Annotated in this window: 50 protein-coding genes; 27 read left to right on the top strand and 23 right to left on the bottom strand. The window is 61.6% G+C overall.

Annotated features, from left to right (window positions below):
• Positions 1-257: 257 nt before the first annotated feature.
• The 5 genes from BM317_RS17020 (at position 258) to mqo (ending at position 6881) form a co-directional block, all read left to right on the top strand.
• The gene (locus tag BM317_RS17020) at positions 258-1778 is read left to right on the top strand and encodes an acetaldehyde dehydrogenase ExaC (RefSeq protein WP_092475329.1); all 1521 of its coding nucleotides are present in this window, start codon (positions 258-260) and stop codon (positions 1776-1778) included.
• A 257-nt stretch (positions 1779-2035) separates the two neighbouring features.
• Complete coding sequence (gene pqqA / locus BM317_RS17015) at positions 2036-2107, top strand: pyrroloquinoline quinone precursor peptide PqqA (protein WP_003243383.1); 72 nt, start codon at positions 2036-2038, stop codon at positions 2105-2107.
• A gap of 132 nt (positions 2108-2239) precedes the next feature.
• Positions 2240-3397, top strand: coding sequence for an alcohol dehydrogenase-like regulatory protein ErcA (gene ercA / locus BM317_RS17010; RefSeq protein ID WP_092475326.1), 1158 nt, complete (start codon positions 2240-2242; stop codon positions 3395-3397).
• A complete protein-coding gene (locus tag BM317_RS17005) occupies positions 3381-4751 on the top strand; it encodes a hybrid sensor histidine kinase/response regulator (RefSeq protein WP_092475323.1) in 1371 nt (456 codons plus the stop codon). Before ercA ends, BM317_RS17005 begins: the two co-directional genes overlap by 17 nt.
• Positions 4752-5237: 486 nt before the next feature.
• Positions 5238-6881, top strand: a complete 1644-nt coding sequence (mqo, locus tag BM317_RS16995) for a malate dehydrogenase (quinone) (protein ID WP_060742587.1) — start codon at positions 5238-5240, stop codon at positions 6879-6881.
• A 114-nt stretch (positions 6882-6995) separates the two neighbouring features.
• On the opposite strand, the gene BM317_RS16990 is transcribed toward mqo, so the two are convergent.
• Positions 6996-7463, bottom strand: coding sequence for an Rrf2 family transcriptional regulator (locus BM317_RS16990; protein ID WP_092164849.1), 468 nt, complete (start codon positions 7461-7463; stop codon positions 6996-6998).
• Positions 7464-7610: 147 nt separating this feature from the next.
• On the opposite strand from BM317_RS16990, the gene BM317_RS16985 reads away from it, so the two are divergent.
• Positions 7611-8504 carry an NAD(P)/FAD-dependent oxidoreductase gene (locus tag BM317_RS16985; RefSeq protein WP_092164847.1) on the top strand — a complete coding sequence of 298 codons (894 nt, stop codon included), beginning with the start codon at positions 7611-7613 and terminating at the stop codon, positions 8502-8504.
• A gap of 86 nt (positions 8505-8590) precedes the next feature.
• Here BM317_RS16985 and BM317_RS16980 read toward each other — a convergent pair whose 3' ends face one another.
• Both BM317_RS16980 and BM317_RS16975 read right to left on the bottom strand, forming a co-directional pair.
• The gene (locus BM317_RS16980; RefSeq protein ID WP_092475317.1) at positions 8591-9442 is read right to left on the bottom strand and encodes a CAP domain-containing protein; all 852 of its coding nucleotides are present in this window, start codon (positions 9440-9442) and stop codon (positions 8591-8593) included.
• A 194-nt stretch (positions 9443-9636) separates the two neighbouring features.
• Entirely contained in the window at positions 9637-10410 is a 774-nt protein-coding gene (locus tag BM317_RS16975; protein ID WP_092164845.1) for an L-iditol 2-dehydrogenase, read from the bottom strand.
• Between the two features lie 254 nt (positions 10411-10664).
• Between BM317_RS16975 and BM317_RS16970 the strand changes: the two genes are divergently transcribed.
• Positions 10665-11585, top strand: coding sequence for a helix-turn-helix domain-containing protein (locus tag BM317_RS16970; RefSeq protein ID WP_092475314.1), 921 nt, complete (start codon positions 10665-10667; stop codon positions 11583-11585).
• Between the two features lie 283 nt (positions 11586-11868).
• On the opposite strand, the gene BM317_RS16965 is transcribed toward BM317_RS16970, so the two are convergent.
• Positions 11869-13644 (bottom strand): sigma-54-dependent Fis family transcriptional regulator, encoded by a 1776-nt coding sequence (locus BM317_RS16965; protein ID WP_092475311.1) that lies wholly within the window; start codon positions 13642-13644, stop codon positions 11869-11871.
• Positions 13645-13929: 285 nt separating this feature from the next.
• Here BM317_RS16965 and BM317_RS16960 point away from each other — a divergent pair, with 285 nt between their 5' ends.
• The 6 genes from BM317_RS16960 to BM317_RS16935 all read left to right on the top strand — a co-directional run bounded on the left by BM317_RS16960 (position 13930) and on the right by BM317_RS16935 (position 23004).
• Entirely contained in the window at positions 13930-15402 is a 1473-nt protein-coding gene (locus BM317_RS16960) for a benzaldehyde dehydrogenase (protein ID WP_092164840.1), read from the top strand.
• Positions 15403-15473: 71 nt separating this feature from the next.
• A complete protein-coding gene (locus BM317_RS16955; protein ID WP_060742578.1) occupies positions 15474-16241 on the top strand; it encodes a coniferyl-alcohol dehydrogenase in 768 nt (255 codons plus the stop codon).
• Between the two features lie 90 nt (positions 16242-16331).
• Entirely contained in the window at positions 16332-17981 is a 1650-nt protein-coding gene (locus BM317_RS16950; protein WP_092475309.1) for a DUF1302 domain-containing protein, read from the top strand.
• A 15-nt stretch (positions 17982-17996) separates the two neighbouring features.
• Positions 17997-19358, top strand: coding sequence for a DUF1329 domain-containing protein (locus BM317_RS16945; protein WP_092475307.1), 1362 nt, complete (start codon positions 17997-17999; stop codon positions 19356-19358).
• A gap of 69 nt (positions 19359-19427) precedes the next feature.
• Positions 19428-20531, top strand: coding sequence for a WD40/YVTN/BNR-like repeat-containing protein (locus tag BM317_RS16940; protein WP_092475305.1), 1104 nt, complete (start codon positions 19428-19430; stop codon positions 20529-20531).
• A 52-nt stretch (positions 20532-20583) separates the two neighbouring features.
• Positions 20584-23004, top strand: a complete 2421-nt coding sequence (locus BM317_RS16935) for an efflux RND transporter permease subunit (RefSeq protein ID WP_092475304.1) — start codon at positions 20584-20586, stop codon at positions 23002-23004.
• Between the two features lie 57 nt (positions 23005-23061).
• Here the strand turns inward: BM317_RS16935 and mhpT are convergent, their stop codons facing one another.
• Positions 23062-24285 carry a 3-(3-hydroxy-phenyl)propionate transporter MhpT gene (gene mhpT, locus BM317_RS16930; protein ID WP_092164835.1) on the bottom strand — a complete coding sequence of 408 codons (1224 nt, stop codon included), beginning with the start codon at positions 24283-24285 and terminating at the stop codon, positions 23062-23064.
• A 312-nt stretch (positions 24286-24597) separates the two neighbouring features.
• On the opposite strand from mhpT, the gene BM317_RS16925 reads away from it, so the two are divergent.
• Complete coding sequence (locus tag BM317_RS16925; protein WP_092164834.1) at positions 24598-25905, top strand: OprD family porin; 1308 nt, start codon at positions 24598-24600, stop codon at positions 25903-25905.
• Between the two features lie 226 nt (positions 25906-26131).
• Here the strand turns inward: BM317_RS16925 and BM317_RS16920 are convergent, their stop codons facing one another.
• Positions 26132-26617 carry a MarR family winged helix-turn-helix transcriptional regulator gene (locus BM317_RS16920; protein WP_092164833.1) on the bottom strand — a complete coding sequence of 162 codons (486 nt, stop codon included), beginning with the start codon at positions 26615-26617 and terminating at the stop codon, positions 26132-26134.
• A 213-nt stretch (positions 26618-26830) separates the two neighbouring features.
• Between BM317_RS16920 and BM317_RS16915 the strand changes: the two genes are divergently transcribed.
• From BM317_RS16915 to BM317_RS16905, 3 genes are all read left to right on the top strand, one after another.
• On the top strand, positions 26831-27661 hold the full coding sequence (locus BM317_RS16915) for a p-hydroxycinnamoyl CoA hydratase/lyase (RefSeq protein WP_003202420.1): 831 nt from the start codon (positions 26831-26833) through the stop codon (positions 27659-27661).
• A 105-nt stretch (positions 27662-27766) separates the two neighbouring features.
• The gene (locus BM317_RS16910; protein ID WP_092475303.1) at positions 27767-29215 is read left to right on the top strand and encodes an aldehyde dehydrogenase; all 1449 of its coding nucleotides are present in this window, start codon (positions 27767-27769) and stop codon (positions 29213-29215) included.
• A gap of 141 nt (positions 29216-29356) precedes the next feature.
• The gene (locus BM317_RS16905) at positions 29357-31234 is read left to right on the top strand and encodes a feruloyl-CoA synthase (RefSeq protein WP_092475413.1); all 1878 of its coding nucleotides are present in this window, start codon (positions 29357-29359) and stop codon (positions 31232-31234) included.
• Positions 31235-31366: 132 nt separating this feature from the next.
• Here the strand turns inward: BM317_RS16905 and BM317_RS16900 are convergent, their stop codons facing one another.
• A complete protein-coding gene (locus tag BM317_RS16900) occupies positions 31367-31684 on the bottom strand; it encodes an ElaB/YgaM/YqjD family protein (RefSeq protein ID WP_092164831.1) in 318 nt (105 codons plus the stop codon).
• A 162-nt stretch (positions 31685-31846) separates the two neighbouring features.
• Here BM317_RS16900 and BM317_RS16895 point away from each other — a divergent pair, with 162 nt between their 5' ends.
• A complete protein-coding gene (locus BM317_RS16895) occupies positions 31847-32101 on the top strand; it encodes a hypothetical protein (RefSeq protein ID WP_003181187.1) in 255 nt (84 codons plus the stop codon).
• A gap of 3 nt (positions 32102-32104) precedes the next feature.
• Here BM317_RS16895 and BM317_RS16890 read toward each other — a convergent pair whose 3' ends face one another.
• A complete protein-coding gene (locus BM317_RS16890) occupies positions 32105-33013 on the bottom strand; it encodes a LysR family transcriptional regulator (RefSeq protein WP_092475410.1) in 909 nt (302 codons plus the stop codon).
• An 85-nt stretch (positions 33014-33098) separates the two neighbouring features.
• On the opposite strand from BM317_RS16890, the gene BM317_RS16885 reads away from it, so the two are divergent.
• Entirely contained in the window at positions 33099-34022 is a 924-nt protein-coding gene (locus tag BM317_RS16885) for a carbon-nitrogen hydrolase family protein (RefSeq protein WP_092475407.1), read from the top strand.
• Position 34023: 1 nt separating this feature from the next.
• Here the strand turns inward: BM317_RS16885 and BM317_RS16880 are convergent, their stop codons facing one another.
• Complete coding sequence (locus BM317_RS16880; protein WP_092475302.1) at positions 34024-34494, bottom strand: LEA/WHy family protein; 471 nt, start codon at positions 34492-34494, stop codon at positions 34024-34026.
• A gap of 303 nt (positions 34495-34797) precedes the next feature.
• On the opposite strand from BM317_RS16880, the gene BM317_RS16875 reads away from it, so the two are divergent.
• The 4 genes from BM317_RS16875 (at position 34798) to BM317_RS16860 (ending at position 37781) form a co-directional block, all read left to right on the top strand.
• Entirely contained in the window at positions 34798-35514 is a 717-nt protein-coding gene (locus BM317_RS16875) for a helix-turn-helix transcriptional regulator (RefSeq protein WP_092475300.1), read from the top strand.
• 51 nt (positions 35515-35565) lie between these two features.
• The gene (locus BM317_RS16870; RefSeq protein WP_092164820.1) at positions 35566-35907 is read left to right on the top strand and encodes a nuclear transport factor 2 family protein; all 342 of its coding nucleotides are present in this window, start codon (positions 35566-35568) and stop codon (positions 35905-35907) included.
• 200 nt (positions 35908-36107) lie between these two features.
• A complete protein-coding gene (gene zapE / locus BM317_RS16865) occupies positions 36108-37229 on the top strand; it encodes a cell division protein ZapE (protein WP_092475298.1) in 1122 nt (373 codons plus the stop codon).
• Positions 37230-37286: 57 nt separating this feature from the next.
• Positions 37287-37781, top strand: coding sequence for a GNAT family N-acetyltransferase (locus tag BM317_RS16860; protein WP_092164816.1), 495 nt, complete (start codon positions 37287-37289; stop codon positions 37779-37781).
• 24 nt (positions 37782-37805) lie between these two features.
• Here the strand turns inward: BM317_RS16860 and BM317_RS16855 are convergent, their stop codons facing one another.
• Together BM317_RS16855 and BM317_RS30735 are read right to left on the bottom strand one after the other, a co-directional pair.
• Positions 37806-39545 carry a phosphoethanolamine transferase CptA gene (locus tag BM317_RS16855; RefSeq protein WP_092164814.1) on the bottom strand — a complete coding sequence of 580 codons (1740 nt, stop codon included), beginning with the start codon at positions 39543-39545 and terminating at the stop codon, positions 37806-37808.
• Positions 39546-39918: 373 nt separating this feature from the next.
• Positions 39919-40092 carry a DUF6026 family protein gene (locus tag BM317_RS30735; protein ID WP_013693491.1) on the bottom strand — a complete coding sequence of 58 codons (174 nt, stop codon included), beginning with the start codon at positions 40090-40092 and terminating at the stop codon, positions 39919-39921.
• A 250-nt stretch (positions 40093-40342) separates the two neighbouring features.
• Between BM317_RS30735 and gnd the strand changes: the two genes are divergently transcribed.
• From gnd to BM317_RS16840, 3 genes are read left to right on the top strand one after another with little or no spacing between them, the layout of a single operon-like run.
• Complete coding sequence (gene gnd / locus BM317_RS16850) at positions 40343-41347, top strand: phosphogluconate dehydrogenase (NAD(+)-dependent, decarboxylating) (RefSeq protein WP_256574159.1); 1005 nt, start codon at positions 40343-40345, stop codon at positions 41345-41347.
• Positions 41344-42864 (top strand): glucose-6-phosphate dehydrogenase, encoded by a 1521-nt coding sequence (gene zwf, locus BM317_RS16845; protein ID WP_092475295.1) that lies wholly within the window; start codon positions 41344-41346, stop codon positions 42862-42864. The genes gnd and zwf overlap by 4 nt, the downstream gene beginning before the upstream one ends.
• The gene (locus BM317_RS16840) at positions 42861-43679 is read left to right on the top strand and encodes an HAD family hydrolase (protein WP_092475292.1); all 819 of its coding nucleotides are present in this window, start codon (positions 42861-42863) and stop codon (positions 43677-43679) included. The genes zwf and BM317_RS16840 overlap by 4 nt, the downstream gene beginning before the upstream one ends.
• A 162-nt stretch (positions 43680-43841) precedes the next feature.
• Here the strand turns inward: BM317_RS16840 and nhaB are convergent, their stop codons facing one another.
• From nhaB to BM317_RS16825, 3 genes are all read right to left on the bottom strand, one after another.
• On the bottom strand, positions 43842-45344 hold the full coding sequence (nhaB, locus tag BM317_RS16835; RefSeq protein ID WP_092164807.1) for a sodium/proton antiporter NhaB: 1503 nt from the start codon (positions 45342-45344) through the stop codon (positions 43842-43844).
• 95 nt (positions 45345-45439) lie between these two features.
• Positions 45440-46729, bottom strand: coding sequence for a hypothetical protein (locus BM317_RS16830; RefSeq protein WP_092475289.1), 1290 nt, complete (start codon positions 46727-46729; stop codon positions 45440-45442).
• A 184-nt stretch (positions 46730-46913) separates the two neighbouring features.
• Positions 46914-47180, bottom strand: a complete 267-nt coding sequence (locus BM317_RS16825; RefSeq protein ID WP_013693488.1) for a hypothetical protein — start codon at positions 47178-47180, stop codon at positions 46914-46916.
• Positions 47181-47521: 341 nt separating this feature from the next.
• Between BM317_RS16825 and BM317_RS16820 the strand changes: the two genes are divergently transcribed.
• Complete coding sequence (locus BM317_RS16820; RefSeq protein WP_092475288.1) at positions 47522-48847, top strand: sigma-54 dependent transcriptional regulator; 1326 nt, start codon at positions 47522-47524, stop codon at positions 48845-48847.
• A 101-nt stretch (positions 48848-48948) separates the two neighbouring features.
• On the opposite strand, the gene BM317_RS16815 is transcribed toward BM317_RS16820, so the two are convergent.
• The 9 genes from BM317_RS16815 to BM317_RS16775 all read right to left on the bottom strand — a co-directional run bounded on the left by BM317_RS16815 (position 48949) and on the right by BM317_RS16775 (position 56931).
• On the bottom strand, positions 48949-50229 hold the full coding sequence (locus BM317_RS16815; RefSeq protein WP_092164803.1) for a transporter: 1281 nt from the start codon (positions 50227-50229) through the stop codon (positions 48949-48951).
• A gap of 46 nt (positions 50230-50275) precedes the next feature.
• On the bottom strand, positions 50276-51022 hold the full coding sequence (locus BM317_RS16810) for a hypothetical protein (RefSeq protein ID WP_092164802.1): 747 nt from the start codon (positions 51020-51022) through the stop codon (positions 50276-50278).
• Between the two features lie 58 nt (positions 51023-51080).
• Positions 51081-51761 carry a C39 family peptidase gene (locus tag BM317_RS16805; protein WP_092164801.1) on the bottom strand — a complete coding sequence of 227 codons (681 nt, stop codon included), beginning with the start codon at positions 51759-51761 and terminating at the stop codon, positions 51081-51083.
• A gap of 174 nt (positions 51762-51935) precedes the next feature.
• The gene (locus BM317_RS16800) at positions 51936-52919 is read right to left on the bottom strand and encodes a heme utilization protein (protein WP_092164800.1); all 984 of its coding nucleotides are present in this window, start codon (positions 52917-52919) and stop codon (positions 51936-51938) included.
• 59 nt (positions 52920-52978) lie between these two features.
• Positions 52979-53572, bottom strand: a complete 594-nt coding sequence (locus tag BM317_RS16795; protein ID WP_092164799.1) for an adhesin — start codon at positions 53570-53572, stop codon at positions 52979-52981.
• 1 nt (position 53573) lies between these two features.
• Complete coding sequence (locus BM317_RS16790) at positions 53574-54020, bottom strand: hypothetical protein (RefSeq protein ID WP_060742551.1); 447 nt, start codon at positions 54018-54020, stop codon at positions 53574-53576.
• Positions 54021-54340: 320 nt separating this feature from the next.
• The gene (locus BM317_RS16785; protein ID WP_092165019.1) at positions 54341-54865 is read right to left on the bottom strand and encodes an AAA family ATPase; all 525 of its coding nucleotides are present in this window, start codon (positions 54863-54865) and stop codon (positions 54341-54343) included.
• On the bottom strand, positions 54862-55425 hold the full coding sequence (gene pnuC / locus BM317_RS16780) for a nicotinamide riboside transporter PnuC (protein WP_092475282.1): 564 nt from the start codon (positions 55423-55425) through the stop codon (positions 54862-54864). Before pnuC ends, BM317_RS16785 begins: the two co-directional genes overlap by 4 nt.
• A 474-nt stretch (positions 55426-55899) precedes the next feature.
• A complete protein-coding gene (locus tag BM317_RS16775) occupies positions 55900-56931 on the bottom strand; it encodes an IS110 family RNA-guided transposase (RefSeq protein WP_092475404.1) in 1032 nt (343 codons plus the stop codon).
• Between the last annotated feature and the right edge of the window lie 78 nt (positions 56932-57009).

The following is a 57009-nucleotide window of genomic DNA, read 5'->3' as shown; positions in this document are numbered from 1 at the left end:
GGCGAGGGGATTCATCCCCGCTCGAGTGCGCAGCGCTCGCAGAAAATTTGGGGCTGCTTCGCAGCCCAGCGGGGATGAATCCCCTCGCCACAATGGACCGCGCCCATAGTTGGTCCTCGCATCCCAGAAATTCAAAATCTACGACCAAATAACGAGAGCCCCCCCTGCCAACGACGCATTCGTCCGGCCTGCGGGGCTCTCTACCATCGGCCTATCGCTTGTCCCGTGACAGGCATCGACCAGGCAGAGGCCCCATCATGATCTACGCACAACCCGGAACCCCAGGCGCCGTCGTTTCCTTCAAGCCGCGCTATGGCAATTTCATCGGCGGCGAATTCGTCGCGCCGGTCAACGGCGAGTACTTCACCAACACGTCCCCGGTCAATGGCGAAGTCATTGCCGAATTCCCACGCTCCAGCGCCGCCGACATCGACAAGGCCCTGGATGCCGCCCATGCCGCCGCCGACGCCTGGGGCAAGACCTCGGTGCAGGACCGCTCCCTGGTGCTGTTGAAAATCGCCGACCGCATCGAGCAGTACCTGGAAGTCCTCGCCGTTGCAGAAACCTGGGACAACGGCAAGGCCGTGCGCGAAACCCTCAATGCCGACGTGCCGCTGTCGGCTGACCATTTCCGTTATTTCGCTGGTTGCATCCGCGCCCAAGAGGGCGGGGCCGCCGAGATCAACGAACTGACCACGGCTTATCACTTCCACGAACCCCTGGGCGTGGTCGGGCAGATCATCCCGTGGAACTTCCCGCTGCTGATGGCCGCCTGGAAACTCGCCCCGGCCCTGGCCGCCGGTAACTGCATCGTGCTCAAGCCGGCCGAGCAGACGCCGCTGTCGATCACCGTGTTTATCGAACTGATCGCCGACCTGCTGCCACCTGGCGTGCTGAATATTGTCCATGGTTTTGGCCGTGAAGCCGGCGAAGCCCTGGCCACCAGCAAGCGCATCGCCAAGATCGCCTTCACCGGCTCCACCCCGGTGGGCTCGCACATCATGAAATGCGCCGCCGAGAACATTATCCCGTCCACCGTGGAGCTGGGCGGCAAGTCGCCGAACATCTTCTTCGAAGACATCATGCAGGCCGAGCCGGCCTTCATCGAAAAGGCCGCCGAAGGCCTGGTACTGGCGTTCTTCAACCAGGGCGAGGTCTGCACCTGCCCGTCCCGTGCGCTTGTGCAAGAGTCGATCTATGCGCCGTTCATGGCCGAGGTGATGAAGAAAATCGCCAAGATCAAGCGCGGCAACCCGCTGGATACCGAGACCATGGTCGGTGCCCAGGCTTCCCAGCAGCAATACGACAAGATCCTTTCCTACCTGGAGATCGCCCGGGAAGAGGGCGCCGAGTTGCTGACCGGTGGTGCGGCCGAGCACCTGGAAGGTGACTTGTCGAGCGGCTATTACATCCAGCCGACCCTGCTCAAGGGCCACAACAAAATGCGTGTGTTCCAGGAAGAGATCTTCGGCCCGGTGGTGGGTGTGACCACCTTCAAGGACGAAGCCGAAGCCCTGGCGATCGCCAACGACACCGAGTTCGGCCTCGGTGCCGGCCTGTGGACCCGCGACATCAACCGCGCCTACCGCATGGGCCGGGCGATCAAGGCCGGTCGCGTGTGGACCAACTGCTACCACCTGTACCCGGCCCATGCCGCGTTCGGTGGCTACAAGAAGTCCGGCGTGGGGCGTGAAACCCACAAGATGATGCTCGATCACTATCAGCAGACCAAGAACCTGCTGGTGAGCTACGACATCAATCCGTTGGGGTTCTTCTAACCTACGGGGGATCGTTCCCACGCAGAGTTGATCGTTCCCACGCTCTGCGTGGGAATGCAGCCCGGGACGCTCCGCGTCCCAAAAAGCCGAACGCGGAGCGTCCGTTGAGGCATTCCCACGCAGAGCGCGGGAACGATCGAATGGCCTGTGCTACCAACGCACCCCACCCACCGCTTCGAAAGTAGCATTCGAGCCCCAGGCGTGGCGTGCATTAATGACCTTGCCGGAATCGCCCGGTACAAGAAGAGGAAAGACCCATGTGGACTAAACCCGCGTACACCGACCTGCGTATCGGCTTTGAAGTGACGATGTACTTCGCCAACCGATGAGTGCTGGCCCGGCCTGGAACATTCAGGCCGGGCTACCCATTGGTCTGATTGCATTCACAGCGGGATGCTTTAGGCTCAAGGTATCCCCTGACAATAACAACAGGCTTACCAATGAGCCACGTAACTGAAAAGATGAGCCTCAGCCCGCTGCGCAAGTTCGTTTCTCCTGAAATCATGTTCGGTGCCGGTTGTCGGCACAATGTCGGCAACTACGCCAAGACCTTCGGGGCACGCAAAGTGCTGATCGTCACCGATCCCGGGGTCATCGCCGCCGGTTGGGTGGCGGACGTCGAGGCCAGTCTCCAGGCCCAAGGTATCGATTACTGCCTCTACAGCGCGGTCTCGCCCAATCCACGGGTCGAGGAAGTGATGCTCGGTGCCGACCTGTACCGGGAAAACCATTGCGATGTCATCGTCGCGGTGGGCGGTGGTAGCCCGATGGATTGCGGCAAAGGCATCGGCATTGTCGTTGCCCACGGCCGCAATATCCTCGAGTTCGAAGGCGTCGACACCCTGAACGTGCCCAGCCCGCCGCTGATCCTGATACCCACCACGGCGGGGACGTCGGCTGACGTGTCGCAATTCGTGATCATCTCCAACCAGCAAGAACGCATGAAATTCTCCATCGTCAGCAAGGCGGCGGTACCGGACGTGTCGCTGATCGACCCGGAAACCACCCTGAGCATGGATCCGTTCCTGTCCGCCTGTACCGGCATCGATGCGCTGGTGCATGCCATCGAGGCGTTCGTGTCCACCGGTCACGGCCCGTTGACCGACCCCCATGCCCTGGAAGCCATGCGCCTGATCAATGGCAACCTGGTGCAGATGATCGCCAATCCGGCGGACATCGCTCTGCGGGAAAAAATCATGCTGGGCAGCATGCAGGCCGGGCTGGCGTTCTCCAATGCGATCCTCGGGGCTGTGCACGCGATGTCCCACAGCCTGGGCGGGTTCCTCGATTTGCCCCATGGCCTGTGCAACGCGGTATTGGTGGAGCACGTGGTGGCGTTCAACTACAACTCGGCACCGGAGCGTTTCAAGGTGATTGCCGAGACCCTGGGCATCGATTGCCGGGGGCTCAATCACCGGGAGATCCGCACCCGCCTGGTGGAGCACCTGATTGCCCTCAAGCACACCATCGGTTTCCACGAAACCCTGGGCCTGCACGGCGTGAGCACCTCGGATATCCCGTTCCTGTCGCAACATGCGATGCACGACCCGTGCATCCTCACCAATCCTCGGGAGTCGAGCCAGCGGGATGTCGAGGTCGTCTATGGCGAAGCCCTCTGACGAGCTCCAAAAAGCCTTGGAGGGACTGCTGGGGCTGGGTAATCACTCGACGCGCAAGAGTCATTATCCGGAACTGACGGCGCGCCTCGATGAGCTGGAACAGGCCCGGCAACACCTGCAACAGCTCAACGACCAACTGGAGCAGCGGGTGGCCGAGCGCACCGATGCGCTGTTGGAAGCCAACCACAACCTGCAGCAGCAGATTGCCCAGCGCGAACGGGTAGAACAGCAGTTGCGCGATGCCCGGGACGTCGCCCAGGCCGCCAACCGCAGCAAGGACAAATACCTGGCCGCCGCCAGCCATGACCTGTTGCAGCCACTGAACGCGGCTCGCTTGCTGATCTCTACGTTGCGTGAACGCGAACTGCCTGCCGCCGAGCACGTGCTGGTCGAACGCACCCACCAGGCGCTCGAAGGCGCCGAAGACCTGCTCACCGACCTGCTGGACATTTCCCGGCTGGATCAGGCCGCCGTCAAGCCCGACCTGGCGCCATATCGGCTGGATGAGTTGCTGGGGCCGCTGGTGTCGGAGTTTCAATCGGTGGCCGGTGCCGCCGGGTTGGAGCTGCGAGTGCGGTTTGGCGACGAAGCGGTGCTGACCGACCTGCGATTGATCAGCCGTATCCTGCGCAATCTGCTGAGCAATGCCTGCCGCTACACCGACCAAGGCGGCATTCTCCTGGCGGCCCGACGCCGGGGAGGGCGCTTGAGCCTGGAAGTCTGGGACACGGGGCGGGGGATCGCCGCCGATTGCCTGGAGTCGATTTTCCTCGAATTCAATCAACTGGACGTCGGCCGGGCGGCGGATCGCAAAGGCGTGGGCCTGGGGTTGGCGATTGTCGAACGCATCGCCCATATCCTCGGCTACCGGGTGCAGGTGCGTTCGCGGCCGGGACGGGGCTCGGTGTTCAGTATCGAGGTGCCGCTGTCCAGCGAAAAACCATTGCCCGTGTCGCTGGCCCCGGTACAGGCGGTCGCCGGCAACCCGCTGCCGGGGCGGCGCTTGTTGGTGATCGACAATGAGCTGAGCATCCTGCAAAGCATGGCCGCGCTGTTGGGGCAATGGGGCTGCGACGTGTTGACCGCCACCGACGAGGCGGGTGCCCTTGACGTGCTGCAGGGGCGGGCGCCGGAGCTGATTCTGGCGGATTTCCACCTGGATCATGGGGTCGTGGGCTGTGAAGTGGTCAAGCACCTGCGCGAGCATTTTCGCCAGGCGATCCCGGCGGTGATCATCACCGCCGACCGCAGCGACCAGTGCCGCCGCGCCTTGCGCAAACTGGATGCACCGCTGCTGAACAAACCGGTCAAGCCTGGCAAGTTGCGGGCGGTGTTGAGTCAGATGCTCGGATAGGTTTGTGTTGTAGATACTCTGTAGGAGCTGTCGAGTGCAGCGAGGCTGCGATCCTTTAATTCATCCGCTTAGGACTCAAGCGGCCAGGGCAAGATCGCAGTCTCGTTACACTCGACAGCTCCTACACGAATTCGTCGCGAGGGCCATTAAAATGCTGTCATTTGGTCGGCGTTTTTGCCAAGAATGTAAAAATGCGCTTCGATCTGTTTATTTCCTTATGTAAACTCCCCCCGCTGCGACAATCGGGCGCGGCTATGCCAGCTCGATAATCACCATTTCGCAGCGTCCCTCACCCAGCTGAAGCCAAGACCTACAAGAAGTCAGCGCCGGAGAGACATAAACGAGAGGCCGACGAACTGCTCGGCCCTGTAGGTCCATCCTCCAGTCCGTCTCGATCCCATCCCCCTGGCTTTGCTGGCCGTGGATGTGGTCTATCATTGATCAGGACCGGAGGGCGGAATGGCGTTCCATCCTAGGGATACACACATGTTGAAGAAAACACACACGGCGCTACTGGGCCTGGCGATGGCGATGGGTCTTGCGACCACGCACGCCGCCGAGCCAAAAAAAGTGGATGTCTTGCTCATCGGTGGGGGCATCATGAGCTCGACACTCGGCGTCTGGCTCAATGAGCTGGAGCCGGGCTGGACCATGGAAATGGTCGAGCGCCTGGACGGTGTTGCCGAAGAGAGCTCCAACGGCTGGAACAATGCCGGTACCGGTCACTCTGCTTTGGCTGAACTGAACTACACGCCGGAAGACAAGAACGGCAAGGTCGATATCTCCAAGGCCATCGAAATCAACGAAGCCTTCCAGATCTCCCGCCAGTTCTGGTCCTGGCAGGTCAAGAACGGTGTGCTGAAGAACCCGCGTTCGTTCATCAACTCCACGCCGCACATGAGCTTTTTGTGGGGCGACGAGAACATCGCGTTCCTGAAGAAGCGCTACGAAGCCCTCCAGGCCAGCCCGTTGTTCGCCGGCATGCAGTATTCCGAAGATCGCGAGCAGATCAGCAAGTGGGTTCCGCTGATGATGCAAGGGCGTGACCCGAGCCAGAAAGTCGCGGCCACCTGGAGTCCCCTGGGTACTGACGTGAACTTCGGCGAAATCACTCGTCAATTCGCGGCTTACCTGCAAACCAAGCCGAACTTCTCCCTCAAGCTGTCCAGCGAAGTGGAAGAGATCACCCGCAACGAAGACGGCACCTGGCGCGTTTCGTACAAGAACCTGAAAGACGGTACCGAAACCGAGACCGACGCCAAGTTCGTGTTCATCGGCGCCGGTGGCGGGGCGTTGCACCTGCTGCAGAAGTCCGACATCCCGGAAGCCCGTGAATACGCAGGTTTCCCGGTGGGTGGTTCGTTCCTGGTCACCGAAAACCCGACCGTTGCCCAGCTGCACCTGGCGAAGGCGTACGGCAAGGCTTCGGTGGGCGCACCGCCGATGTCGGTTCCACACCTGGACACCCGTGTGCTCGATGGCAAGCGCGTGATCCTGTTTGGCCCGTTCGCAACGTTCTCCACCAAGTTCCTGAAGAACGGCTCGTACTTCGACCTCCTGACCAGCACCACCACCCACAACATGTGGCCGATGACCAAGGTCGGTATCGAACAGTATCCACTGGTCGAATACCTGGCCGGCCAGCTGATGCTGTCGGATGAAGATCGCTTCAACGCCCTGAAAGAGTACTTCCCGGAAGCCAAGCAAGAAGACTGGCGCCTGTGGCAGGCCGGTCAGCGCGTGCAGATCATCAAGCGTGACGAAGAGAAGGGCGGCGTCCTGAAACTCGGCACCGAAGTGGTTGCCTCCCAGGACGGCAGCATCGCCGGCCTGCTGGGTGCTTCGCCTGGCGCCTCGACCGCTGCACCGATCATGCTGACCGTGCTTGAGAAGGTCTTCAAGGACAAGGTTGCCAGCCCGGCCTGGCAGGAAAAACTGCACCAGATCGTGCCGAGCTACGGCACCAAGCTCAACGATAGCCCTGAGCGCGTAGCCCAGGAATGGGCCTACACCAGCGAGGTCCTGCAACTGGACCCGCCACCGGCCATCGGCAAGCCAGGCGCCCCAGCGGCACCGGCCAAGCCGGCGGAAGCCCGTGAAGCCAACCCAGCGGCTGACATGGCGCTGTAAGCCGGACGCTGTCTGGTGAGGTAAAAAAACGCCGCTCATTGAGCGGCGTTTTTTTGGGGCTCGGTTAACCCTGTGGGAGCGACCTTGCTCGCGATGGCGGTACACCCGCCAACATCAATGCCCCATCCGCGAAAGGTCAGCCCCGTCCTCTGCGCAAATCTGTCGAAACCGCAGATCAAAATCCTCCGCCAACTGCGCCAGGGTAATCGCCCCCAAACGCTTGAGCAGCAACGCCTGGGCCTCATCGAACGCATCCGTCAACGCCGCATTCACCGCTTGTTCGACCAAGCATTGCGGATGATCGGTGGACAGGCCGATGGCGAAGATCGACGTGCTGCCCAAGGCCTGATGGATATCCAGCAAGGTCATCTCCGACAGCGGCTTGCTCAAGGTCCAGCCGCCGCGATGGCCTTTTTCCGACGTGACATAGCCCTTTTCCTTGAGCAAGGCCATGGTCCGACGCACCACCACCGGGTTGGTGCCCAGCATCTGCGCAATGGTATCGGAGGTGGCGGATTGCTGGTGGCGGCCCATGTGGATCAGCACATGCAGCATGCGGGACAGGCGGGTGTCGGTTCTCATGATCGTTGCGGTATTCCATGGCGGAGGCGGGTGTGAGTATCGCCTGTAATTGTAAAAGTTACGAGATCGTTGACAGGCGCTTTTCAGGGAACTTACGATGTGTCGTGACTTCGCCGCACCCGTCGAAACCTTTCTTGGAGAATGATCATGCGCTATGACGTCATCATCGCAGGCGGCAGCTACGCCGGTATGTCCGCAGCCCTGCAACTGGCCCGTGCCCGGCGCAAGGTATTGGTGATCGATGCCGGTCAGCGTCGCAATCGCTTCGCTGCCAGCTCCCATGGCTTTCTCGGTCAGGATGGCCGGGCTCCCGGGGACATCGCCGAGGATGCGCGCCGCCAACTGATGGCCTATCCGACCGTTGAATGGGTATCGGGCACGGTGATCAATGCCGGCAAGGTGGCGGACGGCTTTACCCTGGCAACGAGCGACGGGCAGTGCTTCGATGCCCGCCGGCTGCTGTTGGCCACCGGTGTGATCGATGATTTGCCCGACGTGGAAGGGCTGGCGCAGCGCTGGGGCAAGAGCGTGTTTCATTGTCCGTATTGCCATGGCTATGAGCTGGAGCAAGGGCCGATCGGCGTGCTGGCGACCTCGGAAATGTCCTTGCACCATGCGTTGATGCTTCCGGACTGGGGGCCGACCACGTTCTTCACGCGCGGCGTGTTCGAGCCCGACCCTGAGCAGCGTGCCAGCCTGGAGCGACGCGGAGTCACGATGGTGCCCGAGCCCATCGAGCGCATCGAAGGCGACCGGGCCGACGTGGTGTTGGCCAATGGTCGAGTGGTGAGCATCGATGGTCTGTTTGTCCTGCCTCGCACCCGCGTCGCCAGTCCGTTGGCCGAGTCCCTGGGATGTGAATTCGAGGACGGGCCGATGGGGGCCTTCATCCAGAGCGACATGACCCGGGAAACCAGCGTGCCAGGGGTGTTCGCCTGTGGCGACGCGGCCATGCCCTTCGGCTCGGTGGCGCTGTCGGTGGGAGACGGGGTGAGGGCGGGCTCAGGCGTGCATCGGTCGTTGATCTTCGGGGGGCATTGAATCGCGAGCAGGCTCGTTCCCCTATTGAGGCACTGAGCCCTGTGGGAGCGAGCTTGCTCGCGATGGCGCCGGTGCCGGTGCCGGTACTACTGGGTGCCAAACATCGCCGTCCAATAAATCCCCGCATCGCTTTTCGGATCGGTCGCATACCCGGCGCCCAATTCGCGGAACTGCGGGTTCATCAGGTTGGCGCAGTGCCCCGGGCTGGCCAGCCAGCCGTCCACGACCTTGAGGGCCGTGTCCTGCCCGGCGGCGATGTTCTCGCCGATCAATTGGCCCAGATAGCCAGCCAGTTCGGCGCGGTCGCCCGGCGTGCGGTTGTCGCGGTCCTTGTGGTCGAAGAAATTGTTGTTGGCCATGGCCCGGGTGTGAGTGACGGCGGCCAGGGCCAAGGTGGCGTTCCAAGCCAGCGGCGTGGTGGCGGCGAAGGCTTCGGTGCCGCAGCGACGCGGCTGGGCGCGGGCACTGTTGATCAGTTTCAGCAGTTTCTGGCCTTCGGTTTGCCAATCACCCAGGCGCGCCGACAACAACGGGCGCGCCAGCACGATGCGCCATTCGCGATCCAGGCGGCTGACGCCGATATCAACGAACTGCGGGTCGAGCACCACCTGGCAGAAGCTTTCCTGCACGGCTTTCATGGCCGATTGCGCATCGCGCGGCCCGGACAGGCTGATGGCTTGCACGTTGACCATGGGATAGGCCGCCCGCGCCAGCGCCTGCTGCAGGTCGCCAATGCCATTGGCCGACAGGATCAGCCGGGAGTCCATGGCCAGCGGCGGCAGCTCCAGCGAGGCCTGGCCGGCACAGCTTTGGGATTGGCTGCGGTAAAGGTTGATGGACTCGACCAGTTGCGTCTCTTCGGTGGCCGTGGCGCTGGTGGTGAACACCAGGCCCAGCGACAGCACGACAAGACCCATGACGGATGAAATGGCACGCATGTAAATCTCCCTTGAGCGGACGGCGCCTATGATGCGCAATTTTTGCCCCGCTGGGGCAACGGTATTCACGCTCTCTTGAAATCCCTTGGAACGGCACCGTTGGGTACCGTTCGGGACAATCCTCAAGTACTGGGATCAATTTTCAAGCGAATAAGTCCATTTCCGTCGTTTCAAGGCCATAAAAACCCGGATTATTAGCTCATCCAGTTACCGCCATCGACGTTGTACGTCTGCGCCACCACGTATTCACTCTCCGCCGAGGCCAGGAAAATCGCCATTCCGGTGAGGTCTTCCGCGGTGCCCATCCGGCCATAGGGCACCTGTTGTCCGACCTGGCGCTTCTTTTCCCCTTGCGGCAGGTTTTCGTGGCGGGCGAACAGCGCGTCCACGCCATCCCAATGCTCGCCATCCACCACGCCGGGGGCAATGGCGTTGACGTTGATCCGATGCTTGATCAGATCCAGCCCGGCGGACTGGGTCAGGCTGATCACCGCTGCCTTGGTGGCGCAATAGACCGCCACCAGGGCCTCGCCCCGCCGGCCCGCCTGGCTGGCCATGTTGATGATCCGCCCGCCGTGGCCCTGGCGGATCATCTGCCGTGCCGCCGCCTGCAGTGTGAACAGTGTGCCGGCGACATTGATGGAAAATAGCCGTTCGTAGCTCTGGCGGGTGATGTCCACGATGGGCGCCAGGTCGAACAGCGCGGCGTTGTTGATCAGGATATCCAGCTTGCCGGCCCGGGCTACCACGGCCGCGATGGCCTGGTCGATGGAAGCTTGGTCGGTTACGTCCATTTTGACCGCGTAGGCGCTGTCGCCCAGTTCGGCGGCGGTGGCCTGGGCCCGTTTCAGGTCGATGTCGGCGATCGCCACCGTGGCGCCTTCGTTGATATAGGCCTGGGCAAACGCCCTGCCGATACCCCGGGCGGCGCCGGTCACCAGGGCATTTTTTCCTTCCAGTCGTTTCATGGGGCTTGGTCCTTGCTGCAATGGCTTCAGAGGGTAATCAGCGTCGCACTCACCAAATGGCGATGGCAGGCCGATTACAGCAGTGCCGCTGAAAACCGACAAACCCGCGCAGGATGGTGAGGTGGTACTTTTTTAACTTGTGCCGGTGTCGCCAGCGTGGGTTAAAAAAGTATCGGTGGGCGGTCGGGCCGAGGCTGGCGGAGCGCCGCGCACTCGGCGTAAGGTGCCCGATATAACGATAAAAGAGGCGCGACATGCCTGATCACCGAACGCCCCTGTTCGAGCAGCGACCGGCCGAACTGGAAGTCATCCTGCCCGAGCCCGAACACAGTTTTCGCTGGTACGAGCATGACTACCCGTACCCGCTGGCGCGCTGGAACCATCACCCTGAATTCGAAATCCACCTGATCCGCCAGGGCAGCGGCAAACTGTTGGCGGGGGATTACATTGGCCCGTTTGGCCCGGGCCATGTGGCAATGATCGGTCCGGACTTGCCCCACGATTGGATGGGTGACCTTGCGCCGGGGGAGTACTTGGCCGGGCGCGACGTGGTGTTGCAATTCGACGGCGCCACGTTGCTGGCCTTGCGTCGCACCTTGCCTGAACTGGGGGACCTGCAGGGGCTGTTCGAGCGCGCCCGCCGTGGCCTGGCCTTCGGTGGCAACACGGCGCAGCAGGCCGCGCACCTGCTGGAAGCCATCGGCCCGGCCCATGGGCTGGCGCGATTGACGCTGTTCCTGGAGCTGCTCCACACCCTCAATCAAGCTCCCGGTGACGAGGCCCTGAGCCTGGCGAGCCCTTGCTATGCGCCGACCCTGGATGCGCGCAGTTCCGAGCGCATCCACAAAGCGTTCGAGTACCTGCAAGCCGAACTCACCGGCGACCTGCGCCTGTCGGTGATCGCCCGCCAATTGGCCATGAGCGAGCCGGGCTTCTCGCGGTTCTTCAAGCGCATCACCGGGCACGGTTTCATCGATTTGATGCGCAAGCTGCGGGTCCAGCGCGCCTGCCGTTTGCTGTTGCAAAGTGAGATGCCGGTGACCGACATCTGTTTTGAAGTGGGCTATAACAACCTGTCCAACTTCAACCGGCACTTCCGCATCGAGATGAACCAGACCCCCAGCGAGTATCGGCGGGCCGCTTTTGCCCTGCTTGACGGAGCCGCCACCCGGTAACCCCTGTGGGAGCCGAGCTTGCTCAGCTCCCACAGGGGGATTGGCGGTGGACGCGGGTGCAAGGAACACCACGGATCCATTGTGGGAGCGAGCTTGCTCGCGATGACGTCAACACAGCCAATATCAATGCCAACTGACCCATCGCCATCGCGAGCAAGCTCGCTCCCACAGGTAATGTTGTTTATTTAAGGCCGGCGACACACCCGTGGCGAGGGAGCTTGCTCCCGCTGGGTCGCGAAGCGGCCCCAAGACCTGCCTTTGCAGCATCTCCCAGGTTCGGTGTTCAGCCCGGGACACCTTTTTGATGCTTCTTCAATCGATACGCGAACTGCGCCCGGCTCAGCCCCAACGAGCGTGCGGCGGCTGCGAGGTTGCCGCTGCTCAGTTGCAGGGCTTCGTTGATCAGGCGTGATTCCAGGCCGTCAATGGAGAAGTCCGCGTCCAGTTGGCTGAGGGACTGGAGCAGCGCCGGTTTTTCCACGGCATCGTTGGCGGCCAGGCCCATCGGCGAGAGGCTGCCGAGGTGGTCCACCGAGTAGGCGTCCACCGGCAATTGCTCATTGCGAAACAGATGGACCAGGTCAATGGCCTGGCCTTCTTCGCTGGCGATCAGGCCCCGTTCGATGAGGTTCTGCAATTCCCGCACGTTGCCCGGAAAGTCATAGCGCAACAGTACCTTCAAGGCGCGCATGGTCAGGCCCATCGGCGTACGGCCGTATTCCTGGCAAAAGCGCGTGAGAAAGGCGTTGATCAGCAACGGTATGTCATCGCGGCGCTCGCGCAAGGGCGGCAGGGCGATGGGGTAGACGTTGAGCCGGTAGAACAGGTCTTCACGGAACGCGCCGTCCGCCACGGCCTTGCGCAGGTCGATGTTGGTGGCCGCCACGACGCGCACATCGACCTTGATGCCATGGCCGCCGCCGACCCGTTCGATTTCCCGCTCCTGCAAGGCACGCAGCAACTTGCTTTGCCCGGCCAGGCTCAGGCAGGTGATCTCATCCAGGAACAACGTGCCACCGTGGGCGCGCTCGAAACGACCGGGGCGTGAATGGGTGGCGCCGGTGTAGGCTCCGCGCTCGACGCCGAACAGTTCAGCCTCGATCAGGTTGTCGGGGATGGCCGCGCAGTTGAGGGCAATGAACGGGCCCTCACGGCGGCGACTCAGTTGGTGCAACTGACGGGCGAACATCTCCTTGCCCACGCCGGATTCGCCGCTGACCAACACGGTGGCAGGGGTCAAGGCCACCCGTTGTAAAGCCTGGGTCGCGGCGTTGAAGGCGGCGCTGGCACCGATCAGTGGCTGTTCGCTGTCCGGCAACGGGACGGTTCCGGCCACGCTGTCGGACTGAGTGTCGGCGCGGGCGACTACGGTCGGCGGCGAGGCGTTGAGGTAATTCAGGTCCTGCTCGATATCACCCCATTGTTCAGCGGTCTTGCCGACGACTCGGCAGCGTTCGTGGCCCATGCCCCGGCATTCCACTTCGCGAAAGACCACCAGTTGCCCGAACAGCCCGCTGACGAAACCGATGGCGTAGCCCAGTTCGGTCCAGCACACCGGATCCTGCCCGGTGCCATAGGCGGCGACATGCTCGTCGGCCTCGCAGGAGTGATGCCAGAGAAATTCCCCCTCATAGAACCCCGAGTCGGCGTCGAACTTGAAATGCAGCGGTTCGACCTTGGTCATGCCTTCGAGGGTATGCAGATGCGTGCCGGCGCGAAACACCGCCGCGGCATCGGCGTGGGGCCAGCGTTCACGAATCAGCCGGGCGTCGCGGGCGCCGGAGGAATAACCGGTGCGGGTGAGCATGCCTCGGGCCTGCTCCAGCCCCTGGCGTTCGATGATTTCCCGGCGCAATGCACCGAAGGAGGAACTGTGCAGCAGCAACATGCGCTGGTCGTTGAGCCAGATACGGCCATCGTCGGGGGAGAAAAACAGGCAGGCGGTGAGTTCTGCCGGGGTGGGCGAACTGCTGTCGCTCAACTCGTTGCTATCCCCCCGTGGATGGAAATGCTCGGTGGCGATTCGATGATCCGGCAACTGGCAGTGGGGATTATTCATTGTTATGCCCCTGATGACGGGGTGATCGAAATGATCACCTGGCCAGATAGTTATTAAGCATAACTTTATCAAATGAACAAGCGGCAGATGGCCAACGGCCAGATCGACGCAGGCGCCCGGTGCGTCATGCCTGGCGAAGAACCTTGAGCCAGAGCCTTGCGCCAGGTTTATCAAGGCTTGCGGGCAAAACCGGCACAGCGCTTGCTCAAGCACTTGCACGGCGTTTGCGTCGATACCTTCCAGGTGCGGCAAACGATGACAACAACAAAGAGCCGGGAGTGTTAAATGTCTGCACCCAAAAGCCACCTGCTGTCCCAGGTGATCGAATCGGAATGTGTCTTCAACGGTGACTGGGTGCCTGCCTCGGGCCCGCTGCAATCGATCATCGAGCCGGCCACCGGTGAGCGGTTGATGCGCTGTGCCATGGCCGACACCGCCGACATTGCCAAGGCCAGTCGCGAGGCTGCCCTGGCGCAGCCGGCGTGGGCGGCGCTGGGCCCGCGGCAACGGGCGGCGATCTTCCGCAAGGCCGCCGACGTGGCCGAGCAGTCCTTCGACGAGCTGGCGTTGTACGTGGCCCGGGAGACTGGTGCCGCGCTATTCAAGGGCCAGCACGAAATGCGCGAAGCCATCGTGCTGTTGCATCAGGCCGCCGGTCTGCTGTCCCAGGCCCATGGGGTGGTCCTGCCCAGCGAGGCAGGGCGCCTGTCCTATGCGCGGCGCCAGCCCCATGGCGTGGTCGGGGTGATTTCCCCCTTCAATTTTCCCCTGGTGCTGTCCATGCGCTCCGTCGCGCCGGCCCTGGCGGCGGGCAACGCAGTGGTGCTCAAGCCGGATCCGCAGACTCCGGTGAGTGGCGGTTTTCTTATTGCCCGGTTGTTCGAAGTGGCAGGCCTGCCCAAGGGCTTGCTGCAAGTGCTGCCCGGCGCGGCGGATGCCGGGGAGGCGCTGTGCCGCGATCCTAATGTGCGCATGATCGCCTTCACCGGCTCCACCGGCGCCGGTCGCAAGGTCGCTGAGGTGGCCGGGCGCAACCTGAAGAAGGTCGCCCTGGAGTTGGGCGGCAAGAACCCACTGATCATTCTCGAAGACGCCGATCTCGACCTCGCGGCCCGGAACGCGGCCTGGGGCGCCTGGCTGCACCAAGGGCAGATCTGCATGGCCACCGGGTTGATTCTCGCCCATGAGTCCATCGCCGCCGAGCTGACCCGCAAACTGGTGGAAAAGGCTCAGGCCATGACCCTCGGCAATGCCGCTCGGGAAGAAGCCGCCATGGGGCCACTGATCAATCAGCGGCAGTTGCAACGGGTGCACGACATTGTCAGCGACACCGTGCTCGCCGGGGCCCGACTGGAGGCCGGCGGCGATCACGATCGGCTGTTCTACCAGGCCACGGTGCTCAGCGGCGTGAAGCCGGGCATGCGCGCCTTCGACGAGGAGGTCTTCGGGCCCGTGGCAACAGTGGTCAGCTTCGCCACCGATGACGAAGCCATCGAATTGGCCAATCGCACCGAATACGGTTTGGCGGCGGCGATCATTTCCCCGTCCGTGGGCCGGGCCATGGCCATCGGTGAGCGGTTGCAGTGCGGCATGTTGCACATCAATGACCAGACCGTCGCCGATGAGTGCGTCAACCCGTTCGGCGGGCGCGGCGCCTCGGGCAATGGCGGCAGCGTCGGCGGCCCGGCGGACTGGGACGAATACACCCAGTGGCAGTGGGTGACGGTCAAGGATACGGCGCCGATCTACCCGTTCTGACAGGTCGCTCTTTAGTGGGCCCGATGAGCTGAGGGCCCTGCGAGTACACAAAAATAATAAGAGGACTCAACATGAAACTCGACAACAAGATTGTGCTGGTGACCGGTGTCTCGTCGGGTATCGGTGCGGCCACGGCGAGCCTGCTGCGTGCTCACGGCGCCCAGGTGATCGGCGTGGACCTCAAGGCGCCGCACATGACCCTGGATGGTTTTGTGCAGGGCGACTTGAGCAGCGCCGAGAACATCGAACGGTTGCTGCCACAGCTGCCCGCACGGCTCGACAGCCTGTGCAACATTGCCGGCGTGCCGGGCACTGCCAACCCGCGGCTGCTGGCGCGGGTCAACTACCTTGGGCTGCGGCACTTGAGCCGTGCGCTGCTGCCGCGCATCAGCGCGGGTGGCAGCATCGTCAACATCGCCTCGATCCTCGGTGCCGAGTGGCCGTTACGCCTGGAACAGCACAAGGCGCTGGCGCGCATCGAAGACTTTGCCGCCGCGCAAGCCTGGCTGGCCGATCACCCGGTGCCGGACCAGACCTGCTACCAGTACTTCAAGGAAGCCTTGATCGTCTGGAACTACCTGCAGGCCCAACCCTGGTTCCTCGAGCATTCGGTGCGCATGAACAGTGTCGCACCGGGCCCGGTTTTCACGCCCATCCTCGATGACTTCGTGAGCATGCTCGGCGAGGCCCGGACCCAGGCCGATGCCCATCGCATGAAACGTCCCGCTTATGCCGATGAGGTGGCGGCGGTGATCGCTTTCCTGTGTGCCGACGAGTCGCGCTGGATCAACGGCGTCAACCTGCCGGTCGATGGTGGATTGGCCTCCACCTACATCTGAATGCGCACCCGCGCAAAGCGGCGTGAGCCGTGACCTGAGCGTGTTGGCTGGCAAAGCCATGCCCAAAAATAACAATAATGAGAAGCGTCCATGGATAACCTCAAAGATAGCTTTCGTTTCAAGCATTGCGCCCTGTTCCTGGCGTTGTGCAGTACCGGCGTGATGGTCGATCGGGTCGAGGCCATGCAAATGGACTTGGGTGACTCCGATTGGAAACTGCGCTGGGACAACACCATCAAATACAGCCAGGCCTGGCGCCTGCACGGGCAGGAAAGCCGCTTGGTCAACGCCCCAACCGCCAACGGCCTGTACCCCTCGATCCAGAGCCAGGGCGATAAGAACTTCAGCAGCGGCCTGGTCTCCAATCGCCTGGACCTGTTCTCCGAGATGGACCTGAGCCGGCAAAACTACGGGCTGCGCGTGAGCGGCGCGGCCTGGTACGACGATATCTACAACCAGGACACCGACAGCAGCGAGCAACCGCATTTTCTCAGCGAAACCCGCAAGCTCCACGGTCGTGACGCGGAAATTCTCGATGCCTTCGTGTTCTTGCGCGGTGACCTCGGTGAAGACTCCCAGGGCGTGGCGCGCCTGGGCCGACACAGCCTGATCTATGGGGAAAGCCTGTTCTACGGCGGCAACGGCATTGCCAATGCCCAAGGCCCGACCGACGTCGTCAAGTTGCTCAGCGTGCCGGGGACTCAGTTCAAGGAGATCCTGCGTCCGGTCAATCAAATCTCCGGGCAGTTGCAGATCAACCCGCAGTTGTCGGTGGGGGCTTACTATCAGTTCGAGTGGGAACGTTCCAATCTGCCCGGTGCCGGCAGTTACCTGAGCGATGCCGATGCCATCGGTTACGGCAGTGGTCCGTTGCGCGAAGTGTTCGGCAACGACACGGTCAATGGCGGCGATCTGAAGCCGCGCAATTCGGGGCAGGGCGGCATGCAGATCCGCTTCAAACCCAGCGGCACCGAGCTGGAGCTGGGTTTCTACGCGGCCCAGTACCACGACAAGGCGCCGATCGGGTTGTACGCGTATCTCGACGGTCCGGCGGCAGCGGCCACGGGGTTGCCGATCCTGGGTTCCTATCGGCAGGTCTACGCCGAAGACATCAAGACCGCCGGCGTCAGTTTCTCCACCGCTTACGGCCCGTTCAACTTCGCCGGTGAAACGTCGGTGCGCTGGAACGCACCGCTGGTGAGCAACCTGCAAGTGGTGACCCCCGGCATGGAGGCCGATGGTGGCGACAGTGAGTTGTTCGCCAGGGGCAAGACCGCCCACGCCAACCTGTCGGCGATTTACCTGTTATCGCCCACCGCGTTCTGGGACGGCGGCTCGGCCCTGGCCGAACTGGCCTGGAACCGCACCCTGAGCGTGACCAAGAACGCTGCCGCGCTGGATTCCAACACCACCCGCGATGCCACGGCGCTGCGGGTATTGATCGAGCCGGCGTACTTCCAGATCGTCGACGGAATCGACCTGACCGTGCCGATCGGCATGGGGGTGGTGCTCGATGGGCGTTCATCGGCGGTCAATAAATCCGGCTTCGGCAACACTCATTCCGGTGACTGGAGTGTCGGGCTCAAAGCCACCTATCTGCAACGCTGGGACGTCGGCCTCAACTACGTGAACTTCTTCGGCGCACCGAAAGCCGGCCTGCGCGAAGACGGCAATTTCAGTTACGGACAGTCGTTGGCCGACCGCGACTTCGTCTCGCTCTACGTGAAAACCTCATTCTAATAAGGTGGATTCGCCATGCAGAACACAGCATTCCTGAACACGTGCGTCCTGACCCTGGCCCTCGCCGGCATGGGGCTGGCGCAAGCGGCGGTGTCGCCTGAACAGGCCGCACGCTTGAAAACCGATTTGACCCCCCTGGGCGGCGAGCGTGCCGGCAATGCCGATGGCAGCATCCCGGCTTGGCAGGGCGGTTATACCCAGGTTGCGCCCGGCTACAAACCGGGAGACAAGCGCCCCGACCCATTCGCCAGCGAGAAACCGCTGTATTCGATCAAAGCCGCGAACATGGAACAGTACGCCAGCGAATTGGCCGAAGGCACCAAGCTGCTGCTCAAGAAATATCCGGACTATCGCCTGGACGTATACCCGACCCATCGCTCGGCCGCCGCGCCGCAATGGGTGTATGACAACACCAGTAAGAATGCCACCCGCGCCACGCTGGACGTGGACAGTGAGAAGGTCTCCAACGCCTACGGCGGCATCCCGTTCCCGATTCCGGAAAACGGTGCGCAAGTGCTGTGGAATTATCGGTTGTCGTGGCAGGGCGGCGACACCATCAGCTCGCCTTTCGATACCTGGCTGATGACCGCCGGTGGCAAGAAAGTCCAGGCGACCCGGGCTCAATACACCTATCAGTTTCCCTACTATGTCGAAGGCGGCAGCCTGGAAAACTATTCGGGCAAGTACCTGCTGGGCAAGCTGTTTACTGAATTGCCATCGTCCAAGGCCGGCGAAGGCCTGATGACCCATTGGGACCTGGACCCGGCCAATCGGGCGGCCTGGCAGTATCTGGTCGGCCAGCGCCGGGTTCGTCGGGCGCCGAACATTGCCTATGACACGCCGGACTTCGTGACCTCCGGCGTCGGCCTGTTCGACGAGGCGTTCATGCTGTTCGGGCCGACCGATCGCTATGACCTCAAGCTGGTGGGCAAGAAAGAACTGATCGTTGGCTACAACAATAATCGTGCCGCGCTGGCCAAGAGCGACGACCTGGTCAAGGCGAACTTCCTCAACCCGGACCTGGTGCGTTGGGAGAAGCATCGGGTCTGGGTGGTCGAGGCCACGCTCAAGGCGGGCAAGCGCCATGTCGTGCCGCGTCGGACCTATTACGTCGACGAAGACTCCTGGCAAATCCTGATGGCCGACGGTTACGACGCCCAGGGCAAGCTCGGCCGGCAGATGTATTCGTTGACGCTGCTGGCACCGGACCTGCCGGCCCTCACCGCACAGGTCATGTGGGGCAGCTACAACCTCGACACCGGGGCCTACTTCCTCAACTCATCGAGCAACGACCTGGCGATTCAGTACCAGAAGGTCGCGAAGCCTTCGGCGTCCTACTTCACACCGGATGCCATGGCCAACGAAAACATGCGCTGAACCTGTGGCGGCCGTGGCGAAGAGGAGGTTCGTCGCGGTCGCTTACGATTTTCCAGGCGGAATAACGATATGAACGTTGAAAAAATCTTTGCGCGTCGCGGTCCGCTATGGGGTGTTTGCGCCCTGGTGGGGTGCCTGTTGGCGAGTGTGCCCTGGGTCGCACAGGCGACGACATTGGCGGTGCTGCAGCAACCGGCACTGCCGACGACCAAGGCCCCGCGCGCGGTATTGCTTGGGCTGGCCCGGGCCGGCGAGCGCCTGGTGGCGGTGGGCGAGCGCGGGATCGTGCTGCTCTCGGATGATGCTGGCGTGAGCTGGCGCCAGGCCAGGGTACCGGTCAGCGTCAGCCTGACGGCGGTGCAATTCGTCGATGCCGAGCAGGGCTGGGCGGTCGGTCATCTGGGGGTGGTGTTGCACACCCAGGACGGCGGGGAAACCTGGCAAAAACAACTTGACGGTGAGCGCGCCATCGCCCTGGCGGTGCAAGTCGCCGAGCGTGATGCCAATCAACCCGACGGTGCCAGCCAGTTGGCGCAGGCACGGCACATGCTCGATGACGGACCGGATAAACCGTTTCTCGACCTGTACTTCAGTGACCGCCTGCACGGCTACGTCGTGGGCGCCTACAACCAGATCTACCGTACCGATGACGGCGGGCGAAGCTGGCAACCGTGGATGCGGCATGTGGACAACCCCCAGGGCTTGAACCTGTATGGCATCCGCGTCTTGGGCAAGGATTTGCTGCTGGTGGGGGAGCGCGGTCTGCTGTTGCGTTCGACCGATGCCGGGCAGTCATTCCATGCCTTGAAGTCTCCTTATGAAGGCAGTTTTTTCGGCCTGCTCGGCACTCGCGATGGGGCCTTGATTGTCTATGGCTTGCGCGGAAACGCCTGGTGGTCCGATGACCGTGGTGGCAGTTGGCGACGCCTCGACACGGGTATCGAATCAACGCTGGCGAGCGCCCTTGAACTGCGCGATGGCGGCCTGTTGTTGGCCAGCCAGAGTGGTGAGCTTCTCTTCAGTCATGACCAGGGCCGCAGCTTTGACAAGCGTCAGAGCCGCAGTGGCGGGACGGTCGCTGCCGTGCAGCAAGCGGTCGACGGCAGCCTGGCCAGCGTCGGTTTGACCGGCGTGGCCGCTGACCAGGATCCGCGGACCTCCGGTAAACCTTGAAACTTCACGGTGTAGCGCTATCGGGCCACGGCTCGTGCAACAGGAGTCAAACTTGAAAGACGACAGAACCCAAACCGTGATCGGCCGCCAGGAAGACTTCGACCGGGCGTCGGGCAACTTCGCCGAGCGGGCGATCTTCAACCATCGACCGCTGGTGATCCTGCTCTGCCTGCTGGTGACCTTGGTACTTGGTTGGCAAGCCACGCGCATCGGCATCAATGCCAGTTATGAGAAAACCATTCCCACCGGGCATCCCTACGTTGCCAACTTCCTCGAGAACCGCAGTGAGTTGAGCGGCCTGGGCAACTCGCTGCGCATCGCCGTGGAGGTCAAGCAGGGGAGCATTTTCACCAAGGATTACCTCGATACCCTGGCCAAGCTCAACGACGAACTCTACCTGTTGCCGGGGGTCGACCGCCCCTACATGAAATCGTTATGGACCCCGACCACACGCTGGACCGCCGTGACCGAAGAAGGGCTCGACGGCGGCACGGTGATCCCCGACGACTACGATGGCTCGACCACCAGCATCGAGCAGGTGCGGACCAATGTGGCGCGCTCCGGGGAGGTCGGTCAATTGGTCGCTGGCAACTTCAAGTCCAGTGTGATCTTCGTGCCGTTGCTGGAAATCAATCCGCAGACGGGCAAGGCGCTGGACTATGGCGAGTTTTCCCGGCAATTGGAGGCATTGCGGGACAAGTACCAGACCGATGACCTGCGGATTCACATCACCGGCTTCACCAAGATCGTCGGCGACCTGATCGAGGGGATGACCCAAGTCCTGCTGTTCTTCGTGGTGGCGGTACTGGTGACGGTACTGGTGCTGTTTGGCTACACCCGCTGCGCGCGCAGCACCCTGGTGGTGGTGACCTGTTCACTGGCGGCGGTGCTGTGGCAACTGGGGCTGCTGGCCCTGCTCGGTTATGAGCTGGATCCCTACTCGGCACTGGTGCCGTTTCTGGTGTTCGCCATTGGCATGAGCCATGGCGCGCAGAAGATGAACGGCATCATGCAGGACATTGGCCGTGGCACCCACCGGGTGGTCGCCGCGCGCTACACCTTCCGCCGACTGTTCGCCGCCGGCATCACCGCTTTGCTCTGTGACGCGGTGGGCTTCGCGGTGTTGCTGCTGATCGACATTCGAGTGATCCAGGACCTGGCGATCACCGCCAGCCTCGGGGTGGCGGTGCTGATCTTCACCAACCTGATCCTGCTGCCGATCCTGCTCAGCTATATCGGCGTCAGCCCGGCGGCGGCGCAACGCAGCCTGAGTGCGGAAACAACCGAGCAACAGGCGCAGATCAAACATCCACTGTGGCGCATGCTTGACCTGTTCACCCAACGGCGCTGGGCCATTGGCGCCATGTTGGCGGGTTTGCTGTTGGCCGCATTTGGTTTTGCCGTGAGCCTGCACCTGAAAATCGGCGATCTGGACCCCGGCGCTCCAGAGTTGCGTGCCGACTCGCGCTACAACCGCGACGCATTGTTCATGACCCAGAACTACGCGGCCAGCTCGGATATCTTCGTGGTCATGATCAAGACTCCGGAGGATCAATGCACCCGTTACGCCAGTCTGTCTGCGGTCGATGCGCTGGCTTGGCAACTGGAGCAATTGCCCGGCGTGGAGTCGACCACCTCAATGGCGGCGCTGAGCAAGATCGCCACGGCCGGTTACAACGAAGGCAACTTCAAATGGTATGAACTGATCCCCAATGACGGCGCACTGGGTGCCGTGCAGACCCGTGCTCCGCGAGAGTTGTTCAATCAGGGCTGCTCGATGCTGTCGCTGTACGTCTACCTGGCCGATCACAAGGCCGACACCTTGAACCGGGTGGTGGAGGCCAGCGAGCAATTCATTGCCGGGCACTCGATGTCGGAGGTCAAGTTCATGCTGGCGGCCGGCAGCGCGGGGATCGAGGCAGCCACCAATATCGTGGTGAAGAAGTCCATGCGCGAGATGCTGTTCTGGGTCTACGGTGCGGTCAGCCTGCTGTGTTTGCTGACCTTCCGCAGCTGGCGCGCGACCCTGTGCGCGATGCTGCCGCTGATGCTCACTTCGATCCTGTGCGAGGCGCTGATGGTGGGGTTGGGCATGGGGGTAAAAGTCGCGACATTGCCGGTCATTGCGCTGGGTGTGGGCATCGGGGTCGATTATGCGCTCTATGTGTTGAGCGTGATCCTGGCGCGAATGCGTGCCGGCGACACCTTGGCCCAGGCGTATTACCAGGCGCTGCTGTTCACCGGCAAAGTGGTGTTGCTGACGGGCATGACATTGGCTGTGGCGGTGTCGACCTGGGCTTTTTCGCCGATCAAGTTCCAGGCTGACATGGGGGTTCTGCTGGCCTTCATGTTCCTGGTGAACATGCTTGGGGCCTTGATCCTGTTGCCCGCCCTGGCCTGGTGGCTGCTGCCGCAGAGGGTCTTCGTAAAAAAGCCTGAGTCGAGTCGGCAGGCGGGGTGGGTGAGGGGCTGAGTGCGTTCTAGGATGGGGGCGCATATCCGTTACCTGATAACGGATATGCGCAGTGACTCAGGAATGCTCCACAACCGGATTCGTAGCCCTCAATCGTGGCCCCACCGAATGGCGTATCACACTGAGAACAGCCAACGTCGCAATCACCAGCCCAGGAGAAGTCGCCAGCAATACAGCAGTGGTCCCACCCCCGGCCGCCAGGATCTGCCCGGCGGCCAGAGGTCCGGCCACCGACCCCAGGCGCCCGATGGCCACCGCAGCACCAACCCCCGTCGCACGCACGGCCGTAGGGTAGGAAGGCGGTGCCAAGGCATAGAGAACCAATTGCGCGGCCATGACGAACAACCCGGCAGCAAACCCGGCGATGCCCATGGGCACGATGCCGACCGACAAACCGACCCCGGCCAGGGCGCTCAGCAGGCCGGCATAGACGAACAGCACCACCTTGATGCCATTGCAGCGGTCCAGCAACAGGCCGCCCAGCAACGAGCCAAGGGCGCCACCGATGTTGAACAGCATCTGCACGAGGCCAGCCTGGGGTTTGCTGAAGCCCTGTTCCAGCAACAACGATGGCAGCCAGTTGAGCAACATGTACATCACCGTCAGGGTGAAGAAATAGCTCAACCACAGGGCCAAGGTAGTACGGCCGCGCCCTTCACCGAACAGCGCCTGGGCAGTGGAGCCTGGCGATGAGCCGCCATCCTGCGCCTGGCGAAAGGCACTGGATTCGGGAAGCCACAGGAGCATCAGCGGCACCACCAGCAACGGCGCCAACCCACCGATGAAAAACGTCATCTGCCAGTGCTCGCCAAACAGCATGGCGACCACGGCGGCCAATGCACCGCCCAACGGCACCCCCGCATACATCACGCTGATGGCCGTACCCCGGCGCTGCTCACCCACGGCTTCGGCACACAGGGCAATGAGGTTGGGCAGGGCGGCGCCCAGGCCCAGGCCGGTCATGAAGCGCACCAGCAACAGGCTGGAGAAGTGTTCGACATAAGCGGTGCTGAGGGAAAACACGCCGAAGAGCATGACAGCGGCGATGAGGATTTTCTTGCGGCCGATGCGATCAGCGATCCAACCACCGAAGAAGGCGCCTGGCAGCAACCCGATGATCCCGGCGCTGAACACCCAGCCCATCATTTTCGGGTCAAGGGCAAACGTCTGTCGTAGTCCTGCGGCGGCGGTACCGGCTGACTGCAGGTCGAAACCCTCGATCAACGCAACAATGAAACACAAGGCAATGGTCAGCGTCGCACGACGCGCCGGACGGTCCATGGCAAATCCTCTTATTGTTTTTGTGAGGGGACACCGCTCGGAGGAAAACCGGCGGGTGCGTTTAAGATTAACAAAGCTAACTAAAAAATGAAGGGTGCCCGAAGGGCCTCCATAAGTGGCCAGTTCAGTATGAAAATCAGAGGCTTGGCAAGAATTCACGGATGAATTGGTTAATTAGTTAATTATATTAATGTTCGATTATCGGACGCTAGCGATTGACGAAGCGCCCGTGCGGTTTCCATTCTTTGTCCGCAAGGCCCCCCTCGCCAAGGTTGGGCCGATCAAAACAACAACAATAAATGGACACCGAACATGCCAAACCTTGCTCGGGGCACGCTGACGGCGCGCCCTGTTTCATCTCTCGTCCCTCTGCTGGTCGGTCTCGGGCTGAGCCTCGGTTCTCCCGCATCGTGGGCGGAAGGTTTCATCGACGACAGCCACGGTACGCTGACCCTGCGCAACTACTACATGGACCGCGACTACAAGGACGACGGCGCCAAGACCGCAGCCCGGGAATGGGCTCAGGGTGTGTTCATGAACATGGAGTCGGGGTTCACCCCGGGTACGGTCGGATTCGGCCTGGATGTCAGGGGGTTGCTGGGCATCAAGCTTGACTCGTCACCGGATCGCAGCGGCACTGAACTGTTGCCGGTGTCGAGCAGCGACAAGCGCGCGGCGGATGAATATTCACGCTTGGGTGTGACCGGCAAATTGCGTTTCGCTCAAACCACGGTGAAGACCGGCGATGTATCGATCTTCCTGCCGTTTGCCTTTGCCAGCCCGTCGCGGCTGCTGCCGCAGACCTTTCGCGGAACGACGCTCAGTTCCAAGGATCTCGACGGTTTGACGTTGAACACCGGGTATATCGATCGCATCGCTCGCCGCGATTCCACCGATTACCAGCCGATGAGCATCGCCTCGCCCAACCGCCGGTTCAACGGCGCGGCGACCTCTTCCCATATGGCGTATGTGGGCGGTGACTACCAGGTCAACAAAGACCTCAGCCTGCGGGCTTACCACGCCGAAGTGGCGGATCTGTACCAGCAGAACACTCTGGCGTTGTTGCATAACCTGCCCCTGGGCGATGGCGTCCTGACCACCGACCTGCGCAGTTTTTTCAGTGATGACGACGGTGCGGCCAAGGCCGGAAAGGTGGACAACCGCAATGTCTCGGCGCTGGTCGGCTATCGCCTGGGCGGGCATCGCGTGAGCCTGGGCTACATGCACGCCAGTGGCGATACGGCCACGCCTTATGTGTCCGGCACCGAGTTGATGGGCTTGAGTGAAATGACCATGAGCTCGGACTTCCTCAATGCCAAGGAGCGCACCTGGCAGGCGATCCATGACTACGATTTCGCCGCCGTGGGTGTGCCGGGCCTGAGGACTCGACTGCGTTATGTGCGTGGCGATCACATCGAGCTGGCGGCCCTCAATGCCGAGGATCGCAAGGAACGTGAGTTCCAGATGGAGTTGGGGTATGTGATCCAGGGCGGCCCATTGAAGAACGTCGGGTTGCTGGCGCGCAAATCGATCTATCGCAACAACTTCCCGGGTACGGCGGCGTTTCGCGACGAGAACCAGACCCGGTTCCTGGTGACGTACAGCGTGCCGATCTGGTGATGCCTTGACGAGCCATGCAGTACTTTTGTGGCGGAGAGCTTGCTCCCGCTGGGTTCTGTAGGAGCTGACGAAGCCTGCGATCTTTTGATCTTTCGCTTGAAACTCAAGTGTCGGGGGAAAGATCGCAGCCTCGTTGCACTCGACAGCTCCTACATGGCTTCTACACAGCTTCTACGGATGCAGTCCGGCGCGAGCAAGCTCCCTCGCCACAGGGGAGCGGTGTTCTTTATTGGTAAACCTTCTTCAACAACCGCAGCAACTCTTCGCGCTCAGTCCCCGAGAGGGCTGCGGTGGAATCAAGGTCGCTCTGGGCGGCGATTTGCTTGAGCTCCTTGAGCAGGGTTTCGCCGGTCTTGCTCAGGAAGATCCCATAGGAGCGCTTGTCCGGCTTGCAGCGCACGCGCACCGCCAGGGCCCGGCTTTCCAGCTTATTGAGCAGCGGCACCACTTGCGGCGGTTCGATCGCCAGGGCCTTGGCCAGGTCGGCCTGCATCAGGCCGGGATTCTGGTCGATGATTGCCAGGGCCGAGAACTGGGCGGGCCGCAGATCGTGGACGGCGAGCCGGCCAATCAGGTTCTGGAACAGTTTCAGCTGGGCGCGGCGCAGGGCGTAACCGATCAGGTCGTCCAACGCGGAGTCCAGCGGCACCTGTGCGTCGGTACCGGCGACCAGGGGCTCGGCGGGTTCGGCAAGCTTGGAAGACTTGGCCATCGAAGTGAGTGTCCTCAAGGTAAGTGGTTAACAAGGCTATCCAGTTTGCCGGGGTTGCGGCGCCCTGGCTACGGGCTTGTGCATATTCGAATTTTTTAACCTTCGATCTCGCCTCTGAAAAATACAGATAAACCGATTAATAGTTAATTGACATAACTAAATTTCCAGTTTAGTTTTTGATCATCTTCAGCCAAGAACAAGAGAGCACGCATCATGAGCAATTACGAAGGTCGCTGGAAAACCGTCAAGGTCGATATCGAGGAGGGCATCGCTTGGGTCACCCTCAATCGCCCGGAAAAACGCAACGCCATGAGCCCGACCCTCAACCGCGAGATGATCGACGTGCTCGAGACCCTGGAGCAGGATCCGGCCGCAGGGGTGCTGGTGCTGACCGGGGCCGGTGATGCCTGGACCGCGGGCATGGACCTCAAGGAATACTTTCGCGAAGTGGATGCCGGGCCGGAAATCCTCCAGGAAAAAATCCGTCGCGAAGCCTCGCAATGGCAGTGGAAATTACTGCGCATGTACGCCAAACCAACTATCGCCATGGTCAATGGCTGGTGTTTCGGTGGCGGTTTCAGCCCGCTGGTGGCGTGCGACCTGGCGATCTGTGCCGACGAAGCGACCTTCGGTCTCTCGGAAATCAACTGGGGCATCCCGCCGGGCAACCTCGTCAGCAAGGCCATGGCCGACACCGTGGGCCATCGCCAGTCGCTGTACTACATCATGACCGGCAAGACCTTCGGTGGGCAAAAAGCCGCCGAAATGGGCCTGGTCAATGAGAGCGTGCCCTTGGCGCAGCTGCGTGAAGTCACCGTGGAACTGGCCCGCAACCTGTTGGAAAAGAACCCGGTGGTACTGCGGGCGGCCAAGCATGGCTTCAAGCGCTGCCGCGAACTGACCTGGGAGCAGAACGAAGATTACCTGTACGCCAAGCTCGACCAGTCGCGCCTGCTCGATACCGAGGGTGGCCGCGAGCAGGGGATGAAGCAGTTCCTGGACGACAAGAGTATCAAGCCGGGCCTGCAGACCTACAAGCGCTGAGACTACTGCGCGGCGGGCGCCATCGTGCGCCCGCGGGCTGTGCGCCCAAGGCCCTCGGCGCTACTGTGAACGTGTTCCCGATAAAGACAATAAAGAGGAATCACCATGCTGGACGTGCCCCTGTTGATTGGCGGCCAGTCGTGCCCGGCCCGCGATGGCCGGACCTTCGAGCGCTGCAACCCGGTGACCGGTGAGGTGGTGTCTCGCGTGGCCGCCGCCACCCTGGAAGATGCCGATGCCGCCGTGGCCGCGGCCCAAGCGGCGTTCCCCGCCTGGGCCGCGCTGGCACCCAACGAACGCCGCACGCGTCTGTTGCGGGCAGCCGAGCAATTGCAGGCCCGAAGTGGCGAGTTTATCGCTGCGGCCGGCGAGACTGGCGCCATGGCCAACTGGTACGGTTTCAATGTGCACCTGGCGGCTAACATGCTGCGCGAAGCCGCGTCCATGACCACCCAGATCAACGGCGAAATCATTCCTTCCGACGTGCCAGGCAGTTTCGCCATGGCCCTGCGTCAGCCCTGTGGTGTGGTGCTGGGCATCGCGCCCTGGAACGCCCCGGTGATTCTCGCCACTCGCGCCATCGCCATGCCCCTGGCCTGCGGTAACACCGTGGTGCTCAAGGCTTCCGAGATCAGCCCGGCGGTGCACCGGTTGATCGGCCAGGTGTTGCAGGACGCCGGGCTGGGTGACGGTGTGGTCAACGTGATCTGTAACGCACCGGCGGATGCGCCGGCCATTGTCGAACGGTTGATCGCCAACCCGGCGGTGCGCCGGGTCAATTTCACCGGTTCGACCCACGTCGGACGCATTGTCGGCGAACTGTCGGCGCGCCATCTCAAACCAGCGTTGCTGGAACTGGGCGGCAAGGCGCCGTTGCTGGTGCTGGATGACGCCGACCTGGACGCCGCCGTGCAAGCGGCCGCCTTCGGGGCCTACTTCAACCAGGGCCAGATCTGCATGTCCACCGAGCGGCTGATCGTCGATGCCCGCGTGGCCGATGAGTTCAGCGCCAAGCTGACCGCCAAGATCGCCACCTTGCGTGCCGGTGATCCGGCGGCCGGCGATTCGGTGCTGGGCTCGTTGGTCGATGCCAGTGCCGGCCAGCGCATCAAGGGACTGATCGACGATGCCTTGGCCAAAGGCGCAACGCTGGTCACCGGTGGCCAGTTGGAAGGCAGCATCCTGCAGCCGACCTTGCTCGACGGTGTCACTGCGCAGATGCGCCTGTACCGCGAAGAGTCCTTCGGGCCAGTGGCGGTGCTGTTGCGCGGTGAGGGTGATGAAGCGCTGTTGCGCCTGGCCAACGATTCCGAGTTCGGCCTGTCGGCTGCCATCTTCAGCCGCGACACCACCCGCGCGTTGGCTTTGGCCCAGCGGGTCGAGTCGGGCATTTGCCATATCAACGGGCCGACCGTGCACGACGAAGCGCAGATGCCCTTCGGTGGGGTCAAGTCCAGTGGTTACGGCAGCTTCGGCGGCAAGGCGTCCATCGAGCATTTCACCCAGTTGCGCTGGGTGACCTTGCAGAACGGTCCCCGGCATTACCCGATCTGAAACCCATCGCATCTCGGGCGGCCGGGCCTCGAAAGCCGCCGCCCGGATGCAGGCCAGAATAACAATGACAAGGCCGCAGCCCCGCGCTGCCACGCTCCGCTCGCATTGCGACCCGAGCGTGCCTTGGTGGAGGAAATGTACGTGAGTTCCGAGTCCAGATCGTCCTCCCGACCCGAGGCCGGGCGTTATCGCCAGGTGTCGATTGGTCATCCTGCCGTCGAAGTCCGGGAAGAGCGCGGCATTTTGCATATGCGCTCCCTGGAACCCCTGGCCCCGCTGCCGGCGCGTTTGCTCGAGCGCCTGGTGCACTGGGCCGAGGTGCGCCCGCAGCAGACGTTCATCGCGGCCCGTGAAGCGGGCGGTGACTGGCGTCGGGTCAGCTATGCGCAGATGCTTGACAGTGTCCGGGCCATCGCCCAAAGCCTGCTCAGCTATGGTTTGTCAGCGGAAAAACCCTTGGCGCTGCTCTCCGGCAACGACATCGAACACCTGCAAATGGCCCTCGGCGCGATGTATGCCGGCATTCCCTATTGCCCGGTGTCGCCGGCTTATTCATTGCTGTCCCAGGATTTCGCCAAGCTGCGCCATGTCTGCGACCTGTTGCAGCCGGGGTTGGTGTTTGTCAGCGAAGCCGCCCCGTTCGAACGAGCGATCAATGCCGTATTGCCGGCGAACGTTCCCTTGGTCACGGTGCGCGGCGAGATAGCGGGCCGCTCCAGGACAAGCTTCGCCAGCCTGTTGGTCCAACCCGGCGGCGCGGAGGCCGAGCAGGCGTTCGCCGCCACCGGCCCGGACAGCATCGCCAAGTTCCTGTTTACCTCGGGCTCCACCAAGCTGCCCAAGGCCGTGATCACCACCCAGCGTATGCTGTGCGCCAATCAGCAGATGTTGCTGCAAACCTTTCCGGTGTTCGGCGAGGCGCCGCCGGTGCTGGTGGACTGGCTGCCGTGGAACCATACGTTCGGCGGCAGCCACAACGTCGGCATCGTGCTGTACAACGGCGGCACGTTCTACCTGGACGATGGCAAACCCACCGCCCAGGGCTTCGCCGAGACCCTGCGCAATCTCAAGGAAATTTCGCCCACCGCCTACCTGACCGTGCCCAAGGGCTGGGAAGAATTGGTCAGCGCCTTGGAGCAGGACGGTGAGTTGCGCGAGCGTTTCTTCAAGCGCATCAGCCTGTTCTTCTTTGCCGCGGCGGGCTTGTCCCAAAGTACCTGGGACCGGCTCGACAAGGTCGCCGAGCAGCATTGTGGCGAACGTATCCGCATGATGGCGGGCCTGGGCATGACCGAAGCGTCGCCGTCCTGCACCTTCACCACCGGGCCCTTGTCCATGGCCGGTTACATCGGTCTTCCGGCGCCCGGCTGCGAGGTCCGGCTGGTGCCGGTGGACGGCAAGCTCGAAGGACGTTTTCGCGGGCCGCACATCATGCCTGGCTACTGGCGTTCGCCGCAGCAGACCGCCGAAGTGTTCGACGAGGACGGTTTCTATTGCTCGGGGGATGCGATCAAACTGGCCGATGCCAGCAATCCGCAACTGGGGCTGATGTTCGACGGGCGGATTGCCGAGGACTTCAAATTGTCTTCCGGTGTCTTCGTCAGCGTCGGGCCGCTGCGTAACCGGGCGGTGCTGGAAGGTACACCCTACGTCCAGGACCTGGTGATCACCGCACCGGATCGCGAGTGCCTGGGTGCGCTGGTGTTTCCACGACTTGCTGAATGCCGGCGCCTGTCAGGCCTGGGCGCGGATGCCAGCGACGCCCAGGTCCTCGCCAGTCCGCCGGTACGCCAATGGTTCGCCGACTGGCTGCAACGCCTGAACCGCGAAGCCAGCGGCAACGCCAGTCGCATGGAGTGGATCGCCTTGCTCGATGAACCGGCGTCCATCGACCGTGGTGAAATCACCGACAAGGGGTCGATCAACCAACGGGCGGTGTTGCAGTGGCGGGCGGGGAAGGTGGAGGCGTTGTACCGCGGGGAGGATGCGTCGATCCTGCGAGCGGGCCCCACCGCTTGAGGCAATCAAAAGTCCTTGTGGGAGCGAGCTTGCTCGCGATGGCGGTGGTTCAGCAGCAGAGACGTTGCCTGGCACACCGTCATCGCCAGCCAGCTCGCTCCCACATCAGGTCCGGGGGCTGGTTGCTATTGTTTAACGCCGGCCCAGCAGCAAACCCACCACCAGCCCGAACCCCGCGGAAATCGCCACGGTCTGCCAGGGGTGGCCGCCAATATAGACCTCAGTGGCATCGACCATGGGACGGGTACGCTCCCGGGCGCTGGTGACCGAGTCGCGCGCCTGTTGCAGTTTCTGGGCTATCTGGCCTCGCAGGTCTTCGGCCTCTTCTCCCACCAGCGAGGCACTGCTTTTGAGCAGCTTTTCCGATTCTTCAATCAGCGCCGTCAATTCGCTGAAGGCCTGATCCTTGATTTGCTCTCCGTTCGCTTGCACGGTGCCTTTACGGGCCATGGAAATACTCCTTGTGTGGATGATGGCATTGAACAATGGAGTGCCGCGCCGGTTAAAAAGTTGCAGCGCTTGGCCTCGGCGGGGCAGTCCATCGCAAATCGTGGTTAAGACGTTTCCCTGCAAGGTGTAAGATGGCGCCTATTTACGCAACAGGTAATTCCCATGAGCTTCAATCTGGCTGACAAGCCCCTGGCCGAGCGCGCCGCGCTGGAAGACGAAAAATCCCGACTCTTTGAACTGTGGCAAAACAACCTGGGCAAGGCCAAGGGCGATGCTGCCCGCCTGTTTGGCGAGCGCTCCAAGCGCAAGGGCAAGTGGGCCGAGTGGGTGCGTGCCGAACTGGATGGCATGTCGCCGCCGGAATACGCCAACATGGTGCGCAGTGAAGTCAATCGACTGATGGCCGCCAACAAGTAAACCTCAGGCAAACGTCGCGGTAATGGCCTCGCGCACCTTGAGCATTGCCGGATCCATTTGCGTGTGGGTCCGCCAGCCCAGTTCGATGGGGTAGCGGGGCAAGACCAGGGGGCAGGGCAGCAAGGCCAGGCCGCTGAGGTCGGCAATGGCCCGGGCAGCATGGGCCGGAATCGTCGCTACGGCCTGGCTGCCCTTGAGCAGGAATGGCAGCGCGGCAAAGTGGGTGGTCGAGGCACAGACTCGCCGACTCAGGCCAAGCCCGGCCAGTCCTTCGTCGGTGATGCCGATGAAGCCCCCCGAAGATACCAGCAGATGCTCGCGGGCCACGAACGCCTCCAGGCTGAGGGATTGCTGGCCGTGCGTCAGGCTCGCCGCGTCCAACAGGCAGGCGTAATCGCCTTCACCCAATACCTGGCGGCTGAGCAGCCGCTGCGCGAAACCACCCGCCGTGATCGCCAGGTCGAGATCGCGCTCCATCAAGGCCCGGCCGACGATCTGGCTGTGGGTCTGACGGAAAATCAAGCGCAGGCCCGGCGCACGTCGGGCCACTTCGTCGATCAGGCGCCGCCCATGGGCAATCTCGAAATCGTCCGACAGGCCGACGATCACCGAGCGGCCGTCATAATGGCTGGCATCCGGGTCGACCATCGCCAGGCTCTGGCGACATTTGTCCAGGGCTTCGCTGATCACCGGTTTCAGCTGGTTGGCCCGCAGCGTCGGCGCCAGCCCCCGACCCGTGCGCACGAATAATTGATCGTCATACAACCCGCGGAGCCTGCGCAATGCGGCGCTGATGGCCGACTGGGTCACGCCCAGGCGCAGGGCGGCGCGGCTGGCGCTGGATTCGTCATGCAAGGCTTCGAAAGTCTTGAGCAGATTGAGGTCGATGTCGGCGATATTCATGGGGCTCATATCATTTAGCAGCATTCGGGGCTTTATTCATGATCGGTCGCTCCTTGAGAATCAGCAACACCTGATGATCACGGAGTTGAAAACCATGCCCAAATCCATTGTGGCTGCCCTGCAGATCGGCTCGTTGCCTGGCGGCAAGGGCGAGACCCTGGCGCAGATTCTTTCCTACGAAGATGCCATTCGCCAGGCCGGCGCACGCCTGGTGGTGATGCCTGAAGCGTTGCTCGGTGGCTATCCCAAGGGCGAGGGGTTCGGGACGCAACTGGGTTACCGGCTGCCGGAGGGGCGTGAAGCGTTCGCCCGCTATTTTGCCAATGCCATTGATGTGCCCGGCGTGGAAACCGAAGCGCTGGCCGGGCTGTCGGCGCGTACGGGGGCGAGCCTGGTGCTGGGCGTCATCGAGCGGGTCGGCAGCACCCTGTACTGCACCGCGCTGTATTTCGAACCCGATGCGGGCCTGGTGGCCCGGCACCGCAAGTTGATGCCCACCGGCACCGAGCGGCTGATCTGGGGCAAAGGCGATGGTTCGACCTTGCCGGTGATCGACAGCCAGGTTGGCCGGGTCGGCGCGGCGGTGTGCTGGGAAAACATGATGCCGCTGCTGCGCACCGCGATGTACGCCAAGGGGGTGGAGGTCTGGTGTGCGCCCACGGTGGATGAGCGGGAGATGTGGCAGGTGACCATGCGGCATATCGCTCACGAAGGGCGTTGTTTTGTGGTCAGTGCCTGTCAGGTCCAGGCCTCGCCGCAGGCGCTGGGTATCGAGGTCGCGCACTGGCCGGCCGAGCGGCCGCTGATTGCCGGTGGCAGCGTGATTGTCGGGCCCATGGGCGATGTGCTCGCCGGGCCGCTGAAAGACACTGCCGGGCTACTGACCGCCGAAATCGATACCGATGACCTGGTTCGCGCGCGCTACGACTATGACGTGGTCGGGCACTACGCCAGGCCGGATGTGTTCGAACTGGTGGTGGACGAGCGCGCCAAGCCAGGCGTGCGCTTCACGGCGTGATTCACCACGTCGCCGCGGAGCCTGGCAGTTCGAGGGTCCCGCGGTCGACGAAGCGCATGGTGCCGAACGCGCCGCCGGCGAGTTTGCCCTTGAGCACATAGGGCAGGTTGTCCAGGCTTTGGGTCTGGCTCAGGCCCAGGGTCTGGCGCAGTACGGAAAACGCCGAAATGCTCACCGGGACGCTCAGGATCGCTTCGGAAAAGCGCGGGATCGAGCCGGTCTGGTCACTGACCCCTGTCGCCAGCGTACGGCCGTTGACCTCCAGGTCCAGCGCCACGCCGTTGTAGTCGATGGCGGTTTCGTTGGGGTTCTGCACGCGCAGTTTCACGGCGAAGCGCACCTCCAGGCCCTGGTTGGGCAACGGTTCGATACCGACCACGTTGATGTTCAGCGGGTCACGGTTCGGGAAGAGGGCGCAGGCGCTGAGGCTGAGCAGGATCAGGAATACGGAAAGGCCGAGGATTCTGCGCATGGATTGACTCTCAAAGAATGAAAAAACCGGAAGCGATTGAGCACGATACCCCACAGGTGCTTGTGGCGAGGGGATTTATCCCCGCTGGACTGCGAAGCAGTCCCAAAAATCTGAATCCAACCCGTCGGATCGGTTGAATCATCTCTTTTGGGGGCCGCTTCGCGCCCCAGCGGGGATAAATCCCCTCGCCACAAAGTCCGGTTCCGGTAGATTGCCGGGCGATCGTCGGCGTGTGGCTCCTGACAGTTTCTGACACTAGCCTCTGCTAATCTGCGTCATCTTTTTCTTTGCGGACAGTCCATTGTGTCGCGTACCACTCGGCTGCTCATGTTGCTGCAAGTCTTGCGGGGCAAGCGTTGCCCGGTCACCGCTGCGACGTTGGCGGGTGAACTGAATGTATCCGAGCGTACCTTGTACCGCGACATTGCCGAGCTCACGGCCCTCGGCGCGCCGATCCAGGGCGAGGCGGGCGTTGGTTATGTATTGCGCAGTGGCCTGTTCCTGCCGCCACTGATGTTCACCGCCGATGAAATCGAAGCCATTGTGCTGGGCTTGCGCTATGTGGATCAGCGCGCCGACGAGGTGCTGGGCAAGGCGGCCGCCGACGCCCTGGCGAAGGTTGCCGCGGTGCTGGCCCCTGATGTGCGGGATGCGTTGCGCAACCCTACGGTCCTGCCGGGCCCGCCGGGTTATGGTTATCCGCAGAACACCGTGGAACTGAATGTCTACCGCCAGGCCATTCGTGCCCAGGCCAAGCTGCACATCGACTACGCCGACGTGAACAAGACCCCGAGCCAACGCCTGATCTGGCCGCTGGCCCTGGGCTTTTTCAATGAGGCGCGAGTGGTGGTGGCCTGGTGCGAATTACGCGGTGCCTACCGGACCTTTCGCACCGACCGGATTGCCTCGGCCACCGAGCAGGGCGAGCGGTATCCGGGCCGGCGCAGCGATTTGTTGCGGGACTGGTTTGCGTTGATGAAGTTGGACGAAACCGGGCGTTTTACTCCTGACAAAAACTGACACAACGCTGTTCTAGCATGGTGCCAGATCGATAAAACAAGGAGCCATACCATGTCCAATCCCGTCTCTTCCCTGGCCCCGGCCATCGCCGGCTACATCGCGGCTGCCAATGCCCGTGACAGTTCGGCGGTGACGCGTTTCTTCGCCGAGGATGCCAACGTGTTCGATGAAGGCCAGCACCGCGTTGGCAGCCAGGCCATCGCCCAATGGATGGAAGACACCGCCCAGCGATTCCAGCCGCGGGTGGAAGTCCTCAATGTGCAGCAGCGCACTGGCAAGGTGCTGGTGCAGAACCTGATCTCCGGAACATTCCCCGGAAGCCCGCTGGAGTTGCGTTATACCTTTCGGCTCGATGAGCAGGGCAAGATCAGTCGGTTGGATATCTCGATTTAGCAGTCTGCACCCTGTTATGTGAACACTATTGTGGCGAGGGGATTTATCCCCGCTGGACTGCGAAGCAGGCCCATACGGTTTGAGGCCTGGCGTCTGCTTCGCAGCCGAGCGGGGATAAATCCCCTCGCCACAGTCTGCACGGTTCTTCTGAGCGTTTCGCATGGCATACTCCCCACCTTCGTTTTCCGGACCCGGGCCGTATGACTTTCGACTCCCCCTTGACTGCCTGGCAGCATGCCATCGAACACCACGGTTTCGTCCAGGACGAGGCCCAGGAATTGGCCATCATGGCGCTGGAGCAATGCCACCAGGCGTTGCACGAAGGGCGCAAGTCGATCAAGGGCGTTTATCTCTGGGGCCCGGTGGGGCGTGGCAAGACCTGGCTGATGGACCGCTTTTATGAAAGCCTCAAGGTGCCGGCCCGCCGTCAGCACTTCCATCATTTCATGGCGTGGGTGCACCAGCGTTCGTTCCAGCTCACCGGCACGCCGGATCCTTTGCAAGCCCTGGCCCGGGAGTTGAGCGCAGAAGTACGGGTGCTGTGTTTCGACGAACTGTTCGTCAACGACATCGGTGACGCGATCATTCTCGGGCGCTTGTTCCAGGTGATGTTCGAGCTGGGCATGGTGATGGTGAGCACCTCCAACCTGCCACCGGAAGAACTCTATGCCAACGGCCACAACCGTGAGCGCTTCCTGCCGACCATCACCGCGATCAAGCAGCACATGCAGATCGTGCCGGTGAACGGCTGGCAAGACCATCGCCAGCACCCAGGCCAATTGCAGCAGCGTTATTGGCTGCGCGATCCCGGGCAGCCCGATCCGCTGGGCGATGTCTTCAACCTGTTGACCACGGGGCAGGTGTCGAGCCGCGCGCCGATTGACGTGGGCCATCGCCTGCTTGAACCGGTCCAGGCCAGCGATACGGTGCTCTGGAGTCGTTACGCCGACCTGTGTGAGCAACCGTTCTCAGCGTTGGATTTCATGGCGCTGTGCGACCGCTTCAGCGTCATCCTGCTCAGTGACGTGCCCTGCCTGAGCGCCGAACAACGCGAGGGGCGCATTGCCCGTGGCACCGAGGACGGCGTTGAACGGGTCGTGGCCGGTGACCGTGAGTTGCCGCAGTTATCGGTCCACGACGACGGCGTGCGACGGTTCATCGCCCTGGTCGATGAATGCTATGACCGCAAGGTACCGTTGTGCCTTTCGGCTGCGGTGCCGATGGATGAGTTGTACACCGAGGGCTATCTGCAATTCCCGTTTCGCCGTACGCTCAGTCGCCTCCAGGAAATGCAAATGCAACGTTTTGGTCAGCCAGCCTGACCTGTATCCCGCCGACGGCATCGAGCCGCCGGTACTACCGAAGTGAGATGGAAGGTCATGGAAGAACCCAAGGACATTCTTGTTCTGCAAGCCAGCTACACCAACCCGGTCCACGCCGAAGCGATCTGTCATGTGCTCAACGGCTATGCGCAGGACCCGATGGGCGGAGGACATCCGTTGCCGACCGAGGTGCTGTTGCATCTGCCCGAGGAACTGGCCAAGCGTCCTCATGCCTTCAGCGTGCTGGCTTTTGTCAACGGCGAGCCGGCGGGGCTGGTCAATTGTTTCGAAGGTTTTTCAACCTTTGCCTGCCGGCCTTTGGTGAACATCCACGACGTGGCGGTGATGCCGGAATTTCGCGGCCTCGGGTTGAGCCAGAAGATGCTGCAGAAGGTCGAGGATATTTCCCGCCAGCGCGGTTGCTGCAAGATCACTTTGGAAGTGCTTCAGGAAAATGCCGTGGCGCAGGGCAGCTACGCCAAGTTCGGCTTTGCCCCTGGCATGTTCGACCCCGCCCACGGCCCTATGCAGTTCTGGATCAAGCCCCTGTAAAAGCGGGCATCCGATCGGTTTCGATTATTTCTGCACGACTTCGGCCAAGGGCGCCTTGGGCTGCATCAGGCTGAAGTCGATCAGGGCCTTGCGTGGGGTTTGATACGGGTTGCCGATCAGCAGTGGACGGGCCTTGAAGTCATCGCTGACCAGGCTCTTGCTGTGGTCCAGCTCGTCAAAACTCAAGCCGGCCAGGTCCGCCCAGGTGTGGATCAGGTGTGAACTGCTGTAGGGGCGTGACAGCTCGCCGGCAAAGTTCCAGTCATGGTTTTCGCGCCACTTGGGCGAAGCCCAGGCCATGAAAGGAATGGTGTACATCGGTGCGGTCGGTTTGCCTTCGTTGCGGCCCAGCGTGCCGTGTCCCGGCGAGTCGAACACGTCTTCGCCGTGGTCCGAGAGGTACAGCAGGAAGCCGTTGGGATCGGTCTTGGCGTAATCCTTGATCAGGCTGGATACCACGAAGTCGTTGTACAGCACCGCGTTGTCGTAGCTGTTGTAGGTCGGGACCTGGTCATCACGCAAGCCCGCCGGTACGCCCTGGCGGTCAGTGAATTTGTTGAACGTCGGCGGATACCGGTACTGATAGCTCATGTGGGTGCCGAGCAGGTGCACCACAATCAGCTTGCGCGGGGCGCTGTCGGCCAAGGCCTTGTTGAACGGTTCGATCACGTCGCCATCGTATTGCGCGGCATTCTGGTTGCGGTTGTTGTTCAGGTACACCTGTTCATCGGCCTGTTGGGAAAAGGTCGTGAGCATGGTGTTGCGCTTGGTCATGGTCTGCTGGTTGGTGATCCAGAAGGTCTTGTAGCCGGCCTGCTTCATCATGCTGACCAATGATGGCGTACTCAGGTACAGGTCTGGGCTCTCCTCGTCGGCGAACGTCAGCACCTGCTGCAGCGCTTCGATGGTGTAGGGGCGCGGGGTGATGACATTGTCGAACACCGAAAGCTGGTCCTTGAGCTTGTCCAGCTCCGGCGTGGTTTCCCGCGGGTAACCGTACAGGCTCATGCGCTGGCGGTTAGTGGATTCGCCGATCACCAGCACCAGGGTGGCTGGCTGTTCTGCGGTGGCATCCTTGAGATTGCTCAGGGGAGCAATCTTGCTGGCGCTGTGGAGCATGCCTTGCATGTTTTCCAGCTGTTCACCGTAGCGACGATAGGCCACCAGCATCTGCCATGGCACGGCCGGCTCGATGCGATCTTCGAACTTCTCCAGGCCACCGGCGAAACTGCCGGTGCGCAGGGTTTGCTTGACCAGCGGATAACCGGCCACGGCGAGCACGATGACGGCTGCGGCGACCATGGCCTGGCCCCGAGGCAGGTACACCGGACGCAGACGGGTCCAGAGCCAATAGCCAACAGCGGTGTGGGCCAGGAACGCCGCCACCATCCACCAGGCAAAATACTGGGTCAGGTACTCGCCGGCTTCAGACACGTTCGATTCGAACATGATGAAAATGACGCTCTGGGAAAATTCCTGCTGGTAAATGAAGAAGTAGCCCAGGCTGGCCATGGAGCAAGCCCACAGCACCACGCCGATCAATGCCGCGAGCACGCGTGTACGGGTGGGGAAGAGGAGCAGGGGCGCCAGCCACACCGCACTCATCACGAACGCTTGGCGAAAGCCGGTGAAACCGGAAGTGTCGCTCAGCAGGATGAGCAGTTGGGTGATGCCCGAGAAATACCAGAAGAACAGAAACAGCCAGCCGAGTCCGGCCCAGTCGAAACCTTTCGCAGTCGTTTTGCTGCGTTTGAACAAGCTCATCAAGCGCTCCAGCCTTTATCGACGAAGCTGCCGGCACCGGATTGGTGACCGCAGGCCTGCGTCGAGCAACCCTAAAGGCGGGGAGTATTACGAGCCGGTTGTGAAAACTTTGTGAGTTTTTCGGATACAAAATGCACGTGAGGTGCGAATGCACCTGTGGCAAGGGGATTTGTCTCTAGGGGCGGGACCTGTGGGAGCAAGGCTTGCCCGCGATAGCCGCGCCGCGGTCGAACAGCTGAACCGCGTTATCGTTCATCGCGGGCAAGCCTTGCTCCCACAGATAGAGTTCTCGCCTCAAGTGGGCACGGCAGGACTTGCATGAAAGTGACGCTGTTTGACCAGCGTCACTTCTTCGACTGTGCCTCTGGGGCGGTTACCGAGCCAGGGACTGGCTCTGGTGGGACAGCTGTGCGTGTTGCAGCTGCATGCGCAACTGCGTCACTTCATCGAGCAGCAGATCGCGTTCTTCCTTGAGTAGGCGCAATTCATCGCGACGAATGGTCACATAAAGGGTTTGGGGAGGACGTGCGGTAACGACAGGGCCCATTGCTCACCTCGCAAATGGCGTACATCAACTATAGAGATGTCGCCATGATTTGGTCGACACCTCTACTATCGGCGCCGATTCTGATTTCTTTTGCTTGTGATTGGAACTTTTTTATTTTTCATGGTCGCTGTGTCTTTGGCCGGATCTTGAGCGTTATCGCTTGTGATCGCTCGAATTACCCGGAAACTATGCAGCAATGCTCTGGACTAACCTCCATTAGTCGATAGTGTTAAATCTTTGACACACCTTTATTTGTAGTAGGGAGCATCAGCACATGCAACTCGGGATCATTGGACTGGGCCGCATGGGCGGCAATATTGCACGGCGCCTGATGCTCAATGGGCACACCACCGTCGTCTATGACCGCAATGCCGCTTTTGTCGAAAACCTGCGCCAGGAAGGCGCCACGGGCGTGGCGGACCTGCCGGCGCTGGTCGCCGGCCTGGAAAAGCCACGGGCGGTCTGGGTCATGCTGCCGGCAGGCGCACCCACCGAAGACACCATCAACGTTCTCAGCGAGCTGCTCGAGCCGGGCGACGTGATCATTGACGGCGGCAACACGTATTACAAGGACGACATCCGTCGCGCCCAGGCCTTGTCGGAAAAAGGCCTGAGCTATATCGATGTCGGCACCTCCGGCGGTGTTTGGGGCCTGGAGCGCGGTTACTGCATGATGATTGGCGGCGAGGCCGAGGTGGTGAAGCGCCTGGACCCGCTGTTCGACAGCCTGGCGCCGGGCATGGGCGACATCCCGCGCACCCGTGATCGCAAATCCGACGATGACCGTGCCGAACGTGGCTACATCCACGCGGGCCCGGCGGGTTCGGGACATTTCGTGAAGATGATCCACAACGGCATCGAGTACGGCATGATGCAGGCCTTCGCCGAGGGCTTCGACATCCTCAAGACCAAATCCAGTGAAAGCCTGCCCCCGGAGCAGCGTTTCGACCTGAATGTCGCCGATATCGCCGAAGTCTGGCGGCGCGGCAGCGTGGTGTCGTCCTGGTTGCTGGACTTGACCGCCGACGCGTTGGCCAGCGATCCGAAACTGGACGGTTTTTCCGGTGAAGTCGCCGACAGTGGGGAAGGGCGTTGGACCATCGAGGCCGCCATCGAGCAAGCAGTGCCGGTTCCGGTCCTGTCCAGCTCGCTGTTCGCCCGTTTCCGCTCGCGCCAGCAAAGTACCTACGGCGACAAAATGCTCTCGGCCATGCGTTTCGGCTTTGGCGGCCACGTGGAGACGCCGAAGAAATGACCTCGATCGCCAGCAAATCCAAGGCAGAACCTGCGCCGCCGACCACGTTGTTCCTGTTCGGCGCCCATGGCGATCTGGTCAAGCGCCTGCTCATGCCGGCGCTTTACCACCTCAGTCGCGACGGTCTGCTGGAGGATGGGCTGCGCATCGTCGGAGTTGACCACAACGCCATCAGCGATGTGGATTTTGCCAAGAAGCTCGAAGACTTCATCCGTAACGAAGCGGCGAGCAAGGGCGGTGATGCCGACCGCGCGCTCGATCCGGCGCTGTGGGCCAAGCTGGCCCAGGGCATCAGCTACGTCCAGGGTGATTTCCTCGATGACGACACCTACCAGGCGCTGGCGGCGAAAATCGCCGCCAGCGGCATCGGCAACGCGGTCTTCTACCTGGCGACCGCGCCGCGTTTTTTCAGTGAAGTGGTCAGCCGCCTCGGTGCGGCCGGGCTGCTTCAGGAGCAGGAGGGGGCTTTCCGGCGGGTGGTGATCGAAAAACCGTTCGGCTCCGACCTGCAAACCGCCGAAGCGCTGAACGCCTGCCTGCTCAAGGTCATGAGCGAGAAACAGATCTATCGCATCGACCATTACCTGGGCAAGGAGACGGTGCAGAACATTCTGGTCAGCCGTTTCTCCAACAGCCTGTTCGAGGCTTTCTGGAACAACCACTACATCGACCACGTACAAATCACCGCCGCCGAAACCGTCGGTGTGGAAACCCGTGGCAGTTTTTATGAACACACCGGCGCCCTGCGGGACATGGTGCCTAACCATCTGTTCCAATTGCTGGCGATGGTGGCCATGGAGCCGCCAGCGGCATTTGGGGCCGACGCCGTGCGTGGGGAAAAGGCCAAGGTCGTCGGGGCGATCCGGCCCTGGTCGGTGGAACAGGCCCGCGCCAACTCGATCCGTGGCCAGTACACCGCCGGTGAAGTCGCTGGCAAGGCGGTGACCGGTTATCGCCAGGAAGCCAACGTCGCCGCCGACAGCAACACCGAGACCTACGTGGCCCTCAAGGTCATGATCGATAACTGGCGTTGGGTGGGCGTACCGTTCTACCTGCGCACCGGCAAGCGCATGAGCGTGCGGGATACGGAGATCGTCATCTGCTTCAAGCCGGCGCCTTACGCGCAGTTTCGCGACACTGAAGTCGACGAACTGCAACCCACGTACTTGAGAATCCAGATTCAGCCCAATGAAGGCATGTGGTTCGACCTGCTGGCCAAGCGACCGGGGCCGGCGCTGGACATGGCCAATATCGAATTGGGCTTTGCCTATAAGGACTTCTTCGAAATGCAGCCGTCCACGGGTTACGAAACCCTGATCTACGATTGCCTGACCGGTGACCAGACTCTGTTCCAGCGCGCCGACAATATCGAAAACGGCTGGCGCGCCGTGCAACCGTTCCTCGATGCATGGCAGCAGGACGCAACGGTCCAGCCTTACAAGGCCGGTGAAGATGGCCCGGCGGCCGCCGACGACTTGCTGACTCGCGACAATCGCGTCTGGCATGGCCTTGGATGAGTGATCTGGTGAAGCGCCCCATCCGGTTTTTACTCAGCGACATGGACGGCACACTGCTGTTGCCTGATCACAGTCTCAACCAGCGCACCATCACTGCGGTTCGCGCATTGCGTGAAGCTGGCGTGCTGTTCAGCCTCGCCACCGGGCGGCCGCCGCGGGCGATGTTGCAGCAGATCGAGGCCCTGGGCGTCGACCTGCCCACGGCGGCGTTCAATGGCGGCACGCTGGTTCATCCCGACGGCAGTTTCCTCGCTGTCCATTACCTGCCGCCGGAGGCGGCACTGGCCACCCTGGCGCTGTACGCCGATCAGCCGGGCATCGAAGTCTGGGTATTCGCCGATGGCGATTGGCTGGTACGTGACGCCCACGGGCCGATGGTGCCGGTGGAGACGCGTGGCCTGGGCTACCCGCCGGTTGAAGTCGAGAGTTTCGAGCCTTACCTGGAGCGGATCGACAAGATCGTCGCCACCAGCGCCAACACTGACTTGCTGGTGGAACTGGAGGCTCGGCTGCATCCGCTGCTCAAGGGCCAGGCCCAGGTGTCGCGTTCACAACCGATCTACTTGGATGTGACGGCGATGAAGGCGAACAAAGGGGAAGCGCTGTCGACCCTGGCCGCCTTCCTCGACGTGCCATTGGAGCAGACCGCGGCCATGGGCGACGGTGGCAACGACCCGGCGATGTTTCACCGGGCGGGATTATCGATTGCCATGGGGCAGGCGGAGGAGGCGATCAGGCGTCAGGCGGATGTGGTGACCGCCGCCGTGACCGAAGATGGCGCGGCCCTGGCGATCGAGCGGTACATCCTGCCGTAGGATGTCCTGACCTGTAGGAGCTGGCGAAGCCTGCGATCTTTTGATCTTTCGCTTGAGACTTAAGTGTCTGGGGAAAGATCGCAGCCTCGTTGCACTCGACAGCTCCTACGTACAGTCCAGCGGGAGCAAGGTTCCTCGCCCCAGGTTTTACTCAGAAATTGCTTACAGCCAGTAAGTCACCGCATACCAGCCCAAACCGCCCATCACCACGGTGTAGGGCATGGCCATCCAGACCATCCGGCCATAAGACAGGCGAATCAGCGGTGCAATCGCCGAGGTCAGCAGGAACAGGAAGGCAGCCTGGCCGTTGGGTGTCGCGACGCTCGGCAGGTTGGTGCCGGTGTTGATGGCCACCGCCAGGGTCTCGAACTGTTCGCGGCTCATGTGGCCGGAGACGAAGGCCTGCTTGACCTCGGTGATGTAGATGGTCGCCACGAACACGTTATCGCTGATGGCCGAGAGCAGGCCGTTGGCGATGAACAGCATGCCGGGCTGCTGGTCGGCGGGCAGGGCCAGGACCCACTGGATCAGTGGCGTGAACAACTGCTGGTCGTGAATGACCGCCACCACTGCAAAGAACACCACCAGCAGCGACGTGAACGGCATGGCGTCCTTGAACGCATTGCCCAGTCGATGCTCGTCGGTGATGCCGGTGAAGGCGGTAATCAACACGATGACCATCAAGCCGATCAGGCCGACTTCGGCAATGTGCAAGGCCAGGCAGACGATCAGGATAAGTGCGGCAAGACCTTGGACGATCAGGGCTGCGCGCTGGCGTGCGGTGCGCTCGCGATTGTCCTGCTCAGCATAATCGGCCAGCACAGTGCGAACGTTGTCCGGCAGTAGCGTGCCGTAACCGAACCAGCGCAGCTTTTCCAGGGCCACACAGGTCACCAGCCCGGCAACCAGCACTGGCAGCGACACCGGCGCGACTTTCAGGAAAAAGTCAGCGAAATGCCAGCCCATCTCGTGACCGATCAGCAGGTTCTGCGGTTCGCCCACCAGGGTGCAGACACCGCCCAGCGCCGTGCCGACGGCACCATGCATCAGCAGGCTGCGCAGGAATGCCCGGAACTGTTCCAGGTCGCCATGGTGCAGCGACGGCAGGCCGTGGTCTTCATCGACGCTGCTGTCCTGGCGCGGATCGTTGCCCGATGCCACGCGGTGGTACACCGAATAAAAGCCCACCGCGGCGCTGATGATCACCGCCGTGACGGTCAAGGCATCGAGGAATGCCGACAGAAATGCCGAGAGAAAGCAGAACATCAAGGCCAACAGTGCCTTGGAGCGCACACCCAGGAGCAGGCGCGAGAACAGGAACAGCAGCAGGTCCTTCATGAAGTAGATTCCGGCCACCATGAACATCAGCAGCAGGATGACCGGGAAGTTATGCAGCAATTCATCATACAGCGCCTTGGGTGTGGTCATGCCCAACAGCAGGGCTTCGACCAGTAGCAGCCCACCGGGCATCAGCGGGTAGCATTTGAGGGCCATGGCGAGGGTGAAGATGAACTCCACGACCAGCATCCAGCCGGCGACCACCGGACCGAGGGTCCACAGCACCACGGCGTTGAGAACCAGAAAGGTGATGATGCACGCCTTGTACCAGCGCGGGGAATGCCCAAGAAAGTTGTGCGCGAAAGCTTGAGCCATCGAACCGGACATCGGCTGCTCCTTTTAATTAGAAGCGCGCAACTTGCCGTAACAAATGGGGAATATCAAGCGTAGGCATGAATACCGTTCGCCCACGACGATCTGACTCAGGCCCAATACCGCGCAATCACCGCTCGATAATGCCCCTGGAGCGAGTAGCCACCCACCAGGATTCTGCCGTCAGACTGCAGCACCAGGGCGGTGGCGGTGTCCAGGCTGTAACCGAGTCGAGTGCGAACCCAGCCTTTGCCTTCACCGAAATCTGGATCGAGGCTGGCATCCGGCAAATGCCGGGCGAGCACGAAGTCGGCTTCGATACCGCCGATGGTGGCGCCAGCGGTCACCAGCTTGCCATCCGGTTGAAGCTGGGCCGCCGTCCACTGGCTGGCGTTGCGCCCGATCGCCATGAGCTGGCACTGGCCCTGGTTGCAATGACGGTCCGGCGTGCCGTCCAGGCGCACTTTCAGGGACAGGCTGTGCATCGGATCGCGGCTGCTGCCAAAGGCTTGTAGATTGCCGCTCGCATCCTGAACGATCTGGCTGACCATCACGCTATGACCCTGCGCCAGGATGGACAGGAAGCCCTCTTCACCGAAGCTGTCATCGAGCTTGCCGCTGCTGTCATAACGGGCGATCAAGCCATGCTGGGGCAAGTCAATGGCGCCGCCGACGACAATATGACCGTCAGCCTGGAGCATCAGGCAGCCGAGCCAGGTATTTTTCAACGCGCGTCGGACCATCACGAAACCGCGACCGTTGAACGAGGTATCCAGGGTCCCGTCCGGCAGGAGCCGGATCAATACACCGACATGGTCGGACAATTGATAGTGATGGTTGGCGAGCAAGAGAATCCGGCCATCGGCCTGCACTTGCATGTCGCAGGCCTCGAGGCCTGGCACGCCGGGCGGCAGCCAGGGATCGCGCAGGCCTTGGGAGAGATGGCCGCAGAGCCGGATGAGGTGTCGGCCAGCATTGCCGAAGCTCTGGACGGCATGGCCCTGCTGATCGAACAGCGCCAGGGCGGGAAGGGTGTGTTCGTTGTTTTCATAGTGCAGGCCGGACAGCAGGATGTGCCCGTCGGGCAGCTCGATCACTTTGCCCGCCGTCGCTTCGAAGCCCTGTTCGAACGCGCCGATCACGCAGCCGTGGCTGCCGAAACCCGGATCGGTGGAACCGTCATGGTTGAGCCGCGCCAGCCCGAACCGGCTGCCATGGGCGGTCTCGATCCTGGCCGCGACGAGGATTCGGCCGGCACGGTCGAGGGTCAATCCGGTGATCAGGCTCGACGTGCTGCCTTCGAAATGAACCCAGGCTTTGCCGTTGGCGGCAAAGCCTGGGTCAAGTTGCCCGGCGTGGGTCAGGGCCGGGGGGAGTTCCAACGCGAACTGATCGAGCATGCCTGCCTCTCCTTGCGTGTCGACCGGCCCGAAAGGGCGATGACTGCATGAGGGCAACATTCAATCCTTGAATGTGACAATGCACAACTGTCAGGTACTGCAGTTACAGGGGCGATGCGTGCCATAACAATGGCTTTACAACCCAATGCCAAGCCTGCAATCGATAACAGGCTCTACCGGCGGTTTATTCGGGCATCGACCAGGATTGCAAGGTATAGCCTTCCTGGCTCAATTCGGCACGGGCCTGTTTCAACAGATCGGCCAGTTGGACCGGGTCGGTATAGGCGCTGCTTGGAATCTGAGTGCGGCCAATATGGGTATTGGTACGGTCGATGACGGTCAGGCTAAGTTCGCCGTTACCGTCTTGTGGAGCCCAGGCCACGCATTGGAAAGGACGGAATGCGCGGTCGGCAATCAAAAGAGCTTCGTTGATACGGAGCGGGGCGTTCATGGCATTTTCTCTCAAGTGTGCCCAAACAAATGATGTGCCGTCGGTTGGGCGTACCGTGCGGCTGGTTACTTGTACTGATGTCCCGAACCGGTAGGCGGGTCACACATTATTTAAATAAATTTCGATTTTCTTTCAGACCAGGCTTTTGCTCTTTTGTTTGAAAGCCTCCTGAAAGAAAAACGCCCACAACAACTAACGAAACGCTTGCTTATAACCAGTTTGAGGCGATCTCGATAATCAATTGATACAAGGGTGCGTCAACTTCTTGCTACTGTTACATGCAGGTTTGCCAAACGACTGTTTCTAATCATATTTCTTTATTTTGGCGCCAAGGATCAGTCATGGTCGAAGCCAGTACGTCACGTCGTCTGCTCGTGGTTGATCCCTGCGACGATTGTCATCGCCTGTTGCCAGGTCTGCGCGCCATTGGTTGGGACGTGGACAGTTGCGCCCTCGAACACGCCGGCGATCGGACCTGTGACGTCGGTCTGTTGCGCTTGCAGCCTTTCCACCTGGAGCGTCCGGAAGCGGTCAAGGAGTTGATCAGCCGGAGCGGCACCGAATGGATCGCCGTGCTCAGCCAGGAAGTGTTGCGCCTGCAAAACGTCGGTGATTTTGTCTGCGAATGGTTTTTTGATTTCCATACCTTGCCGTTCGACGTGTCCAGGGTCCAAGTCACACTGGGCCGGGCGTTTGGCATGGCGCGCTTGCGGGGGCAGGGCTCGATTCACATCGATCGGCCCGAACATGAACTGCTGGGTGACAGCAAGCCGATCCGCGAACTGCGCAAGTTATTGAGCAAGTTGGCGCCCGCCGAGTCGCCGGTGTTGATTCGCGGCGAGAGCGGCACCGGCAAGGAACTGGTGGCGCGCACCCTGCATTGTCAGTCCCACCGGCGCAACAAGCCGTTCATTGCCATCAACTGCGGCGCCATTCCGGAACACCTGATCCAATCCGAGCTGTTCGGGCATGAAAAGGGCGCGTTTACCGGCGCTCACCAGCGCAAGATCGGACGGATCGAGGCGGCCCACGGAGGCACGCTGTTTCTCGATGAAATTGGCGACCTGCCGTTGGAGTTGCAGGCCAATCTGCTGCGTTTCCTGCAGGAAAAACACATTGAACGGGTCGGTGGCAGCCAGCCGATTGCGGTCGATGTGCGGGTCTTGGCGGCCACCCATGTGGACCTTGAGGCGGCCATCGAGCAAAAGCGTTTTCGCGAGGATCTCTACTACCGCCTGAACGTGCTGCAAGTGGCGATGGCGCCCTTGCGCGAACGCCATGGCGACCTGGCGATGCTCGCCAGCCACTTTTCCCATTTCTACAGTCAGGAAACCGGCCGCCGCCCCCGCAGCTTCAGCGAGGATGCATTGGTGGCGATGGGCATGCACGACTGGCCCGGGAATGTGCGGGAGCTGGCCAACCGCGTCCGTCGCGGGTTGGTCCTGGCCGAAGGACGGCAAATCGAAGCCCGGGACCTCGGCCTGGCCAGCCACCAGGGCGTCGCGGCACCGATGGGCACGTTGGAGGATTACAAGACCCGCGCAGAGCGCCAGGCCCTGAGCGATGTGCTCAACCGGCATAGCGACAACCTGAGCGTGGCCGCCCGGGTGCTGGGCGTATCCCGGCCGACGTTCTATCGTCTGCTGCACAAGCATCAGATTCGCTAGAACAGCCTACACACAACCCATTGTGGGAGCGAGCAAGCCCGCTCCCACAGTAGTTTTGCAGTGCCCTTGCAATATGTGTCCATCACATACCCCTGAGGGCATCAGAAGTAATACGGGAATTTCAGGCTAAAGGTGAAATCCGGCGCATCGTCGGTCAGCCCGATGGACAGGTTGGGCACGATGGTCAGGTTGTCGGATGCGGCGACGGTCATGCCGATGTTGAAGTAACCGGCGTTGGCATCGCTGGAGGTCACCGACTCCCAGTCGCCACCGTCCTGTTTGAGCTTGCTTTTCTTTTGGATCAGGTCAGAGACCGAGAACGACATGCTCATCTTCTCGTTCAAGGCAAAGGCGATGCCCGCACCGAGCTGGAAGCTGTCGCCGATCCGCACTTTGCCCGGTACCTTCTGGTTGACCGTGGAACTGATATCGTCGAACGATTCTTCGAAGTTATGGGTGTAGGACAGGGTACCGAACAGGACCGCCGGGTCGAAGGTCTTGACCAGTGACAGCCCAGGCGTGATCGACCACACGCCGTTGCCGGTGGGCAGGTCGTCAGGTACGAACAGGTTGGTGTTGGCCTGGGATTGGCGCAGTTTGATGCCAAACGGGTCCTTGCCGGTGGGCGCCTTGACCCGCAGGGTGACCACCGCGTCCGGAGAGTTGATCGACTCATCCATGAACTTGTAGGCGATGCCGAAGTTGACGTCGCCGATGGTCGGGTCGCGGGTCACGGTTTCTTCGCTGGTGACCCCGGCCGCGCCGTTGTTCGCGCCGCCTGACTGATACGTGGATTCGCGGTAGACCACCGGCACGTTGAGGTCGAACTGCCAGCGATTATCGAAGTTATAGCGGCCGGTGAGGTCCAGCGTCCAGGTGTCGGCCTTGATCCGGTCGAGGTTGATGTTGCCCAGGAAAATCGAATCCAGGGCCAGGAAGCCGTTGAGGATCAGTTGCCGCGTGTCGTAGCGCGAATAGGTCACGCCGGTCTCGAAACTGAACTTGCCGCCGCCGAAGAAGCCGCTGGCCTCGTCATAGAGGTTGGAGACACTCTGGGCCGGCTGGGAGTCATCGGCCAGGGATTGCCCGTAGCCGCTGCCACCGGCCGTTGTCGCGCCGCCGGCCACGGTCTGGTTGCCTTTCATGTCGGCCGGGGATTTGGCCAGGCGCTTGGGTGGTGGCGCGGCGGGTTGATCTTCCACCTGGCGAACCCGCTGCTCGAGCACCGCCAGGGCTTTCTGCTGGACCTCGTATCGTTGCTTGAGCTCAAGAAGTTCCTGTTTCAGGGCCTCGATGTCGGCGTCCGGGGCCGCCTGCAACACGGCCGCCGGGAACAGCGTGCTTAAACACATCACAGCGCGCAACGATACGGATCGATACATGAAATATGCCGTCCCTATTTGCCCAATGGTCGGAAAACAGCGTAGTTCAATAACCGAGGTTACGGAGGCCGCGCAGTTGGGTCAGATTGCAGTCCAATGCCCCGGCACTGGGGCCGTTGTTGTTCAGCACCACGTTGAGCTGCGTCATATTGTTGACCAGGTTGCTATTGCCCAGCAGGCGAGTGTTTTGCAGCAAGCCGCCCTGGGCCACTTGTTGCAGGGTGCCGCCCTGGTTGTGGCTGGCCTGGATCGCCATCTGCACGCCGTTGCCGGTGGCGGTGACCGCGACGCTGCCGGCGGCATTGCTGCCGCTGATGGTCTGGCCCTTGGTCAGCAGTTGGCCCTGGGAAGGTACGAGCGCCGGCGCCTGGTTGCTCTCTTTCACATTGATGTTGACGTTGTTGTAGGCCGTGTTGCCGTCGCCCGCGGCACGCACGCTCTGGGTCACGCCCTGGCTGGTACCAAGGCCGGCACCACCGGTCATGTTGCCGCTGCCCTGTTCCGGGACGCTGCCATTGCCGGTCTGCTTGATGGTGGAGACATAGAACTCGGGTTTGACGGTGGCGGCCTGGATCTGCATGGTGCTGGTGGCGCCGATCAAGTCGCCGCTGGCGTTGCGCCAGGTACTGCTCATGACGATGCCGAAGCTGATGACTCGGCCGGGCATGACATAACGACCGCGCAGCTCGGCAAGCTCCTGGTCCTTGACTTCGATGGGTTTGAAGCCGGCATGGGCATAGCCCGAGGCAGTCGCGAGCAGGCAGGCCAGCGACAGCCAGTGTGACGTTTTCATGTGCTGCTCCCGGAGCGTCCTGCTCCTTTTTGTACTTATTGTTGGCAGTGGTCGGCGATTAGAAAAAGTCGCTCTGTATGAAGCCGAAGTCCATCAGTTCCGCATCCCTGACCGGGTTGAAACCGTCCAGCTTGTTACGGGCTGTCAGGGGTTGAGGAGGGCTGCGTAGCGCATTGGTCTTGTCATAGCCCGGGCCGACGATCGCAAATACGATGCCGTTCCAGCCTTTGACGAACTCATCGTGGGCGTAGCGCTTGTGCCCCAGCACCGGGTCGCCGATGTAGACCCATTGCTTGTCGGCCCGCTGCAACACCACGAAGTGCTTGTAGCCGCGTATTTCCATCAGGACGACCACCGGAATCGTCACCGCCTCGAGTTTCTCTGGCGGTATGCGGTAGCCTCGGGCACGCATGCCGATGGTCTCCACGTAGCGCTTCATGTCCAGCATGGAAAACCCCTGGGTGCGAACCAGGTCCTGGTCGGCATTGACCAGCATGCCTTTGATGACGTGCTCTTCATCGACGTCAAGCCAATAGGCCTGGCGCAGCACCGTGGCCAGCGCGGCGGCGCCGCAACTGAAATCGGTTTTCTGCTCGACGATGTCGCTGAATTTACGCTCGCGTACGCTTTGCACCGGTTTGTAGACCAGCATGCCGCCAGGCAGGGCGGCGACCGGCATCTGCGCCGCTTCGGCCATACAGGTCAGGCAGAGCAGCAGGGAAACGGCAGTGACACGCATGATCAATACGCCTAGTGGACGTCCGGGAAAAAGCCCCCTGTGGGGGGTGAGCCTGTGGGAGCAAAGCTTGCTTGCGATAGCGGTTTTAAAGCCAGCAGAGGGGCCGTACGTGACGACCTCGATCGCGAGCAAGCTGTGCTCCTACAGAGCTACTACCCCCACAGTGGTACTTTTTTACATGCAAGCCTTGCAGCCGGCCGCGATGGACAGCGAGTTGCTTTGCTGGTTGCCCACGCCTGCCGACACGTTGGCGCCGCCGTTACCGGAGAAGCCGTTCATGGAGTTGGTCATGGTGGCGTTGTTGATCACAGGGTTTTTCCAACCGTCGCGGGTCAGCACTTGCTGGGTGTTGCTGCCGGCCAGTTCGAAAGTCCCCACGGCGGAGAACTTGAACTTGTCGTCATCATGACCGCCGCCGTAGCCGCCTCTGTTGTCCCATCCGCCATGATCGTTGTCTTCGGCGGTGCCGGTACCTTTGGCCTTGAACGTGCCTGAGGCGCTGTAGGTGCTGGTGAGGGTGTCGGTCTTGTAGGTCCGCACGCCTTTGTTGTCGACCACAAGGCCGGTGGAGGACTGGTCAGCCGAGGCCGAGGCCTGTGCGACACGGCCCCCGGATACGGCGATGGCCAGGTTGTTTTTCTGCTGGTTGAAGTTCCCGGCGGTCACGTTGATACCGATGTTGCCGGAGCCGTTGTTGCCCGCATTGGTGAGCGAGGCGTTGTTTTGCGTGGAGTTGTTCTTGACGTAATTGTTGTTATTGACCTGCGTGGCGCTGGAGGCGGCGACAGCCGAGCCGAAGATGAAGCTTTCGTCGGCGGTGGCCAGGGCGGCGGCGTTGTCCTGCTGGTTGCCGTCGCCGCCGGCAATGTTGGCGCCCATGTTGCCGTTGCTGCCATTGAGCGAGTCAGTGGCTTCAGCGGTGTTGCGGGTGGCTTGGTTGGTCACGACGTTGCCGTCGCTGTTTTGCTCATCCAGCACGGTCGCGCCAGCCCCGGCGCTGATCGAGAGCAGTTGCTCGAGCGACGGACCTCTTGGGCCTTGATTGCCGTGGCCGTTACCGTGGCCGTTGCCACGCCCGTTGCCATCGGCCTGCGCAGCCATTGCCATGACCGCGGCGAGAGCGAAAACCAATGGTTTGAGTGCCATTGTAGGTTTCATGGTGTTTCTCCTTGCGTGTCGTTGGTTAAGTGTCGGTACTTTCTTATGTAGCCCCCGGGTCAATCAGCGACCCGGATGCTCAGGGTGTTAGCCATTCGGTTCCCCACCCCGGCGCTCTGGTTCACCTGGATTACCCCTCGGCTGCCGGTGAAGGCCTGGTCGCTGGTGACGACCTGGCGACTGCCGGTTGGGGCGCCAGTTGCTCCTGAGTTCGGTAACAACGCCACGTTCTGTTGGGACAGGGCGCTGTCGTCCATGCTCTGCGGATGAGCACTGATGCCCACCCGCATGACATTGGCCATCTGGTTGTTGGCCCCGGCGGACTGGTTGACGCCCAGCACGCCGTTGCCGTTGCTGAAGGAATGGCCACCGATGCGGGCGGTGGCGTTCATGGAAGGGGCGGCCTGGGTGTCGACACGTTGCTGAACGTGGGTGCTTGCCTGGGCGTGGCTGCCAATGGCGATGGCCCGGGTGTTGGTTTGCTGGATCTGGTCACCGGCCGCCTGGTTGACGTTGAAGTTGCCGGTGTAGTGGCTGCCGGAATCCTGCAGGTTGGCGCTGCTGACCACTGCGACACCCGAATCGGCAAATACGGTGAAAGAGCTGAGCAGGGAAAGCATGATCAGGGCGAGTAGAAACAGTACGGGCTTCATGTCACTGACCTCCCGCCAGCCGACCCAGCGGGGCCAGGCCGGAACTCAACGAGCGGTTGATGGTGCCTGAGATCGCGCCACCACTACCGCCACCGTGACCGGCATTCATGCCCGGCATGCCGTTGGGGTTGGTGACCACATTCAAACCCTGCACGCCGGTATTGGGGGTGACGATGTTGCGGATCGACGAGCCGCTGGCCACGCTGGCGAATTCGCCATCGCTCAGTTCGGTGCTGGCGGTCGCTTGGTTGATTCGTTCGGAGGGGTTGGCGTTGACGGTGGTCGGGTAGGGGTCTTTGCCGCCGTTGCGACCGATTGCGATGGGTTGTACGTCACGGCTGAGCACGATGACGCCGTTGCCCTCGGCCTGTACTGGCAGGCTGAGCGTTGCGCTGGCGGCGCAGCCGATCACGAGCAGACAGGTCAAACTTCTTTCGAAAGTCCCCACGGCATCGATTCCTTCTTCGGTGGGCTGGCCCTGGTCCAGCGTTGCGAAGTGGGGAGGAGCAGGTGTTGTGCCGTGTTTTGAAATGCCCGCCATTTCAATGGGTTGGATTCAGGCGGGGAGCGTCGGGGAGGGATACTGTTTCAGCGCTGAGACAGGGCGTCGACGGCCAAATGGCCATCAGCCTTGCAGGGCTCTGGATCCAGGCTTTTAGGCGGGCGTTTCAGCAGCTTTACAGTCTTGATGGCAAGAACATGAAGCGGGGTTGAGTCCGGGTTTCGTGCGCGTGCACTGTTTCATAAGTGAAACAAGTCAAGCGGCGGTCAGGCTTCAAGCAGTTGGGTAACGGCTGCAAACACTTGCTGCCGGCGTTGCCCCCAGTCGCCCTGAATGACCTGGAAGGGTTGCCGATGTCGCCTCAGCCAAGTCTCGATCGCTTGGAAAAATGCCAGCCGTTCTGTCAGCTCGGGCTGGCAACGCAAACCGTCGCCAGTCCATTCGACCTGCTCTGGGCTTAACAACAGGTGCAGATCGTAATGCCGGGCCAGCAGCGCCGGTTCGAGCCACTCCGGGCAATCGCCGAACAGGGTCTGGCTCCAGAGGATGTTACTCAACAGGTGAGTGTCGAGGATCAGCAGCGCCGGCCGATGGGCACGGGCCTGGTCCTCCCAGGCCAGTTGGCCGGAAGCGATGTCGGTGATGTCGGCCAGGCAGGTATCGCGTTGGGTCTGCTCCATGAAATGGCGCACGTATTCATCCACCCGCATTCCACCGAAGTGTTCCTGCAATTGCGCCGCCAGCCAGCTCTTGCCGCTGGATTCCGGGCCGGTCAGGACCACCACCTTCATGCGCGCAGGGCCGGGTCGGCGCGCCATTCGCGCCAGCCTTGTACGGCCAGCAGGGTGAACAGGGCGTAGAGTGCGGCGGTCAGGTGCAAGCCCTTGTAGATGAACAGACCCACGAAGATCACGTCCAGGGCGATCCACAGCGGCCAGCATTGCACGCGTTTTTGCGCCATCCACCACTGGGCCACGAGGCTGAACCCCGTGAGCGCGGCGTCGAGCCAGGGCTGGGCGGCGTCCGTCCAGTGGGCCATGGCGGCCCCCAACAGCAAGCTGCCCGCCGCGCCGAGGGCCAGGCCGAGCAACACCGATGGCCCACCGAGGCGGCTGACCTGGCGCCCATCATGATTGCGTCCGGCACGGGTCCATTGCCACCAGCCGTAGAGTTGCAGCACCGCGTAGACAACCTGCAGCAGCATGTCCGAGTACAACTTCACCTCGAAAAAAATCCAGCTGTACAGCAGCACCATGACCAGGCCGATCGGCCAGCACCAGGGGTTCTGCTTGACGGTCAACCAGACGGCGATCACGCCGAGGGCTGCGGCAAACAGTTCAAGCCCGGACATGGCGGTTCCTTGGGAAAGAGGAGAGGGCGGGGATTGTAAACGCTATGGCGTGGAGAGCTCCAATAGCAATGTTGAATGGATCTCCGCCATCGCGGGCAAGGGATTTGTGGTGCACACCCAACCTGAGACCAGCACAACACCCATGTGGGAGCGGGCTTGCTCGCGAATGCTATCTGTCAGTTATACACCTGCCGACTGAGACACCGCATTCGCGAGCAAGCCCGCTCCCACATCTATGGTCCTCTCAGTTTCTGCAATACTGAATTTGGATGCGTGATTGGCTTGCCGCAATCTATTCGGCGTCGAAAAGATAAATTCGCGCCGCGATGAAAATCGCGCCTGACAGTCCTGATTAGGGTAGATCGGCTTTAGAGCCGTGTGGGAGCCCAGGTTTTCTGTCAGGTCGGTAGGCCGTTTACGTCATCTGTTATCCAGCATCGCAAAACCAGGTGGGTGGTGCTCGGTAACGCAGGGTCAAGCGTTCTGTGCGCTTGGCCCTGCCTCATATATTCCATGGGTGTGCGCTAAGGCCCAGGCTATGCGCGCCAATTTATTCGCCAACGCACACACCACAACATTGCGGTGGTGACGAGCTAACAGCCCGCGTACCCAATCCGCCAAGTGCCCGGTTTGTTTATCCAGGTGATTGATAAAGGTCTGGCTGCATTGCACAAGCAATCGTCGCTGATTACGGTCGCCACGCTTGCTGATGCCTAGTAAATGCGGCTTCCCGCCAGTAGTGAGTTGCTTGGGTACCAGGCCTATCGAGGCGGAGTAGTCACGGCCCCGTTTGTACTGTTTGCCGTCACCTATTTCTGCAGCCAGGGCGCTGGAGGTGATCGGGCCGACGCACGGCATCGTCATCAACCGTGTAGCCAGATCGTCTTCAGCGACCTGGCCTTCCAATTCTTTGGTTAACGCCTTAACTCGTTCATCGAGATAGCTGAAATGAGCGTGAAATTGCTCAAAGAGACGAATGACCGGCACAGGTGCGCGGAGCTCCTCCAGGACTTTGGGCAGTTCTCTGATTGATTTGAAGGTCGGCTTCAAGCTAACCCCCCACTCAAGCAGAAAAGCGTGAATGCGATTGACCGTGGCGGTCCGATCTCGCATGAACGCTTCACGGGTCATATTGAGCATGCTGAGTGCTTGCTGAGCCTCGGTTTTTAGCGCAACGAAGCGCATCGCAGATCGACTGGCGGCTTCGCCAATAGCCTCTGCATCGACATAGTCGTTCTTGTTGCTTTTGACGTAAGGACGTACATGTTGGGCTGCTATGAGTTTGGGTTGATGGCCACAACTGACTGCGAATCGGCCCATGAAATGCGCACCGCCGCAGGCTTCCATAGCCAGGGTGCAAGGGGGCAGTTGAGCAATGAAGGCAAAAACCTGAGCGCGTGAAACCTTGGCACGGAACAGGTGGCGCCCGCGGTTATCTTGACCGTAGAAGTGGAAGCAGTTTTTGCCTAGATCCAAGCTGGTAATAGCAAGATTGTCAGTATTCATGGCGGCGGTCTCCGGTAGATCCCCCAGTGAAAGCTTAGCTTTCACTGGGGGGAGGTCTGAGAGGACCATTTCATTAGG

The organism is Pseudomonas sp. NFACC24-1, assembly GCF_900115235.1.
GTDB lineage: Bacteria > Pseudomonadota > Gammaproteobacteria > Pseudomonadales > Pseudomonadaceae > Aquipseudomonas > Aquipseudomonas fluorescens_AA.
The sequence above is the reverse complement of the archived record's forward strand: the minus strand, read 5'-3'. Positions and strand labels throughout refer to the sequence as shown.

What these genes read in the sequence shown, in the direction of transcription:
- BM317_RS17020 (WP_092475329.1), top strand. Translation starts at nt 258, where the DNA reads ATGATCTACGCACAACCCGGAACCCCAGGCGCCGTCGTTTCCTTCAAG.
- ercA (WP_092475326.1), top strand. Translation starts at nt 2,240, where the DNA reads ATGAGCCTCAGCCCGCTGCGCAAGTTCGTTTCTCCTGAAATCATGTTC.
- BM317_RS17005 (WP_092475323.1), top strand. Translation starts at nt 3,381, where the DNA reads ATGGCGAAGCCCTCTGACGAGCTCCAAAAAGCCTTGGAGGGACTGCTG.
- mqo (WP_060742587.1), top strand. Translation starts at nt 5,238, where the DNA reads ATGTTGAAGAAAACACACACGGCGCTACTGGGCCTGGCGATGGCGATG.
- BM317_RS16990 (WP_092164849.1), bottom strand. Translation starts at nt 7,463, where the DNA reads ATGAGAACCGACACCCGCCTGTCCCGCATGCTGCATGTGCTGATCCAC.
- BM317_RS16985 (WP_092164847.1), top strand. Translation starts at nt 7,611, where the DNA reads ATGCGCTATGACGTCATCATCGCAGGCGGCAGCTACGCCGGTATGTCC.
- BM317_RS16980 (WP_092475317.1), bottom strand. Translation starts at nt 9,442, where the DNA reads ATGCGTGCCATTTCATCCGTCATGGGTCTTGTCGTGCTGTCGCTGGGC.
- BM317_RS16975 (WP_092164845.1), bottom strand. Translation starts at nt 10,410, where the DNA reads ATGAAACGACTGGAAGGAAAAAATGCCCTGGTGACCGGCGCCGCCCGG.
- BM317_RS16970 (WP_092475314.1), top strand. Translation starts at nt 10,665, where the DNA reads ATGCCTGATCACCGAACGCCCCTGTTCGAGCAGCGACCGGCCGAACTG.
- BM317_RS16965 (WP_092475311.1), bottom strand. Translation starts at nt 13,644, where the DNA reads ATGAATAATCCCCACTGCCAGTTGCCGGATCATCGAATCGCCACCGAG.
- BM317_RS16960 (WP_092164840.1), top strand. Translation starts at nt 13,930, where the DNA reads ATGTCTGCACCCAAAAGCCACCTGCTGTCCCAGGTGATCGAATCGGAA.
- BM317_RS16955 (WP_060742578.1), top strand. Translation starts at nt 15,474, where the DNA reads ATGAAACTCGACAACAAGATTGTGCTGGTGACCGGTGTCTCGTCGGGT.
- BM317_RS16950 (WP_092475309.1), top strand. Translation starts at nt 16,332, where the DNA reads ATGGATAACCTCAAAGATAGCTTTCGTTTCAAGCATTGCGCCCTGTTC.
- BM317_RS16945 (WP_092475307.1), top strand. Translation starts at nt 17,997, where the DNA reads ATGCAGAACACAGCATTCCTGAACACGTGCGTCCTGACCCTGGCCCTC.
- BM317_RS16940 (WP_092475305.1), top strand. Translation starts at nt 19,428, where the DNA reads ATGAACGTTGAAAAAATCTTTGCGCGTCGCGGTCCGCTATGGGGTGTT.
- mhpT (WP_092164835.1), bottom strand. Translation starts at nt 24,285, where the DNA reads ATGGACCGTCCGGCGCGTCGTGCGACGCTGACCATTGCCTTGTGTTTC.
- BM317_RS16925 (WP_092164834.1), top strand. Translation starts at nt 24,598, where the DNA reads ATGCCAAACCTTGCTCGGGGCACGCTGACGGCGCGCCCTGTTTCATCT.
- BM317_RS16920 (WP_092164833.1), bottom strand. Translation starts at nt 26,617, where the DNA reads ATGGCCAAGTCTTCCAAGCTTGCCGAACCCGCCGAGCCCCTGGTCGCC.
- BM317_RS16915 (WP_003202420.1), top strand. Translation starts at nt 26,831, where the DNA reads ATGAGCAATTACGAAGGTCGCTGGAAAACCGTCAAGGTCGATATCGAG.
- BM317_RS16910 (WP_092475303.1), top strand. Translation starts at nt 27,767, where the DNA reads ATGCTGGACGTGCCCCTGTTGATTGGCGGCCAGTCGTGCCCGGCCCGC.
- BM317_RS16900 (WP_092164831.1), bottom strand. Translation starts at nt 31,684, where the DNA reads ATGGCCCGTAAAGGCACCGTGCAAGCGAACGGAGAGCAAATCAAGGAT.
- BM317_RS16895 (WP_003181187.1), top strand. Translation starts at nt 31,847, where the DNA reads ATGAGCTTCAATCTGGCTGACAAGCCCCTGGCCGAGCGCGCCGCGCTG.
- BM317_RS16890 (WP_092475410.1), bottom strand. Translation starts at nt 33,013, where the DNA reads ATGAGCCCCATGAATATCGCCGACATCGACCTCAATCTGCTCAAGACT.
- BM317_RS16885 (WP_092475407.1), top strand. Translation starts at nt 33,099, where the DNA reads ATGCCCAAATCCATTGTGGCTGCCCTGCAGATCGGCTCGTTGCCTGGC.
- BM317_RS16880 (WP_092475302.1), bottom strand. Translation starts at nt 34,494, where the DNA reads ATGCGCAGAATCCTCGGCCTTTCCGTATTCCTGATCCTGCTCAGCCTC.
- BM317_RS16870 (WP_092164820.1), top strand. Translation starts at nt 35,566, where the DNA reads ATGTCCAATCCCGTCTCTTCCCTGGCCCCGGCCATCGCCGGCTACATC.
- zapE (WP_092475298.1), top strand. Translation starts at nt 36,108, where the DNA reads ATGACTTTCGACTCCCCCTTGACTGCCTGGCAGCATGCCATCGAACAC.
- BM317_RS16860 (WP_092164816.1), top strand. Translation starts at nt 37,287, where the DNA reads ATGGAAGAACCCAAGGACATTCTTGTTCTGCAAGCCAGCTACACCAAC.
- BM317_RS16855 (WP_092164814.1), bottom strand. Translation starts at nt 39,545, where the DNA reads ATGAGCTTGTTCAAACGCAGCAAAACGACTGCGAAAGGTTTCGACTGG.
- BM317_RS30735 (WP_013693491.1), bottom strand. Translation starts at nt 40,092, where the DNA reads ATGGGCCCTGTCGTTACCGCACGTCCTCCCCAAACCCTTTATGTGACC.
- zwf (WP_092475295.1), top strand. Translation starts at nt 41,344, where the DNA reads ATGACCTCGATCGCCAGCAAATCCAAGGCAGAACCTGCGCCGCCGACC.
- BM317_RS16840 (WP_092475292.1), top strand. Translation starts at nt 42,861, where the DNA reads ATGAGTGATCTGGTGAAGCGCCCCATCCGGTTTTTACTCAGCGACATG.
- nhaB (WP_092164807.1), bottom strand. Translation starts at nt 45,344, where the DNA reads ATGTCCGGTTCGATGGCTCAAGCTTTCGCGCACAACTTTCTTGGGCAT.
- BM317_RS16830 (WP_092475289.1), bottom strand. Translation starts at nt 46,729, where the DNA reads ATGCTCGATCAGTTCGCGTTGGAACTCCCCCCGGCCCTGACCCACGCC.
- BM317_RS16825 (WP_013693488.1), bottom strand. Translation starts at nt 47,180, where the DNA reads ATGAACGCCCCGCTCCGTATCAACGAAGCTCTTTTGATTGCCGACCGC.
- BM317_RS16820 (WP_092475288.1), top strand. Translation starts at nt 47,522, where the DNA reads ATGGTCGAAGCCAGTACGTCACGTCGTCTGCTCGTGGTTGATCCCTGC.
- BM317_RS16815 (WP_092164803.1), bottom strand. Translation starts at nt 50,229, where the DNA reads ATGTATCGATCCGTATCGTTGCGCGCTGTGATGTGTTTAAGCACGCTG.
- BM317_RS16810 (WP_092164802.1), bottom strand. Translation starts at nt 51,022, where the DNA reads ATGAAAACGTCACACTGGCTGTCGCTGGCCTGCCTGCTCGCGACTGCC.
- BM317_RS16805 (WP_092164801.1), bottom strand. Translation starts at nt 51,761, where the DNA reads ATGCGTGTCACTGCCGTTTCCCTGCTGCTCTGCCTGACCTGTATGGCC.
- BM317_RS16800 (WP_092164800.1), bottom strand. Translation starts at nt 52,919, where the DNA reads ATGAAACCTACAATGGCACTCAAACCATTGGTTTTCGCTCTCGCCGCG.
- BM317_RS16795 (WP_092164799.1), bottom strand. Translation starts at nt 53,572, where the DNA reads ATGAAGCCCGTACTGTTTCTACTCGCCCTGATCATGCTTTCCCTGCTC.
- BM317_RS16785 (WP_092165019.1), bottom strand. Translation starts at nt 54,865, where the DNA reads ATGAAGGTGGTGGTCCTGACCGGCCCGGAATCCAGCGGCAAGAGCTGG.
- pnuC (WP_092475282.1), bottom strand. Translation starts at nt 55,425, where the DNA reads ATGTCCGGGCTTGAACTGTTTGCCGCAGCCCTCGGCGTGATCGCCGTC.
- BM317_RS16775 (WP_092475404.1), bottom strand. Translation starts at nt 56,931, where the DNA reads ATGAATACTGACAATCTTGCTATTACCAGCTTGGATCTAGGCAAAAAC.